The organism is Marinobacter sp. (assembly GCF_034669625.1).
Classification (GTDB): domain Bacteria; phylum Pseudomonadota; class Gammaproteobacteria; order Pseudomonadales; family Oleiphilaceae; genus Marinobacter.
This window is the reverse complement of sequence record NZ_JAXMOY010000011.1, coordinates 57,672-115,342: the sequence shown is the minus strand read 5'-3', so window position 1 is coordinate 115,342 and position 57,671 is coordinate 57,672. Positions and strand designations below refer to the sequence as shown.

Genomic DNA, 57,671 nt, shown 5'->3' with positions numbered 1-57,671 from the left:
AAAGCGAACCCAGTCCGTTGTTTTGGTGAAGGTGTAAACCATGATGTCGAGGGTGGAGGCGTTGAAAGCCAGGAAATTCACGATCAAGGTCTGATTGGCGTCAATCTCATCGTGGTTTTTCAGCATGTCACGAATGTCATCGACAATGGTTTTCATCGACTGCACATCGGCATAACGAATGCCTATGTTTTCCGAAATCCGGCGATTGGTCATGCGTGAAGGGTTTTCCACTGCAATGACGGTAAAGGCGGCATTCGGAACGTAAAGTGGCCGCTTATCAAAAGTGCGAATGGTCGTCAGGCGCCAACCAATGTGTTCCACCGTGCCTTCAATGTTCCGGTCGGGCGAGCGGATCCAGTCCCCCACTTTGAACGGTCGATCCAGATGAATAATAAAACCGCCGAAAAAGTTAGCCAGCAGATCTTTTGCTGCAAAACCAACGGCAATACCACCTACACCACCAAAGGCCAGAACACCTGAAATACTAAAGCCCAGAGTCTGCAAAGCCGTTAGCACTGCCGTAATAACGATGACAGCACGAAGCAATTTACTGATGGCATTCACCGTGGTGAAGTCCATGGGTTTGCGCATTTTGACCGGAGAAACCAGGACTTTCTCGACTTCCTTCACCAGCCCGAACAGAGCCCAAACGACGACCCACATGAAACCAATTTTCAGAACGGTCTCATTGGCCGTAAATACATCGGCATCGGAAAAGTGATGGGCAATTTCGGCGGCCCAATACACCCCTTGCAACCAGATAAACGCCACCAAGGGGCGTCGGCAAGCGTGCAAAACCGCATCATCCCAGAGATTTCTGGTATGGCTGAATTTGTTCTCGAGATATAAAACAACACGACTTACAAGGAAGGCCACAACCGCCGTGCCCAACACCACCATAAAAATCAGGATGCCAGCACGCCAACCTTCGGTAAGCATTCCGAACTGGTCAATCCAATCGTTCATTATGCGCAAGATATTTCCGATCATCCTGTTCCTCTGGGCTCGTCAACTCACTCTATGTTCACGTGCATACCCAACGGCGCACGCTCGAACAATTCTATCAAATCCTTATTACGCATCCGCACACACCCATGTGACATTGGCATACCCATAGGTTCAGTATCAGGTGTTCCATGAATGTATATGAAACGCCGGAAGGTATCGACACCGGGACCGCGGTTATACGCCCACTCCCGACCACACAGCCAAAGGATACGAGTAAGAATCCAATCGCGTTCGGGGTAAGCTTCCGCAAGCTCAGGCGTAAGTATCTCTCCGGTTGGCCGGCGCCCACGAAACACGGCCCTCAGCGGCTGGCCGTCACCAATTCGCGCACGGATATAATGCTTACCTCGGGGCGTACACCCACTGCCATCTTGCTCTCCAGCGCCGTTGAGCGCTGTGGATACAGGATAGTGGGCCAATACTGCCCCCTCATCCGACAGCACTCTGAGAGTCTGGTCAGCGAGAGAAATATGAATATGCGCCCGTTCGGGCCATGGGGCATTCAAAGAGTAAACTCCCTCGGGCGAGAACCAGAGGGAAGCCTACCTGAGGGCGGGGAGTTCAGGCAACCGTAGTGCCCGCAAGAGACGGCGGTCCCTGCAGCTTATCGGGGGCCTTCATACCCTCTGCTAGGAACGGTACCAGGCGAGCGGCAATTTCCTGAACGGACGCTTGAACACCCAGTTTGTTATCCAGGATATCGATCAAAGCATCACTGCTGGACATGGTAAACGCCGTTGCACCCAACATAAACTGGATGCGCCAATAACGATCCACAGCAGACAGTTCTGGCGTTGCTTCTTTCAGGAGATGCATAAAGCGGCCAAACGGCTCACCGTATTCCTGCTCCAGAAACTTACGCAGATGCCCTTGAGATTGGGTATAGGCCAGACCAAGCAAACGCATAAAGATGGAAATGCCCTTTTCATTACGCTGAGGCATGCGAATCGCGCTTTCGGTCAGGGCCCAAAGCGTTTCATTCAATGTCGGGGGATTGCCCTTGCATCGTTGCTCCAGCTCGTCGAAAGCGGTCTCGAGTGTCACAGAAAAAGGCGACAGGAACCGAGCAAACACGGCATGAATCAGCGCTTTCTTCGAGCCGAAATGGTAATTGACTGCAGCCAGATTTACGTTAGCCTTACTAGTAATCATGCGAAGGGAAGTTTCTGAGAAACCCCGCTCCGCAAAGAGCTCTTCAGCTGCATCAAGAATGCGATCTACGGTATCTGACTGTGCCATCTTAATATTAGCGCCTCTAGCAAACGTCTGTTTGAAACATACGTTTGAACGCTAATAATGTCAAGTTCGGGGCTCGGGAGCTGCTGCGACGTCTTGCCAACCCTTATCGATGGCCAACTGGTTCCCCTCAAAAAACACTTGCTGGACCTCGCTGTATGCTCTTTCGGCTTCCAGCATATAGATCAAATAGAGACGCAGGTGCTCGCGCTTCGTCAGGTATCTCGGCAAGACTCCCTGCTCTGACAACCGGATCATGTCGCTGAATCGGCTATGTCGCAAACTTGCGTTGTACCGAGCCATTCGGGCGCACTGCCAAACCAACCCGTCGTCGCCCTCCAGGTGCGCCACATGTTTGCGGGCATCACTCAGCATTCGCTGACGTTGCAGTATCAAATCCAGGTAGGAGGGTTTGTTGGTATAGATCCGTCGAATAAACGGCACGCCTAACAGAAGAATAATCACGCCCCCCCCGAAGCCCCCGCCTGCAACCCATGCCGGCACGAACCCTGTCAGCCCGCATAGAAAAACAGCAGCCGCAACCAAGGCAGATAACAACCACAAGTCGCGACTCCGCCGAGCCTGTGCCAACGAGTAGTTATCAGGCCAATCTGACATCGACAGCAATTCGAAGTCCATTAACAACACTCGGTCGCACTGTCGCAGCAATAATCTGAGATTCCGCTGTTCCGATTGGGCTCGGCTTTGCTCGACATCCAGCTCACCCTCTTCGTCCGCATCCGGCTGAGCGGACGACTGCTCCCCGTCTGTTGCAGGCACCTTCTCCGACAGCGTCGTCTCCGTTCCCTCGCCGCGCTCCCCTTGCTCAGGTACGACAGGATCGGCCGGTCTGCCAGCTCGGAGCTGAGCAGGTGGAGTATCAGCGCCACTGGCTAAGGTTGTTGCGGCATCTTCTGCCATGAGATTCCCACTATTAAATGCTTTGGTTAGTGGGTTTATCGGCCATAGGCGTTACAACTTGAGCAACGGTCGATGTGGTCAGCCGCCGCAGCTTCTTGGCAACCGCCACCGCCACCGGTATCCTTTCGGCATTCATCGCACTTCAGGAGACGGTTTATGTTTACCGGTATCGTTCAGGGCATTGCCAAAGTCGTAGAGATCCACACAGCCCCAGGCCTGAATACCCTTGTCATCAAGCTTCCTGAAGACAAAGTACACGGCGTAACAATCGGAGCGTCTGTCGCCATTAACGGCACCTGTATGACGGTAACAAGGCAGGACGGCCCACAACTCTATTTCGATGCGATGCAGGAAACTCTGCGTTTGACAACGCTGGGAGCCCTTAAGGCTGGAGACGCAGTGAATTTCGAGAGGGCGGCTCGGATTGGCGATGAGATTGGCGGACACTTGCTGAGCGGGCATGTACATACCACCGCACAACTGGCAGAAATAGTTCGAACCGAAAACAACGTCACGCTGTGGTTTGAACTACCGGAAAGCTGGGTAAAATACGTGTTTCCAAAGGGATTCATTGCCATCAATGGTGCCAGCCTGACCATCGGCGAGGTCGAAGCTAACCGTTTCAACGTACATTTGATTCCTGAAACGCTCCGGGCAACGACGTTCGGCACCATTGAACAGGACCAACTGGTGAATATCGAGGTGGACAGCCAGACACAAACGATCGTCGACACTCTGGCGCGCATGGGTTACGACCACCCTGCTCCAGCCATTTGATCTGCGCGATTATAACGACGCTTCGAACACCACAAAGCGCGGGCTTGCAGCCCGCTGCTCCACCGTCCGGAAGTATCGTGTCAGCGTGCGGTGATAGCCCAAGTGCCGATTGCCTACCATCAAGACTCGACCGCCTGAAGCAAGATGCTCAGCTGCGTCACTGAACAGCTTCAATGCGATGTGGTCCCCCACGACACCGCCCTCATGGAAAGGCGGGTTCAGTAAGATCAACTGATACTCGCCACTACCACTTGCCAGACCATCACTGTGGTGCAGTTCCGCGCGTTCGAGAAAACCACTGTGTTTCAGGTTTTTCCGGACACTGGCAATCGCGTGACTGGAGACATCGCTGAACTCGACGGCAATGTCCGCCCTGCATGCCAGCGCGGTGAGGCCCAGAACACCATTCCCACAGGCGAGATCAAGCACCCGGCCCCCTGGCTTCAGGGCGTGCACCGCTGGCCCAACCAGCGGCAACAATTCACGGGTGCCAATGTCCAGCCGCTCTCTCGAAAACACCGCCGGCATGGCTTCTACCCGAGCTGGAAGCCCTTGTTGCTCATAACCCTTCCAAGTAGCCGACCAGTGTTCCAGTGTCTCGCTGCCCCGGCGGCACACAACAACCCGAGCTTTTTTTCTGGCGGGGAGCACAGCCTCCGTGGCTACTGCTGCAGAAAACACATCCACACTACGTTCTGGAAGGTGTTTGATCATGCCCCCCGCCAGCAAACAGCCATTTTCTGCCAGTTGACCATTCACCCAACGAAGCAGCCAAGCCAGATACTCGGCCTGTCGTGGAATTCGCATCACAATAAGGTCAAAGGGCCCCGCTGGCGGATTCAGCCAACTGCCCGGCTCGGATGGCGCCTGCAAGGTCACGTTCTGGAGCGCATTAGCCTTAAGAGAGTGCTTCAGTGTCGCGCTGTCAGCGACTGAAACCGGAGCGTAATCGGCCAAGCCGAGGGTCAAAGCGCCAAAGGCGTCATCAACCACAAGAACACGATCTTCCGGACTCAGGCGTTGCACCGCTTCATCAAGAAGCAATTCATCGGCGGCATCCCATGCCCTCAACTTTGAGGCTTCGCTACCCGGCCTTTTCAGTACCAAACACTGGCCGGCGATTTCGAGTACTTCAGTTGTCATCTCAGGCATCCGATCACTAATTTGTCGTAAATGACGTTTTTAGGCTGTTTACTCTAGAAAAAAAACCTAAATTAGCCCTGTTCACGCCGAAAACCCTTTTCGGTCAGAGATTCGGCACCTTGCCGATTGACCGATCGTTTTCTGCTTATGCTTTTTACCCCTCCCCAGGGGTTTTTTTATGCCTGAAATTCAGCGAGGCAACCGCTGAAACGCTCGATACACCGTAAACCGCTTGTCTTGAGCAAGCGTTTGCACCGGGCCAATAAATCTCTGCAGCAACGCTTCATAGGGTAAGAAGCTGTTCGCCACCAAACGCAACTCCCCACCTGGCACCAAGTGCCGAGCCACCTGCCGAATAAACTGTTCGGTCATTGAGGTGTCGGTTTTCACCCCGGAATGAAATGGTGGATTAGTAACAACCGCCTGCCAGCGACCTTTCAAACCAGCCAATCCGTCTTCCGCGTAGATGTCACCTTGAGCACCCGCTCGCTCATAAGTTGCTCTGGCACAAGCTACAGCCTGCGCCTGAACATCGACACCATCGACTACCCCGGGCTCATTATCCTCTGACCGTCTATGCGCTTGAAGCCAGGTCCCAATGACTCCGGCACCACAGGCAAAATCCAGCACTTTGTCACCGGTCAGCGGCTTTTCCGCCAGGTTCTCCAGCAACAGCCGGGTACCGCCGTCCAACTCACCCTCGCTGAAAACACCGGGCAAACCGGCGACAGAGACCTCAATACCTGCGCAGGTCAAAGATGTCCATTCCAGGTAATCTTCCAGAGCGAACACGTCTTTGGGCTGGCTGTTAGTGCCGTTCCAAACCTGGCAGTGCCGGGCACTATCGACTTTCATACCATCTGGCACAGCCTGCAGAAACTGCTTGGAGCCACCGGCTATGCCTTCTTTCTTCTCGCCGATCATCACAAGGCTTGCGCCCTGACGACCGAGAAATTGAGCCATGGCAAGGCGTAAACTGAGCTCTGCACGGGCCTTCGGTAAAAAGACGATCACGGTGTCGAATGCACCCGTCTGCAAACCTTCAGAGTCGTAGCCGAAGCACAGCTGCCAATCCGTATAGGATGCCATCGATTTGAACACGCCAGCGTGCTCGGTCATGGCCAAACCTGCAGAGGGGCACTGCGACAAAACACTCGGATCAGAAAGACCCAATATGGCAACACGACCATCCAAAAGGTGGTCATTTCGAAGGAGGACTTCGTGAGTATTCGGTAGTGAAGACATGACGAACCGGCCTGCAGGTGATGCTGAAAACACCGTATGCTAACCGGAAAAAAGCCCTGAGTCTGCTTTCACAGCATCATCAGGGCTTATCCAACCGCTTTCGCTTCTTTTCTTACTCCTCCGGCTGCTGGTGCAAGGTACTCTGAGCCAAATCCAGCAAATCCCGAAGCGCCACGGAGAACATGGCATATTCGGGCTCTCTCACGCCCTTCAACTCCGCCAGCATGGTGTTCCAACGCTCGATCATATGCTGATTCTTATCTTCCCAAGCCTCCACACACTCCTGCACTTTTTCCGCCTTGCCGGCGAGTTGCAGGACACCGGTCGTCAGAGCCCGCTGCTGCCAGTCGAGATCTTCACGGAAGCTTTCCCGAGCCAAGGCTTGCCAGTGAGAATTCGGGGTCAGAGCGGCAATGGCGTCTGCAAACCAGTTCAAATCAAGCCGGTCGCCCAAGTTGTAATATAGGTTTGCCACCGCCTTGAGCGGCATTTTTGTCGCCTCTTTGGCTTCGATAACCCCTAGTGACGAGTACAAATACCCGGTTCCGGAAAGCACGGACGCCAAATCCTTTGGAATGCCGGCAGCCTTGAGTTCTTCATTACGTTTATCCCAATCAAGCTTAGCTTGGGCCCCCAGATACTCCGGCAGATTCGAAGTAATCGCCCAAACACTGTCAGCAAACCTCTGCATGTGGCTCTGAATATTGAGCTCCGCACGGCGATTGCGAAGTAGCCAACGCACCGAACGACGCATCAAGCGCATCAAATCCTGCATGAGTTCCAACTGGAGTTCTGCCGATACGTGGTAGTCCAAGGCTTCAATCTTGTCCCACCAGTTATCAATACGGAAAACGTCCCGGGCAATAATCCACGCCAGTGCAATGGTCGCCGCATCCGCGCCGGTTGACTGCTGCAAACGCTCAACGAAGGTAATCCCCATGTGGTTTACCATGTCGTTCGCGATCTGAGTGGCAATGATTTCCCGCCGCAACTGGTGCTCACCCAACTCCTTTTTGAATTTGGTGGTGAGCCCTTTCGGGAAGACTTTGTACATTTCCCCTTCAAGTAACGGATTATCCGGCAAGTTACTGTCTATCAGGGTTTGCTTGAGGTCGCCCTTCACGTAGGAAATCAGCACGGATAGCTCGGGCCGGGTCAGTCCTTTCGAGACCAGCTTGCGTTCTGACAGCGCCTCGTCGTCTGGCAAGAACTCCAAACTCCGGTTGAGCTTGTCCTCGCTTTCGAAGGAGTTCATCAACCGGCGGTATTCCTCCAGTCGAATGAAGGTATCTTCGTTGGCAATGCTGATGGCCTGTGTCTGGCGATAGTTGTTTTTCAGCACCAGTGAAGACACGTCATCGGTCATATCTTCCAGCATTTTGTTGCGCTGCTTTTGGGTCAGATCGCCCATGGCCACGGCTCGATTGAGCAAGATCTTCATGTTTACCTCGTGGTCGGAACAATCCACACCACCCGAGTTGTCGATGAAGTCGGTATTCAAGCGTCCACCCTTAAGGGCGTAGTCGATCCGGCCAAGCTGGGTCAAGCCCAGGTTGCCCCCTTCGCCGACCACTCGACAGCGTAATTCACCGCCGTTAATTCGCACGCCGTCGTTGGCTTTGTCGCCCACGTCGGAATGGCTCTCGGAAGCCGCTTTCACATAGGTGCCGATGCCCCCGACCCAGAGCAGATCCACTTCCGCCTTCAAGATATGGCCGATCAGCATATTCGGCGGAACACTGTCCGCTTTAATTCCTAGCAAATGCTTGATTTCAGGCGTAAGGGAGATGGACTTAGCCGCACGACTGAATACGCCACCGCCTTTGGAGATCAACTTCTGATCAAAATCTGTCCACGCCGAACGCGGCATTTCGAACAGCCGCTTACGCTCTTTGTACGTGCTTTCAGCATCCGGGCTGGGATCTATGAAGATGTGCATGTGATTGAATGCGGCCACCAAACGGGTTTTCTCAGAACACAGCAGGCCGTTACCAAACACGTCGCCCCCCATGTCACCAATACCGATGGCTGTGAATTCATCCTCGGCCGGGTTGATCCCCATTTCGCGGAAGTGACGCTCTACCGAAACCCAGGCACCACGGGCCGTAATGCCCATTTTCTTGTGGTCATAGCCATTACTGCCGCCCGAGGCAAAGGCATCGCCCATCCAGAAACCGTATTCCGCGGCCAAACCATTGGCAATATCTGAGAAAGTAGCCGTGCCCTTATCCGCGGCCACGACCAGATAATGGTCATCTTCGTCGTGTCGAACGACCTGCTCGGGAGGCTGAATACCTGCATCCACCAGATTATCCGTAATATCCAGCAAGCCGCGGATAAAGGTTTTATAAGCCGCTACGCCTTCTGCCTGGAAGGCTTCACGATCAGATGGCGACGGCAGCTGCTTTGCCACGAAGCCACCTTTCGCCCCGACCGGGACAATCACCGCGTTCTTCACCTGCTGAGCTTTCACCAACCCCAACACTTCGGTGCGATAGTCCTCGTAACGGTCAGACCAGCGCAAGCCGCCCCGCGCTACCTTGCCTCCTCGCAAGTGCACACCTTCCACCCGCGGCGAGTACACGAAGATCTCAAACATCGGCATCGGCAGCGGCATGTCCGGAATGCGAGTAGGATCAAACTTCACGCTGATGTACGGCTTTGGTTTCCCTTCCCCGTCCGGCTGGAAATAGTTGGTACGTAAGGTTGCTTGCATCAGCTCAAGATAGAGCCGCAGTACCCGGTCCTCGCTCAGATTGTCGACGCTATCCAAACCGGCATGGAATTCAATTTCCAGCTTTTGCTGTGCCGCCTCACATTTCGCAGCACTCTTGTACCGGTCCGGATTAAATCGGACGTCAAAAAACTCCAGCAAGGAATTGGTCAGATTGACGTGATTCACCAGAGTATTGGAGATGAACGTCTGACTGTTGGAAAAACGAATCTGGCGCATATAGCGCGCGAAGGTGCGTAACAACGCTATTTCACGCCACCCCATGTATGAGGTCAGCATCAAACGGTTGAACGCATCGTTCTCTGCCTCGCCGTGCCATACCCGGCGGAACAGCTCTTCGAAAATTGGGCGGATACGATGGATATCCAACGTCTCTCCGGTGTACGCCTGCAAGGTAAAATCATGAATCCATACCGACTGCCCTGAGCGCTCGGTCACCTCGAACGGATGCTCGCCGATAACACGGAAACCAAGGTTCTCGAAAATCGGCATCACATCAGACAAAGGCAAGGGCTCTGTCGGATAGAAGAGCTTGAAATGCAGCGTGCTCTCGTCTTCTTCCAAGGCACGGTAGAAGCTCATGGCCAGGTCTTTCTCGCGGACGGCCGCGGTGATGTGTTCTAGATCGACGGCAGCCCGCCGGGGCGAAAACTTTTCTACGTAGCTGGCCGGAAAACCGCTCGCCCACAACCGGTATAGCTCGTTGCCCGACTCTTCCCCAAAGGCCTCCGTCAGCGCTACGTCGAGGCCATCACGCCACGACTGCGCGAGGTCAATCACCAGATCGCGAATTTCCGTCAACGGCAGCTCGCGGTTTTCAACCTGCGGAACCCGGATCGTGAATTGCACCCTAGCCAAAGGAGACTCGGAAAAGTGGGTCACAAATTCGATGTCGTGGGCGCCCAATCGATCCATCAACACCTGCTCAACCTTTATACGCAGTTCGGTGTTGTAAATGTCTCTGGGGAAAAAGGCCAAACACGTCACGAACTGCCCGTATACGTCTTCACGCATAAACAGTTCAATACGCCGGCGCTCCTGAATATAAAGGATACTTTTAGCCACGTTCAGCAGCTCATCCGTTTCGATCTGGAACAACTCATCGCGTGGATACAGCGTCAGAATCTGTACCAGTTCTTTGCCGGCATAGTCACTGGGCATAAAGCCCGAACCGTCCATAACCGCATCAAACTTGCGGCGTAACAGCGGTATCTCATCCGGGCGCTCGTTGTACACGCGGGAGGTATACAGTCCCAGAAAACGACGTTCGCCCACCACTTCGCCTTTGCTGTTGAACTTCTTGACGGCGATATAGTCCGGGTAAGCCGGACGGTGCACTCTGGATCGCTGGGCCGACTTGGCGAAAATAAAGAGGTCATCGGCACGGGTCATCGCATGCCGAGTGCGCTGGGGCAGCTCGTTTAGCCGTACCTTTTCCGGGCGCTCATTGTTGACGCGGAAAATCCCCAGTTCCGAGTTGGCAACACGCTGCACCACCATGCCTTTTTTATCTTTAACGAAATCGTATTCGTCGTAACCAAGGAAGGTGAAGTGATCATCGGCCAGCCAGCTCATAAACGCTTTGGCTTCTTTCTTGTCTTCAGCACTAATACCCGCCGTGGTGCCATCCAACTCTTTAAAAATTCCGGCAACCTTGTCTTGTACGATCGGGAAATCTTCTACGGCAATGCGAACTTCGTGCAACACGCTTTGCAGACTTTTCTCCAGACCGCCGAGGTCTTTCGGCGACGTGTGCCGGTCAATTTCAAGAACAATAAAAGCTTCATAGCTGGCCGAAGCGGACTTTTTGGCGCCATGAATTTTTTTGAGTTTGCCGGATTTCTCACGCTCTATCTGAAGCACAGAATGCTGAATGGAATGCGTACCAATTTCCCGTTGATTGACCGCCATACGCAGCGAGTCGATCAGGAACGGGATGTTCGGGTGCAAGATAAAAATAACGGTGTGCGTGGATTGCCAGCCGTCACTTTCGAGGTCCGGATTGAATACCGACACCGGTGTTTCATCAGCCGTACGCTTTTGCAAAAATTGCCAGGCAGCCAAAACGGCACCATAGGTATCGGAGAAACGTCGGCTTACCAGCTCTTCCAGGGGGATGTGGGCATAATGCAACCGGGCGAACTCGGCAATCTTTTTTGCTTCACTCTTCGCAATCTTTTGTGCGAATGCTTCTGACAACTGATCAAAAAATTGCTCTTTGCTGGCGATTGTCAGCGCGTTCATATCCGACCTCGAATTTTTTTGTGTGAAAGAAACGTAATCCGCTTATCGTCACATAAGCATAGTCAAACCCTTGATTTTTGCTGGCTCGCCCTCAAAACTTCGACAACCACTTTAGGCGCAATTTCTGTGCGCCACGGGACCTTCAAAACCAAGAGCAGTAAACCCCATGTCGTTACAGCAAACTTTTGGTGCCCTAAGAGCACAACTGGCAAAACGCATCATCGGCCAGGACAAGCTGGTAGACCGTCTTTTGATTGCCCTCTTGGCCGATGGCCACCTACTGGTGGAGGGTGCGCCCGGACTGGCCAAAACCACAGCGGTCAAAGCGCTCGCCGACCATATCGAAGGCGATTTCCACCGCATTCAGTTCACGCCTGACCTACTGCCTTCCGACGTCACCGGCAGCGAAATCTACCGAGCCGAAACCGGCCTGTTCGAATTCCAACGCGGGCCAATATTTCACAATCTGGTGCTGGCCGACGAAATCAACCGCGCACCCGCCAAAGTTCAGTCTGCCCTCCTGGAAGCCATGGGTGAACGCCAGATCAGTGTAGGGATGCAAACCTTCCCGCTGCCCAAACTGTTCATGGTGATGGCCACCCAGAACCCCATTGAGCAAGAAGGCACCTACCCACTGCCCGAAGCTCAGCTCGACCGTTTTCTTATGCATGTGGTAATTGATTATCCAAGTGCCGATGCTGAAAGAGAGATTCTGCACCTGGCCCGCAGCGACTACCGTCAGGGAATTCCGAACGTAGACATTCGTCTAACGGAAGATCAGGTGATGGAAGCACGGCACGAGATTGCCAACATCTACATGGCGGAACCGGTTGAGCAGTATTTGCTGGCACTCATTCTTGCCACTCGTGATGCAGCCGCTCTCGATCCGGAACTGGCCCGCTGGACAGCCTTTGGCGCCAGCCCTCGAGGCACGATTGCCCTGGACCGCTGCGCTCGGGCACTGGCCTGGCTGGACGGCCGGGATTACGTGACGCCCGATGATATTCGTACCATGGCGTTTGACGTCCTTCGCCACCGGATTCTTCTGACCTTCGAGGCCGAAGCCGAAGGTATGACGGCCGACGCAGTGCTTCAGAGGCTCATCGACCGGGTTCCGGTAACCGCCTGACGTGATCGAAAAATCCGCTGCGGCGATAAGAGAAATACCCATGGGCAACACAGCAGTCACCCACGCCACCTTGCAAGAATTGGTTCGCTTACAGGCCGATGCCAGAGCTTTGAAGCTGCCTTCGGTTCGACAGGTTCGTGGCCGCCAGGCGGGCTTGAGGCAATCTCGGCAACGCGGCCGAGGCATGACCTTCGCAGAAGTCCGGCAGTACCAACCCGGTGACGATATTCGAAGCATTGACTGGCGCGTGACTGCCCGACGCCAATCGCCCCACACCAAACTTTATGAGGAAGAGCGGGAACGCCCCGTCCTGCTGATTGCCGATCTGGGCCCCACACTGTTCTTCGCCAGTACCGGTGCCTATAAACAAGCCCGCTGCGCACAAATTACCGCGCTGCTGGCCTGGCTTGCCCTAATGGCCGGAGATCAGGTTGGTGGTTTGATCTTCAACCATCAGGATCTCGAGGTGTTGCGGCCGGCCCGGCGTAAGAAATCTCTGTTACGGTTATTGGATACGGTTGCCAAACAGCAGCATCTCCCAAGCATTCCTCCAAGCCCCACTGTCCCCGACGGGCCGGACCTAAACAAAGCCCTGGCTGAAGCACGCCGCGTGGCGCACACCGGCAGCCGCATCTTTGTGATCAGCGATTTCATGACCGTATCCCCTGAAACCACCAGTCTTTTAGGAGCGCTGGCAAGACACAACAGCGTCAGTGCCCTGCGAATCATGGACCCGCTTGAAAAAGAGTTACCCCACCGTGGCCAGTTCGCTGTCGCCGGGCCTGAAGGCCCCGTATGGTTTGATGCATCCAATCCGAACTTTCAGCGGGCCTGGCAAGCTAAAATATCCAGCCATGAGCAGCAACTGGCTGAATGTTTTCGCACCTCCGGCGTACACGCCTCAACCATCATGACGCAGGACAACCCGGCGGAAGCTCTGAGACTGCAACTCGGACCGGGAGGACGGATCTGATGAACGACCAAGACCCGCTCGCCCAACTCAAAGACATTCACTTACCTGAAACCGGTGGCTGGTGGCCCCCTGCCCCAGGATGGTGGTTGGTAGCAGCCTTGTGTTTACTCGCGCTAATCGCCTTAATCTGGTTTTGGCAACGTCATCGCAAACGCACGCTGTGGAAGCGTCAGGCGCAAGCCGAACTGGCGACGCTGAGTCAACGAGCGGGTAATGAGCCAAACTGGTACAGCGATCTCAATCAACTGCTCAAGCGGGTTGCGCGCCAAACACACGCCGACCGACACCCGGAATCCATGACCGGTGCCCAGTGGGTCGATTTTCTGCTGAAAACCCTCCCCAAAGACCGCGTTGCTTCTCGCCCCACAGCTGAAGCACTGGTCGCCGCTGCATGGCAGCCCAAGCCCACTCTTGAGCCCCGGAGCGCGTTGGCATTCGCCTCACTCTGGCTGGAGGCTCAGCTATGATCAGTCTGGCTTACCCCTGGGTCTTACTGCTTTCGTTACTGCCGCTGTTGCTCTTCGTGCGCAAGCAAAAGGGCGAGCCTGTCGACGCTCCGGTTATTCCGGTTGGTCATTGGCTCTCCGGTATGCCGGGGGTCAGCACCCGCGGCAAGACCACGCCGTGGTGGCGAAAGCTTCTTGTTCTGGCGGCCTGGCTTTGTTTCGTGGTTGCACTCGCACGCCCACAGCATGTGGGTGAACAGGTACAAATGCCCATCACGGGCCGCGACCTGATGCTGGTGGTCGACATTTCACCAAGCATGGAAGAGAAAGACATGGTGCTGCATGGGCGCAGCATAAACCGCCTTCAAGCTGTAAAGCGCGTACTGAATGACTTCATCGATGAACGTGAAGGTGACCGGCTTGGATTGATTCTATTTGGCACAGAGCCTTACGTTCAGGCTCCGCTCACCTTCGATCGGGAGACCGTCCGGACGTTATTGATTGAATCCGGGCTGGGCATGGCTGGCCGTGCTACAGCCATCGGCGATGCCGTAGGCCTTGCTGTGAAACGATTGCGTGACCGGCCCCAGGAACAGCGTGTGGCCATCATGCTGACCGACGGCGCCAATACCGCCGGCGAAATCAGTCCGGACAAAGCCACAGAGATCGCAGCCGCCGCAGGCGTAAGGCTTTATACCATCGGCATAGGCGCTGATTCTGTCATTCAGCGCGGGTTACTGGGCACCCGCAGGGTAAACCCGTCCCGGGACTTGGACGAGGAGCTACTTACCCGCATGGCAGAGCAGACCGGTGGCCAGTACTTCAGAGCGCGTAGCCTGCCGGAACTCGAGATGATCTACGACAGCATCAACCAACTCGAGCCGATTGAGCAGGAGGGTCAGTTTTTCCGGCCGGTGACCGAGCTCTACGTCTGGCCAGCTGGATTTACCATTGCGATCTGGCTGATGTTGATGGCCGCCCGCTTCGCCAATACCCGCTCTCGCTTTGCGCCTGAAACGGAGGCTAACCGTGGCTGACTTCCATTTTTTACGGCCCCTCTGGCTTGGATTGATCCTCGCCATTCCATTGCTGTACTTCGTCCAGCACCGACTCAAACAAGGTGATGCTGGCTGGGGGCGTTATATCGCCCCCTCGCTTCTCAAGCCTTTGATTCGCCAACGCGGCAGCGCCTCAGACCGCACAGCGTCTTCATCTCTATGGCCCCTCAGTCTTGCTGTTATTGTACTGGCCATCGCGCTGGCCGGCCCCAGCTGGAGACAGGCACCGACACCGCTCAAGCAACCGCAAGACAGCCTGGTCATTGCACTCGACCTGTCCCTCTCCATGCTGGCCACGGATCTGGACCCTAACCGGTTGACGCTGGCGAAGCGCAAAATCCGGGACATTCTTGAGCAACGCCAAGGCGGTCTGACCGCACTACTGGTCTATGCCGGCGACGCCCACGTTGTGACGCCACTGACTGAAGATCACCGAACAATTGAAGCCATGCTCAGCGTGCTTGAGCCCACCATTATGCCGGCGCAAGGCAACCGGACCGATCTGGCCATCCAGGAAGCCATCAATCTGCTGAACAATGGTGCACCGGGGCGTGGTCGCATTCTTCTGATTGCCGATGATGTGTCCGAAACCTATCAAAGCAACATCAGCAACCAACTCAGCACCACCTCTTACACCCTCAGCACCCTGACCGTTGGTACCGAGGAAGGCGGCCCTATTCCCTTGCCCCGCCATGGATTCATTCGAGATGGCAACAAGATCGTCATTACCAAGGCCAACCCCGATGCCCTCGCCAATCTGGCTCAACAATCCGGAGGGGAAAGCCACGAAATGACGCTGGACAACGCGGACATTCGGGTACTGGAAGTTGAACCCGAGGCAACCGACGACTGGCAGGACCGCGATGAGGGGCTCACCATCAACCGCTGGCAAGATGACGGTTATTGGCTGCTATGGCTGGCGCTACCTTTCCTGCTAATGGGCTGGCGCCGAGGTGCTTTTGCCATGCTTGCGCTTTCCATGCTGCCGTTGACCATGGTTCCAAGGCCCGCGATGGCGCTGGACTGGGGCGGACTTTGGCAACGAGAAGATCAACGAGGCCCAGAACTGATCGAGCAGAATCCAAACGAAGCCGCAGCGCTATTGGAGCAGCCCAATTGGCGAGGCTCGGCGCTGTATCGGGCTGGCCAGTATGAAGATGCGATCGACGCTTTTTCCGACTCCTCTGATCTTACCGGTGCCTATAATCGCGGCAACGCTCTGGCCCGGTCTGGCAAACTGAAGGAAGCGCTTGAGGCCTACGAGCAGGTACTGGCGGAAAAACCGGAACATCCGGACGCGCAATTCAACTACGATCTGGTGAAACAATTGTTGGACCAGCAGCAACAAGACTCGGATCAGAACAGCGACGAGAATCAGGACCAAAACCAGAATTCTCAGCAGAATAACTCTGACAACCAAAACAACGACTCTCAAAAGGGCGATAAACAGCAGTCCGGGAACGACAGCGAGAGTCAGGACGGTGAACAACAGGATCAACAAAATCAGCAAGACCAACAATCGCCTGAAAACCAGAATCAGGACGGTCAGCAATCCCAGGATCAGCAACAGCAAGAACCGGAACAAGCGGAAGGCGAGCAAGACACTGAGGCCCAACCATCAGAGCAAAACTCCGAGGCGCCAGCACCCGTGCAGGAACAACCCCTGAGCCAGGGGCAAGAACAGATGCTGCGGCGGGTGCCCGACAACCCCGGCGGACTACTCCAACGAAAGTTCCTGCAACAATATCAACAACGCCAGACCCAACGCGACGAGGGCGATACACCATGGTAAAGAACCTTCTGTCTTCCCTCCTCTGCCTCTTGTTCCTGTTTTCCGGGTCTTTGTCAGCCAATGAGCTGACGGCCGAGCCGGACCGGGATCAGCTCTATGAGGGTGAAGTCCTGACCTTGACTGTAAAAGGGTCGCTGAATATTGAGCTCAACTTGAGCAATCTGTTCAACTTCGATTTGTCGCAGTTACCGGCGCCAAATATTGAACAGGTAGAGCCGGATTTTGAAATCCTTGCACGCAACCAACAGTACAGCGTGCAAACCGTGAATGGCGACATGGTGGGCGAAATTACCTGGACCTACCAATTGGCCCCCACACGAACCGGGACCCTCACCATACCCGAACTGAAATTTCAGGAAGCCACCTCCAACCCTGTCAGTATCGAAGTGGTCTCTGGCACGCCCCCCGATCTACCGGCCTCCAACCGTGACCGCTTTATCGAGCTGTCTGCGGACAAAGCCGACGTCTACGTTCAAGAGCAGTTGGTACTCACGGTGCAGCTGTATTTCTCTGGCAACCTGATTCGGGGTGAACTGTCTGATCCACAACATCCGGATGCGATCATAGAAGGTTTAGGAAAACAGCGGGAGTTCACCACGACTCGGGGCGGCAACCGCTACAGGGTGGTTGAGCGGCGTTACGCGATTTTCCCTCAGACACCCGGGGAGCTGAACCTGCCCGCCATTCGGTTTGAAGGTCAGGTTAGAGACGCTAACGGCGCACTCAGGTTTCTGAGGGATAGCCAGCAACTTTATCCCGTTCAGGTAAAACCTGTGCCAGCCGATTACCCCGACGACCAAGCTTGGCTACCCGCAGAGCATCTAGCCTTGGCGGAAGACGGCTTACCAAGCACCGAGGTATTGACGGCGGGTAGTAACCTCACCCGAAACATTGTTTTGCAGGCTTCCGGCCTTCCTTCTGAGGCACTTCCCCCACTCTCGGTTGAATACCCGAGCACCCTCCGGCACTACCCGGAGCAACCACGAAGAAACACCGAATCCGCGCCTGGCGGCCTTGAGTCGACCTTGCAGTTAGAGGCGGCACTGGTGCCCGTCAGCTCCGGAGACATTATTATTCCCGAAGTTCGAGTGCCTTGGTGGAACACCACAACCGATCAATTGGAAGAAGCTGTATTGCCAGCGCGGAACTACCGAATTGAAGGTGGAACAGCAGCTGCGGCGCCGGCTGTCACTGAGCCTCCACAGTCCGAGCCAACGACCGATCGGACCCCAGACCAAGGCTCAGGCGTCGACAGCGACTCACCTTGGCTGTGGACCACCCTATTGCTCGGCAGCCTCTGGCTGATCACACTTGCGCTTTGGTGGTTCTCCCACAGAAAACAGGCCACACCAAGGGCAATCGACGCAGACTCCAGTAACAGCAACGAAAAAGAGCGTTTTGTGCAGCTCATCACTGCCATTCAACAGAGTGCTCCCCAAACCTCGACGCTCTTGCTCCGCTGGGCCCGGGAGAAATTCCCTGAGAATAACTTTATCGACATGAAGGATTTCGTTCGTTACAGCAACAGCCGTGAACTTGATGAAGCATGGCGAGATTTTCAGGCTAGCCTATACTCTGCCACGCCTACTGACTCCTCAGATTCTGATAAGGCCGTCAGGGAAAAGCTGGCCAAGGCGGTTACCCGGCTAAGACAGGGGGAGATTCGAAAGGAAGAACAAAGCGGGCTAGCTCCGCTTTACCCGGCCGGACTGACTAGCTGACCGGCCGGGTCTCAGAATTGAAAATCAGTTGGTGAGCTGCTGATTAATGACCAGTTCTACCGGCTGGCCAGCGGAATCAGGTGCAACAACGTGCGCGGTCACCTGCCCCTGCCAGTCGCCCGGCTGAGCACTGATGGAACCGCTACGCGACAGACGCGCCACCACCACAACTTCCTCGACCGCCGAGATTGTCGCTTCAGGTGACATCGCATAGCTGTCGTCCAGACGCACATCGACAGGCAAAGCACCCGCCGTCAGACGCGTAACCGCTACCGGCGCTCCGCCAGTCGTCCCCGCCGGGCGGGCAAAAATAAACAGCGTGGTATCGGCAGACACCTGATCCTTGAAAGCCGCATCGATAGACACCCTCAGATCAACGCCGGCCGAAGCCATCGCGGCATCACTCTCAGCCTGAGCTGGAGGTGTTTCGCCCAAACGGCCATAAGCCTCTGCGATGCCACCTCGAATCGACGCTATTTGAGGATGATTTGGCGTAGCTTCAGTAATGGTTTCCCAATACTCGATCGCCTTGCGGTAGTTCTGCTGACTGAAGGCATGAATACCCAACAGGCCAAGCGAATTCACTTCGGTCGCATCCAGCGCCAACGCGCTGTCGATTGCGTCCTGAACCGCCGTGGTCATCTGCCCTTCCGTTTTAAAAAACAGCGCCTGTGCAGACAAGCCGTAAGCCACCGCGCTTGACGCAGGATCATCCGAGACTAACTCTGCCAGCCGCTGATAAACAGCTGCGGCATCCTGATACCGCTCTACCCGCATGTATGTTTGGGCGAGCATGGCCCAGCCATCGACATTATCCGGCTCGGCTTCCAGACGTTCCCGCAACTCATCAGCCAGTTCAGACATGCGAGCCACCTGATCAGCACCGGAAGCGTTCATCTCCTGCATCGTGAGATACTGCTCCACCTGTCCCATCGAGCCCCACTGCTGATACGCGTAGAAAGCGCCTGCTGGCAGTAAAAAAATCGCCAACAAAGCAACGGCCATGGCACTGCGACGCCCGGGGATATGCTTCTCGGGTTGTGCATTCTCAGGCACGTCATCCAGCATAGAACCAGCCAGCTCGTCTTTCAGTTGCTCGTAACTCTTCTGGTCAAGAACACCCGCTTCGTATTCAACCTCTAATTCCCGGAGCCGCGATTTATAGGCCAACAGGTTTTGGTTTCTGAGATCTATTTCAATTCTTGATTTTGGCCGATGAAAAAACACCGGATACAACACGAATGCCATAGCGAACAAAATAAGTACCGCAGCGGCGATCCAAAAGGTTTCTTGAGTCATGGTGAAGTCATCATCACAGTTAGAAATGTGTTGCGCGGATCAGCTTCAGGATTACTGATCCTTGTCTGCCAGCATTTTTTCGACGCGCGCCTGTTCCTCAGGGCTTAGTGCTGGCTCATCCTCTTCGCGTTTGCGCGAACGCATGGCAACGCCCGCCACGATCAAAACACCGCCGATTACAGCGATGGCGGGGAATGCCCACAGCAGGATGGTGCGTTTGTCCACGGGGGGGTTGTACTGCACAAACTCGCCAAAACGGCCCACCAGGTCCCCTACGATTTCATCGTTGGTCGCGCCGTTTTTCATTAGCCGGTAAACCTGATCCCGCATATCTTTCGAAATCGGCGCGTTGGAGTCGGCGATGTTCTGATTCTGGCATTTGGGACAACGTAACTCGACAATCAGGTTCTGATAGCGCTGTTCCTCAGCCCGAGTGTCAAAGTCGTAAACCTCTCTCACCTCAGCCTGCACACCAGAGGCACACAGGATCAATAGCAAAAACGCACTCTGAACGTAACGCATTAGCTATTCCCCTTTGCCTTTTGGATAACGGGCAGCAAAACCTCTTCCCACACCCTCTTGTTCACAACGCCAACGTGGCGATACTGAACAATGCCGTCAGCGTCGATCACAAAGGTTTCCGGTGCGCCGTATACGCCAAGGTCAAACCCCAGCGAACCCTTGGGGTCAAAGATGATTTCATCGTACGGATTGCCCAAGCGTCCAAGAAAGCTGAATGCGGTTTCCCGTTGATCTTTGTAATTCAGCCCGACAATGCGAATGCCTTTTTCCTTCGACAGCCACATCAGGTACTCATGCTCGTCCCAGCAAGAAGGACACCACTCCGCCCATACGTTCAACAGGGCCACTTCGCCCTTGAGGACAGACTCATTCAGCAGTTGAGTTGGTTTGTTCAGACTTTCCAAGCTAAAAGCCGGCACAGGCTTGCCGATTCGCGCAGACTCCAGTTTGGTGGGATCTTTGCCAATACCCGCTGCCAGGAAAATGCCGACACCGACGGCAATAACCAACGGCAAGAACAACAGCAAGCGTTTCATGATGTTGCTCCTGCAGCCTGCGCGTCACCCGTCCTGGTATCCCGGTCAGCGACTTTCACCTGATTCTTCGCCCGGATACGATAGCGTTTATCTGCAATCGCCAGAAAACCACCAATGGCCATCACCAACGCCCCTAACCAAAGCCACCGAATCAAAGGTTTGTATTGCAGACGAATGGCCCAAGCGTCATCGGAAATCCGTTCGCCAATGGCCACAAAAATATCCCGGAACAACCCTCCATCGATATCAGCCTCGGTCATCACGCTCATACCCACCGGATAATTACGTTTTTCCGGGTGCAGTTCAGATATTTTCTTGCCATCCAAAAACACGTCGAAGCTGCCATATTGGGCGGTAAAGTTAGCACCGCGACGGTTCCCAATGTCGGTAAAGACTATTTCGTAATCGCCCACCATCGCCGAATCACCCGGCACCATGCGGACATCACGTTCGATACCATAGTTAGACACTACGGTTGCACCCGCCATCACCATGGCAACGCCAAGGTGGCCCAGCACCATACCCCAGTAGCTCCGTGACTGACGCTTCAAGCCATACCAACGACCCTGACGAGACGCCGACTTGTCCCATAGGTCCCACAATGTCGCCACGGCCACCCAGATCGAGGTAAACACACCGGCAAAGGCCCAGGGTTTAAAGCTGCCGTACATCAGAATCACCGCCACACTGGCAGTGAGGCTCAGGGCCAGCGGCCAAAGCAGCTTACGAGCAAGCCAACCACCGTCGGTTTTTTTCCAACGGGAGAAAATGCCCGTGCCCAACAACAACCCTGCGGCGACAGCCAACGGGCTAAATGTGGTGTTGAAAAACGGCTCACCAATGGACAATTTGCCCATATCCAGATAATCGAGAATCAGCGGATAAAGCGTTCCTATGGCCACTAAAAGCGTTGCCGTCACCAAAAGAACGTTATTCAACAGCAAAAAGATCTCCCGGGACATGGAACCGTAGCGGGAGCGAACGTGCACCACTGGCGCCCGGAATGCGTAGAGTGCCAAGCTGCCAACCACCGTAATGCCCAGTAGCATGAGCAGGAAAGAGCCCCGCTCTGGGTCAGATGCGAAGGCATGAACGGAGGTCAGTACACCGGAACGAACCAGGAAGGTGCCCAGCAGACTCAATGCAAAGGTAACGATGGCCAAAAGCACCGTCCAGCTTTTGAATACACCGCGCTTTTCAGTCACCGCTAAAGAGTGCATCAACGCAGTACCGGACAACCAAGGCAGCAAGGATGCGTTTTCGACCGGATCCCAGAACCACCAACCGCCCCAGCCAAGCTCGTAGTATGCCCACCAACTTCCCAATGCAATGCCGATGGTCAGGAAAGACCAAGCGACGGTTGTCCAGGGCCGGGACCAGCGGGCCCAAGCGGCATCCAAGCGGCCGTTAATCAGTGCCGCCAAGGCAAAAGCAAAGGCAACCGAGAAGCCGACATAGCCCATGTACAACATAGGCGGATGCACAATCAGTCCAATGTCTTGCAACAGAGGGTTGAGGTCCTGTCCGTCAGCCGGAATGTTCGGCAGCAGACGGTCAAAGGGGTTGGAGGTCATAATAATGAACAGGAAGAAGCCCACACACACCATGCCCATCACAGACAGAACCTGTGACACCATAGTGGATGGAAGCTTGCGACTGAACACAGCAACCGCCAGCGTCCAGCCTGTGAGCATGAGAATCCACAGCAACAACGAGCCTTCATGGCCGCCCCAAACTGCACTGAACTTATAAAACCAAGGCAGCATGCTATTACTGTTGTTTGCCACATAGGCGACCGAAAAATCATCAACCACAAAGGCATGAGTCAGAATCGCGAAGGCCAGCCCCGTGAACACAAACATGCCCGACGCCAAGGGTCTGGCAAAGGCCTGCAGGCTATCGCGCCCGGTCAGGGCCCCTGCCAATGGCACAACAGAAAGAAGTAACGCCAGCAACAGCGCCAGTATCAGTGAAATTTGCCCGAGTTCCGGATACATCAGGACTCTCCAACATCAACAATAAATGGAGGCTCAGTAAGCCTGGGATTCTGCAGCTTTGTCCGCGTATGGCGCTTTCTGCTGTGCTTTCGATGACTTTTCGAGCGCATCGGCCACTTCAGGCGGCATATAATTCTCATCATGCTTAGCCAGCACCTGGTCGGCCACAAACAGTCCTTCGTTATTCAGGCGCCCCATCGCAACAACGCCCTGCCCTTCGGCAAAGAGGTCGGGTAGGATGCCGACATACTCAACCGGAACCGAATCCGTGAAATTGGTCACCCGGAAACGAACAGCGAGGCTTTCGGTATCACGCACTACACTGCCCTCCTCGACCATACCGCCCGCTCGAATCCGCACATCAACCGGCGCATTACCGGCCGCGATTTCAGTCGGGTCATAAAACAGATTGATGTTCTGGCGCAGTGCGTAGGTGGTCAGACCAACCGCAATCGCCAAGCCAGCAACAAGGAAAATCAATATGGTCAGTCTTTTCTTACGAATCGGGTGCATGAGTTACCTAATAATCAATCCTGAGAGATTTCGACACGTGTGAACGTCGCCGCAGCTTTTGGTGTGGCCGGCCCCTCCGGGCCCTGCTGCTCATAGCTGCGCTTACACATAAGATACGTAGCCCGATAGCGTTTAGCCGACCAATAAGTCGTGCCCACGACCATAACCACGAATACGGCATAACAGGTCCAAACGTAGGGACCATGACCTTCCATGGCGAGAAACGCTGAAATTGAATCAAATGCCATTGTTTACTTCCTTCCCGCCAGAACGAGTTCTTTCACCCATCGGGTACGACGTTCCCGAACCAGAATCTCGGTTTTCATTCTCAGGCATGCCAGCCAGCCGAACAGTAAATAAAGACCCAGCACCGACAGTAATAGGGGCACCCACATCTCCATCGCCATGGCGGGTTTTTCAGTCAATGTGAAGGTGGCGGGCTGGTGCAGTGTGTTCCACCAATTCACCGAATATTTGATGATGGGAATATTAACTACGCCCACTAACACCAGAACCGCGACCGCACGGGCCGCCGACTTCTCATCATTGATGGAACGATCGAGAGCTATCACGCCGCCATACAGGAATAACAAGATCAGCATGGACGTCAGGCGCGCATCCCAAACCCACCAGGTACCCCACGTCGGCTTACCCCAAACCGCGCCAGTGAAGAGCGATAAGAAGGTAAACATCAGACCAACCGGCGCGATAGATTTCACAAAGACATCAGCCAGTTTCATGCGCCAAACTAACGTCACTACTGCTGCCGAAGCCATCATGATGTATATGGATTGCGCCAAAAACGCAGAAGGCACGTGAATAAAGATGATCCGGTAGCTATTGCCCTGCAGATAATCCTTGGGGGCGAACGCCAGCCCCCAGACTAACCCCACGACCAGAAGGATCAGGCCTCCCGCCAGCAACCAAGGCATAAAGCGGTTCGCAATCCCGAAGAACCACTTGGGAGAGCCCAGCTTGTGAAAAAATTGCCACATCAGTTAGTCACCGTTTCACTGTTCACTGTTCGTTTCTATCCAGCTGACAATCATTCAGCTATTGGACAGACTGATTCGTAATGCTGCAGCCGAAGCAAAGGGCGCTAACGTCAGCGCCAGGACCAAAAAAGCGCCCATCAGCGCCAAATAACCGGAAACTTGTGCTCCCTCTGCAGCTGCGGCCACTGTTCCAGTGCCAAATATGAGCACAGGAATGTACAGCGGAATAATCAGCAGTGACAAGAGCACTCCGGCCGAACGCAGGCCTAAAGTCAACGCTGCGCCGATGGAACCGATCAAACTCAAAACCGGAGTGCCAATCAGCAGCGTTAGACACAAAGTTGCCACGGAGTTCCCCTCCAGATGCAACATTAATCCTAAAACCGGCGTTAACAGCACTAAAGGCAGCCCGGTCAATATCCAGTGGGCCATGGTTTTAGCCAACACCAGCAGAAACAGAGGCTGCGGCTGCAACATCAATTGTTCCAGTGTGCCGTCGTCAAAATCGTGCCGGAACAGGTGATCCAGCGATAACAGCACCGACAACAAAGCCGCCACCCAAAGGATACCGGCTCCGGACTGTTTCAGGAATGCCACTTCCGGGCTGACCCCAAGGGGGAATAAAGTTACAACCATGGTAAAAAACAAAAGCGGATTTAACAGATCTTGTTTCTGCCGAAACGCGACACGGACATCACGCACAAACACCGCAACCATAGCCTGCGTCACGCCCACTGAACCGTTTATCGCTTTCACTTTGATTGGCGCATTAGCATTCATCGAGCTGCCCCGCTCCCAAGGTAATGCGACCCATACCCGGCAAATTAAGATCATGATGGGTCGTAACAATCACGGCGCCACCCTCTTTGGCCCGTTGAAGCAGCAACGATTCAATGGCTTCAACCCCAGAGGCATCAATGGCGGTAAACACCTCATCAAGTAGCCATAAAGGTTCGTCCGCAATCAGCAAACGAGCCAACGCCACCCGGCGCTGCTGGCCTGCCGACAAATTCCGGCAGGGCACATGCTCAAAGCCCGAAAGGCCGGTTCCAGCCAAGGCCTGAAGCAGCGAACCATCATCAAGCGGTCGACGACCCGCCATCAAAGCCCGCAAATTTTCCAGAGGTGTTAACAGCGGTTTGATACCTGGCCGATGGCCTAGGTACAGCATATTACGCAGGTAGGATTCCCGGTGCTGGTCTCGGGGCTTACCGCACCAGTTCAGCTCCCCTGTCCAGGCATCGTTCAAACCCGCTAAGATTCTGAGCAAGGTTGTTTTACCGGAGCCATTGGGGCCCTCGACACGGGTAACCGTACCGGGCAGTATGGAAAATGACAGGTTTTGGAACAGGAGGCGCTCGTCACGCTCACACTCAAGACCAACGGCCTGTAGCAATGGCTCGGGCATCTGGGTTCCGTTTAAAGCGAAGGATGCACAAAAGGCATCGGGTGCATGAATGAAGACCAAACAACTACCAACATAAAAGTCGGGCATTCACAGTCAACGTCGCGCATTATAACGAAAGCGATCACGGATTACTCTTGCCCGATATCAAAACAATGCCAATGAAACTAAACGGTGGACCAACACCCGCGCTCCCGGTCAACAAACTCTCGGGAGGAAGCCAAACCAACACCGGTTTGCCTTCGGTCGGAATCGACCCTGCTCAGTCTGCCCAGCAGCAGTTGGCGCAGCTAAAACTTTCAAACCAGGAGACTACGCTCGCCAAAGTGGCTGAGGTAGTGCAGCGCAAAGACGGGGGCAGCGAGCTGATTCTGGAAATCAAGGGACGCTCCCTTGCGGTAGCCACCGGTGACCAACCTCCAGACGTGAAGGCGGGCGACTTGATCAAGGTTATGCGCGCTGGAAATGAACTCACACTCTTGGGCAAGTTGGCCGCCAGCCAAGAAGCCGGCATAGCGAAAGCTCTGGCACAGCGCCTGCCATGGCAGCAAAACCTGCAAACAGGATTGACTCAACTGCTGAACAGCATGAACGCCGGTCTGAAAGGTGCGCCACAACCCGGCCAATTGCCATCGAACACTCCCACCCAACCGCTACCAGCCGTAGCAAAACAGACTCTGGAAGGACTCTTCACCAACATGGCAAAGGCTAATTCTCTGCAACCCGGCGCGGGAAAAGCCGAGGGTAGCGTGGCACAAGTGAAACAGTGGCTGGCAGAAAGCGGCGGATTTGCAGAATCGCGTCTGCTGCAAACCAGCGCCCAGCAAAATGCGCCCTCGGATTTCAAACTTGCTTTAGCGCGGATCATAACCGCTTTACTCGCCAGCCGGGGGGAAACACCGGACGCTTTTAACCGCCTGACGCCTTTGGCCAGTCAGGACTTAATGAATGCGCCGCTGCAGTTTCCGAGACTGGCTTCAGCAACCCCATCACCCAGCAGCAGCGAACCCGCCAGTGTCGCCCAGACACTGCGCATGCTGGCAGGCATGCTAAACCGCATCACCGTGAACCAACTGCACAGCCAAACCCTGACCGCGAGGGCTGGCGCCGAACCCGGCACTCCCACCAGCACCTTGCTGCTGGAGATTCCATGGTTAACGCCACAACAAGAGCCAAGAATGGCCCAACTACGGATGGAGCAATACAATAAGGAAGACGACCAAAAACAACAGCCAGAGCGTGCGGCTGTGAGCGAATGGCGCTTGAACCTGGCTATGGATTTAGACCACGCTGGCCCACTGCACTTCGAGGTGTCTTATCGCCACCCCAGTGTCAGCGCCCACATTTGGGCGACAAAGCAATCGACACTTCGCCAAGTTAATGCAGAGCTGCCGCTACTCAGGAAAAGCCTGGCAGACCTTGGCCTTGAAGTAGCGGATCTGGAATGCAGAAGAGGCAGCCCAAAACAAGTCGAGACCCGGCTAGAACACCGACTGGTAGATACCCAGGCATGACTCAGGACGACAAATCTCGAAACCGCGAAAACAACACAGCACCAGCTGCGGTTGCGCTGAAATACGATGGCAAGCGCGCACCGATCATTTCAGCCACGGGGACGTGGGAGCTGGCAGAGGAAATTATCCGCATCGCTCAAGAAAACGATGTTCCTCTGTATGAGAATGCCGAACTGGCAGGGATATTGGCGCGCCTGTCACTGAACGAAGAAATCCCCGAGGAGCTCTACCGAGTGATTGCCGAGATTCTCGCATTTGCGTTCCACATTCGAGGCAAAACGCCAGATGACGTCGGCCCCGAGACCGACACTCCCGCCAACAAACCGTAGCTTTAAGCGGCCTGCCGTTTCTTAAGCGCTGACACCAGCTCTGCCTCCGGTCGAGATATACCGCATGTGTTCATCAAATCATCAATATCGGCACCAAGGTCAACCAGCCGCGCGGCTTCGTCGTAGGAAATTCTGAGGGGATCGTTCTGGCGCATTTCATCCATGGCGTTCCGCAACTCGAACAGTTGACGTTCACAAGCTACCAGCCTCTGGCCAACGCCCATACTGCCACTGGTGGTCGCGTGCAGTTCACGCCCGAGGGTATCGCACCGGTTCTTAAGGGCTTCCTGAAGTGCCTGAATCTTGCGGCCATGGATTACGCCCTGCACAAGAACCAGAACAATAGCCACGGCGGTCAAACACCAAGGAAGCCAGGAAGGAATATTAAAGCTCATCGTGGACGTCTCCGTTTAGTGACCACCGTAGACGTCCATCAAAGCACTGTTAGCGTGGCCGCTTACAGTGCTGCGATTTCAGCCCATTCGTGGTCTGTCAGCATTTTTTCAAATTCGACGAGAATAATCAGCTCGCCGTTCTTGTTACACACACCCTGGATGAACTTGGCACTTTCCTCGTTCCCCACGTTGGGTGCTGTTTCAATCTCGCTGGCCTTGAGATAAATGACCTCGGCCACGGAATCCACCAGCACACCCATCACCTGATTTTCAGACTCCATCACCACAATGCGCGTCGCTTCGGTGACATCGGCATCCAGCAACCCGAAACGGCGGCGGGTATCAATCACCGTCACTACGTTACCCCGAAGATTGATGATGCCTAGCACGTAATCCGGAGCACCCGGCACCGGAGCAATTTCGGTGTACCGGAGTACTTCCTGGATCTGCATCACGTTGATGCCGTATGTCTCGTTATCCAGGCGAAAGGTCACGTACTGGAGTACCTGATCTTCCGGGGCCTGATTTTGCTGTCCGCTCGGGGCTGCCATAACTTGCTCTCCTGCTCGGCTGCCCGGAGGGCAACCTGATCGTCAAAAAATCATCATCAGCGCCCAATACTATAGTTATGGGCATAATCCGTGCCAGCATCACACGGTTTCATTCAGTAACTGCACAATTAACTCAGATCTAACCGCTGCTCTCGTTCTGCACGCATGAGCAGCTCAGACATCGCACGCACGTCGATTAACGCACACATATGATCAATCACCGTGCCGGCCAACCAGGGCCGCTGACTTCTGGCTGTGCGCCATCGTACCTGCTCCGGGTCGAGCGTGAACGACTCGCCTACACTGTCACACGCCAACCCCCAACGGCTGTCGTCCAAACGAATAATAAACCGATAGTTATCTCTGGCATTTTCCGGAACCCGACCTGCCATAATCCACTGGGCGCTATCGACCACCCGCAGGTTATAGTCACTGCCGGGGCGAATGCCCATGTACCAGTTCGGACTGCCAGGCAGTGAACGGATTTCGTCTTCAATCTTATGGATTGCACCCAGCAGCACCAAGGGTACAGCCAACTGAAGGCCGGCTACGGTGAAGATCAGACACTCAAACGGTTTTGCTGACCAATCAGGTCTCGCTTGCGGCTCATTTGGAACCGGGTCCGTCTTTTCAACGTCAGGGGCAGGCGTGGGTGCGTGCTCTTCCGGCTCCCGCACCACAGGCTGAAGTGACTCCGCAACAGGGCGTTCCGCCGGGACTGGCTCGGGCTCAACTTTTTCTGGAACTACGACCTCCGGCTCTTCTTGCTCGGCCGTTGTGGTTGCCGTGTGCAGCAACTCATCCAGATAACTGGCAATGGCTGCATCGGACGCAGTCTGCTGTGTCATTTTTTTGTCAGCCATGCAGCTGCCCTTTCACTGCTTCCGTCGGAGCCAGCAAATCGTCCAACAGATGGCTGTAAGCTCTCACGCCGTGAGTATTTGCATCGAGGACTGACGGAAACACACCTTTCTCACTGGCATCACGAAACTTGGTATCCACAGGCACCGCAAAGCGCCAAAGGTTATCCGGGTAGGTCTTTCGTAACAGGTTTAGACTTTTAACGGAGGCTTGTGTCCGCCGGTCATACATAGTCGGCACAATGGTGTACGGCAACTCATATTTCTGTGAACGCATCACCATCTTCAGTGTGTGTAGCATACGTTCAAGACCTTTGATCGCCAAAAACTCTGTTTGCACCGGAATAACCAAGTGCTGCGCTGCGGCCAACGCATTCACCATCAGCACACCCAGTGAAGGCGTATTATCCAGAAGCACGTAATCAAAATCGTCCCAAAGCTGCGCCAGAGCCCGCGACATGATCAAACCCATACCACCGGTGCCCACCATTTTCCGCTCAAGCGTGGCCAGAGCGGTACTCGCAGGCAACAAAAACACACCGGGGTGACTGGTCTCGGTAATCAATTGTGCAGGCAGCCCTTCTGGCACTTTGCCTTGGTGCTGAAACAAATCAAACACACTATGAGCAATGGTGTCCGGGTCGCACCCAAACCATGAGGTCAGCGAACCATGGGGGTCCAGATCTACCACAAGCACACGCTTGCCCCGCTGAGCCAACAATCCACTCAGCGACACAACAGAGGTGGTTTTACCCACACCACCCTTTTGATTGGCTACTGCCCAAATACGCACACTTGTTACTCCGGCCACAAGCCAAAAAGTTAATTAGCAGCTTGATAGTTATATCGGCGACAACACGAACAACTTGAAGAACGAAAGCGCTTCAAGCGGCAACCTTTTGCCGATTCTGATTATAAGAATGAGTTAATACAGAAAGCGTGCCAGATCAGCTATATGCACAAACAACCTATGACACTACCGAACAACGCCGCGGATGCTCGACTCTTTTGAAATCAACAAGATGACTCGACGGTTACGGCGACGACCCTCTTCGGTATCATTTCGCGCCACCGGTTGGTGTTCGCCATAACCAATAGCCGCCAGTCGTTCAGGCTCAATACCTTTCATGACCAACATTCTTGAAACCGCCGCTGCACGGGCTGTTGAAAGTTCCCAATTGGAGGGATAGAGGCCGGTACGTATAGGCTGATTATCGGTAAAGCCCTCTACCTTTATAGCGTTGTCGCGGTCTCGCAGCACCCTTGCAAGCTTATCAATGACGGCAAAAGAATCGTAGTGCGGCTCTGCGTCCCCACTGCTGAACAACATGCTGTTTGGCAAACTCAGCTCTATCCAGCGATCATTGGTTTCGAGGCTAACCACCCCCTGATTGATCAAATCATCGAATTCCATAGCCAGCTGATCAGCCATGGCTCTCAAGACTTCAATCTTGCCCTGCTCGCTGACGTCAGGATTGCCCGGCGCATCGGTAACAACCGGAGCAATTACATTTTCATGTTGCTGTTCGGGGACCGCAGCGACGTATTCGCCCACTTCAATCGGTTTTAGCGATCTCTGCGGAGCGTTGAATACCCCGGTAAAAGTTTCAGACAAAACTTTATATTTGCCTTCATTGACCGAAGAAACCGAGTACATCACCACAAAAAAGGCAAACAACAAAGTGATGAAGTCAGCGTAGGAAATTAACCAACGTTCTTTATTATTTGTCTCTTCTTGCTGGTATCTACGGCGACGCATAGGTAACCCGACTCCTGATCACTGCGGGTTAGAGGAAACCTCGGAGCCGCAGCTCTATGGTTTTGGGATTCTCACCTTCGGCGATAGCAATAATGCCATCTATCATCATGTCTTCGTAGCGTGTGCGTTCTCTCACTATACTGCGGAGTTTATGTGCGATGGGGAAGAACAAAAGGTTAGCCAACGCGACGCCGTATATGGTGGCAACAAAAGCCGTTGCTATGCCACTCCCGAGCGATTGAGGGTCTTCAAGATTGGTCATAACCTGTATCAGGCCCATAACCGCACCTATAATGCCAATAGTCGGCGAGTAGCCCCCCATGGCTTCATACACTTTGGCAGACTCGGTATCCCGCTCTTCTCGGCACTCCAGATCCACTTCCAGGGTATTACGAATGGTTGAGGACTCTGCACCATCAACCAACAATTGGAGCCCTTTCCGGGCAAACTTCTCCGGCTCGCGCTCGGCCAGCCCTTCCAATCCCAACAAGCCTTGTTTACGGGCTTTCACACTCCAGTCGACCACCTTGCCGATGCCATCTTCCAGAGAAATATATGGGGGTATAAACACCCAACGTACCTGAACGAACGCTCTTTTCAGGGTCGGCCAAGAAGTCTGCAGAATCGTTGCCGCCAGAGTTCCGCCAATGACAATCAGTGCCGCCGGTGTATTGAAGAGCGAACTGACAGCGCCTCCTTCCAACAAGTTACCGCCCAAAATGGCAACAAAGGCAAGAATAATCCCCAGCAGGCTCAAAATATCCATTAGCTTACGCCTTCAATCAATCGCAAACCGACGTTATTAAGCGGCAACACCTCATCTGACAAGCCTGCCGTTGCGACGGCCATAGGCATGCCGTAAATCACGGAGGTTTCTTCATTTTGCGACCACACCACCGCTCCACTCTGCTTCATCATCCGACAGCCTTCTCGGCCGTCTGCACCCATGCCCGTTAGAATAACGCCCAAGGTTTTACCGGGAAAACTACGCGCGAGTGAGCCAAAAGTGACATCCACACAGGGTTTGTAGTTCAGCCGCTCATCACCGGGCAAGATTTTAACCCGCCCCCTGCCCCCGCGGCTCTCAATCATCATCTGTTTACCACCCGGTGCAAGTAACGCAAGGCCCGGTTCCAACAGATCCCCGTCTTCCGCCTGACGCACTTCAATTTTGCACAACTTATTCAAACGCTCAGCAAAAGCCGGCGTAAAACTCGCGGGCATGTGCTGGACCAGCACAATCGGTGTAGGGAAACTCGCGGGCAATACGCTGAGGACTTTCTGCAGAGCAACAGGCCCTCCCGTTGAAGTACCAATACCCACGACACTGTATTGACGAGCCGGGGTTTTCTTGAGGGAGCGCCGAGAAGGACTCGCAGGAGCGGTTTCGTGATGCGTTTCTTTGGTCGCCGCCCGTGCAGCACGCGGCGGAATCTCCCGACGCGGTGGCGGTGTAGCCGTTACAGGCTTGGCTGGCGTACCAGCCGTGCGGGCTCGCGGCTGACTTTTGGCGATATCCAGCACTCTGTTGATCAAAACGTTTTGCAGCTGACTGGTATCTCGGGCTATTTCCTCAAAATTCTTTGGCAGGAAATCAACGGCACCGGCTTCCAGTGCATCAAGGGTGACCCTGGCACCCTCATAGGTAAGCGAGGAGAACATCAAAACCGGTGTCGCCTGTTGCGCCATGATTTCACGAACCGCTGAAATGCCATCCAAAACGGGCATTTCATAATCCATGGTAATCACATCCGGCCTTAATTTAGCGGCCAGCTCTACCCCTTCCCGGCCATTGGTTGCGGCTCCGACTACGGTAATCTGGCCCGAAGCCGTCAGGATTTCCGTCAGCCTTTTTCTAAAGAAACCTGAATCATCAACGACCAGGACAGAAACTGTCATCCCTTTCTCCTAAACGCCCGGAATCACCCGTAGTGCTGAAGCAAACTGGGCACATCAATAATCAAGGCAATGCGGCCATCACCTGTGATGGTTGCACCCGCCATACCTGGCGTACCCTGAAGCGCGCGCCCCAATGGTTTGATAACCACTTCTTCTTGCCCTACCAATTGATCAACCACGAAGCCGACCTGTTTGGTACCCATCGCGACGATAACCACATGGGCATTAGCAGTCTCTTTCTCGGCCGCTGCACCAGGTACCAGCCACCGTTTAATATGGAACAAGGGGAACACTTTGTCGCGAACCACAATGCACTCGCGGCCGTCGACCATATTGGTCTTGGTGAGGTCCAGATGGAAAATTTCCACGACGTTTACCAATGGCAGCGCAAACGATTGCTCCCCTAGCATGATCATCAGCGTTGGCATGATCGCCAGCGTCAGCGGCACCTTGATAATGATTTTGGTGCCTTTGCCCATTTCGGACTCAATGGATATCTGTCCATTGAGTTGCGCAATCCGGTTCTTGACCACATCCATACCGACACCACGACCCGAAACGTCCGAGATCTGCTCTTTGGTCGAAAAACCGGCGGCAAAAATGAGGTTAAAGCATTCGTTGTCAGTCAACCTGTCCGCGGCATCCTGATCATACAGCCCCTTCTCGACGGCTTTGCGGCGCAGCACCTCAGGATTCATTCCGCCGCCATCATCCGCAATCGAGAGTAAAATGTGGTCGCCTTCCTGTTGCGCCGACAAGGTGACGGTTCCCGCTCGGGATTTGCCAGCATCTTCTCGGGCATCCGGCCCTTCAATACCGTGGTCGACCGAGTTACGGACCAAGTGCACCAGCGGATCGGCGAGCGCTTCCACCAGATTTTTATCCAGATCGGTGTCCTCGCCATGCATGACAAGGTTCACCTCTTTCTTCAGGTTGCGAGCAAGATCACGCACCACCCGAGGGAAACGGCCGAACACTTTTTTGATGGGCTGCATGCGGGTTTGCATGACTGCGGCTTGAAGATCAGTGGTCACCACATCCAAATTAGCAACCGCCTTATGCATGTGCTCGTCTTCGCTTTGGGAGCCCAAACGCTGGAGCCGGTTTCTGACCAGCACCAACTCACCCACCATATTCATGATGTCGTCCAGGCGCTTGGTATCGACCCGAACCGTCGTTTCACCCACCGGCGCAGTTTCTCTCGCGGGTGCTGCTTTTTTGGTAACGGGGACCGGGTCAGGTTTGGCTGCAGGTTCCGGGATTCGCGCTGGCCGGGCACTGGCTTCCGGTTGATGACTCGCACTCCCCTCGGGCTGCCCTCCGGGGACTCCGCCTTTCCCGTGAAGCTCATCAAGCAGACGTTCGAATTCATCATCGGTGATCAAATCCGAACCTTCATCAACCGCAGGCTGAGCTCCTGAGTCTTTCTCCGTACTTTCCGCTTCGGTCGGTTCAGGGGCGGCAAACTTACCTTTGCCATGGAGCTGATCCAGCAGCGCCTCGAACTCATCGTCGGTGATATCGTCGCCGCTGGCACCGGCTTCCAAGGCTGTTTCGCCAACATTCATGGGAGCAGGAGGTGCCTTTGGCGCTTCGGTTTTGTCATCCGCGAGCGCATCGAGCAATTTCTCGAACTCTTCGTCGGTAATATCGCCCTGATCTTCTGGCTCGGAGTTCCCGATCTGGTTTGGCGTCCCTTCAGCGGCTGTCACCGGTGTATCGGTCTCAGGAATCGCCATGGCATCCAGTGCGGCAATCAAATTGGCGGGAGCAGGCGTTAGTTCTTCGCGATTGCGGACTTCGTCAAACATGGCATTGACGCTGTCTAGCGCCTGAAGCACCACGTCCATTAACTCGGGGGTTACTTGCCGCTTGTGGTTGCGCAAGATATCGAACACATTCTCTGCGGAATGGCAGCAGTTAACCAAAGCATCCAGTTGAAGGAACCCTGCGCCACCTTTTACCGTATGAAAGCCGCGGAATATGGCGTTAAGCAGATCGCTGTCGTCTGGATGCTGTTCCAGATCAACCAACTGCTCCGACAGCTTTTCGAGAATCTCACCGGCTTCTATCAAGAAATCCTGAAGAATCTCTTCATCGGCATCAAACGCCATGGGTCACCCTCTTTATAATTCAAAAACCGAGACTGGATAGTAAGTCGTCAACGCCGTCTTGCCCCGAAACAACATCGTCTCGCTCGGCGGCTTTGATTTGCGGACCTACCCCTTTGTCGGCCGATTCTTCTTTTTCTTCAATTTGATGAACGGTGCCCGTCAACTGATCGACGTGGCTGGCCATAACAACCAACCCCAACAGATTCTCTTCCACCTCCTTAACGAGAGCGGTGACTTTTTGAATCACCTGACCGGTTAGGTCCTGAAAATCCTGGGCCAGGAGAATCTCTGAGAGATTTTTGTACAGATCGTCCGAGTCTTTGCCCAAAGAACCAAAGAAGGTATCGATTCGCGCGTAAAGTTCCCGGAACTCTGCCGGCTCGATCTCCCGACGACGCAAGCGCTGCCACTCGTCACGAAGGCTCAAGGCTTCATCGCGGATTGCGTGCGCCACCGGCATGCTTTCCTCAACCAGATCCATCGTGCGATTAGCGGCCTGGCCGGTCATCTGAACCACGTACGCCAAACGATCCGAAGCATCAGACATTTTTGAAAGTGCTTCTTTCTGCTCCGCATTTCGGGGGTCTATCTGGAAGTTCCGGATTGCCTCATGAAGACTCCGGGTCAATCGCCCCACTTCTTGATACAGGCTTTGATCACGAACTTCGCTAAGCTCATTAATGACCGTCATCGCCCGTGCGAAATCGCCGCTGTTGACGCTCTCAACCAATTGCGAGGTCTGCTGCTGCAGTTTTTCCGTGACCTCTGGGTCGAGACCCCGTTGGGTGTGTTTGCTGTCACTCATGCGAGCTACCCGACCTTTGGTTACTGAATACGTTCAAAAATCTTCTCGATTTTTTCTTTAAGAACAGCGGCGGTAAACGGCTTAACGACGTAACCATTCACCCCGGCTTGCGCAGCAGCCACAATCTGGTCGCGCTTGGCTTCAGCGGTGACCATCAGTACTGGCAGGTTCTTAAGATTTTCATCAGCACGGACCGCCTTCAAAAGATCAAAGCCTGACATTCCGGGCATGTTCCAATCCGTCACCAAAAAGTCATACTGGCCACTCTTGAGCATCGGCAACGCCGTGTTGCCATCATCGGCTTCCTCAGTATTGCTAAAGCCCAAGTCACGCAGCAGGTTTTTGATAATTCTGCGCATTGTGGAGAAGTCATCCACAATGAGTATCTTCATATTCTTGTCCAAAGGGACCTCCAGTAAATAACACCCGGATATAGGTCAGCCCGCTGATATCTGGCAGGCTCCGTAAGATTCTGTTCAGGATGCGGGTCTGTCACCCGTCATTGTGCTCTCGCCAATCTGACAACCGGCCCCGGAGGCGCAGTGCTGCCTGGCTATGAATCTGGCTGACTCGGCTTTCACTGACCCCAAGCACTGCCCCAATTTCCTTAAGGTTCAATTCTTCCTGATAATACAAACTCAACACTAACTTTTCTTTCTCTGGAAGTGCTTCAATCGCTTCTGCCAAGCTACGTTGAAAAGCACCTGCCGAGATGCCATCCAGCGGATTATCGCTGGCCTCTTGTTCTTCTATCGGCAGTTCGCCGGATTCATTGAGTTCATCGAGACTAAATAACCGACCACTATTGGCGTCGGCAAGAGATGAATGGTATTCCGCCAGCTCAATGCCCAACTCATCCGCTACTTCACTATCCAAGGCTTCCCGACCAGTTCGGTCTTCAACCGTTTTGATTGCGGCAGAAATCCGGCGGGCATTGCGGTGTACAGAACGAGGCACCCAGTCACCCTTTCGGATTTCGTCAACCATCGCGCCACGAATGCGGATACCCGCATAGGTTTCAAAGGTAGCTCCCTTGCCCGACGAATAGCGCTGGGCTGCCTCAAGCAAACCAATCATTCCGGCCTGCATAAGGTCTTCAAGCTGAACAGACGCCGGTAACCGGGCCATCAAATGAAGGGCAATTTTTTTGACTAGCGGCGCCTGATCCTCGATCAAACTCGAAGCGTTGGGGGCACCTGCCTGATGATATATTCCCAGATTCTTCGTCAATGTCATGTATCCGGCTTTTATTGGACTGGACTCAGATCAGACTTCGACGAGCCGCTCCACGAAAAACTCAAGATGACCTCGGGGAGAGGATGGCAGCGGCCAACTATCCACTTTGTCTGCCAATGCTCGTAAAGCAATAGAAGCTTTCGCACGGGGGTAAGCGTCCAGGACGGCACGCTGGCGCTGAACGGCTTTCTTGACCGCTTCGTCGTAAGGCACGATGCCAACATATTGTAACGCGACATCCAGAAAACGTTCAGTAACTCGCGTCAATTTTTCGAACAAATGTTTGCCTTCTTCTTCACTCCGTACCTGATTGGCAAGAACCCGAAAGCGATCTGTTCCGTAGTCCCGGTTCATCAATTTAATGAGTGCGTACACATCGGTTATGGATGTGGGCTCATCACACACTACCAGCAAGAGCTCTTGCGCGGCCCGAAGGAAACAGACGACGGATTCGGAAATACCAGCGGCGGTGTCCACAATCAAAACATCGATCTGGTCACCCAACTCACTGAACGCGTTAATCAGGCCGGCATGCTCCATAGGACTGAGCTGAGTCATCCTTTGGGTGCCCGAAGAGGCGGGTACGATTTTGATGCCACCAGGGCCATCCACCAGCACATCTTTCAGATCACACTCACCACTAAGGACATCGTGCAGATTCTTTTGGGCAGTCACCCCAAGAAGCACGTCCAGGTTACCCAGCCCCAAATCGGCATCAAGCACAACAACACGACGACCCTTTGCTGCCAGCGCGATCGCAAGATTAACCGACACATTACTCTTCCCGACACCGCCCTTGCCGCCGGAAACCGCAATAACCTGAACCGGATGTGGTTTGCTCATACTGTATATTGTCTCTTACTGCGTCGTTAACCGGCTCTATGCCAGTGACTGTTGCTGTAATGCTTACGCCGATGCGCCTTCAACCGCGGTCTGTGAATGCTGCATGGCTCTAAGGCGTTCAACTCCCATGCGAACCAAAGGAGCCGCCTCGGCCTTGTGCAGGTCTTCCGGTATTTTTTGACCGTCGGTATACCAAGCCACCGGTAGACCCGTTTCCATCACAAACCCCAGAGATTCTCCCAAGGTAAGCGCTTCGTCAATCTTGGTCACGATGCAGCCGGCAAGGCTTGCCATCTTATAGCAATGCCAAACGGATTTCATGATACGCGGCTGGCTGGTAGCAGACACTACCAGATGCGCATGAACATTGTGATCACTACGAACCAGTTCCGCCAACTGCTCTTGGTAGCCGCGATCAGCACTGGTCAGTCCCGCCGTATCAATAAGTACGAGATGACGATCTGAAAGCTCATCCAGAATATCATCCAACGAGTGACTTTCATCGACCACTCGCACCGGCACATTCAGAATTCGCCCGAACACGAACAACTGCTCATGAGCGGCAACCCGATAGCGGTCGGTGGTGACCAAAGCCAGGCTGTCGGCACCGTGCTCCAACACATAGCGGGCTGCCAGCTTACCAATCGTCGTGGTTTTGCCCGCTCCGGTCGGGCCAACCAAGGCATATACACCGCCCGCTTCCAGCCAATCTTCTCGACCGGTTCGTATGCCTGTCGCGACGATTTTCAAAGCAGCCTTCCAGCCATCTTCCAGTCGACCATTGCGATGTTGCCGAGAAACCGATCCCGCCAATTCAGCACCCAAACCAAACTCTTGCAACCGCTCAGTTAACAGTTGCTGCACCGCATTCTTCGCGCCGCTGTCCGAGGGCGCACGCCCATCATTGGCGCCAGCGCCTTGAGCCCCCATTAACTCACGCAGAGAGCTGATCTCCGCTTTCATCGCCGCCAGCTCGTCAGAGTAACCTTGAGTATGCGGGGGGACTCGCGCGTCAGAATCTTGACCACCCACAAAACTCGCCGAAACATCCGATGCGTATTCAGCGTCATCTTGCAGTGACACCTGAGGATACCGGGTACCAGACGCAGCACGCTTTTCCCGGACGTCTTGAATCCGACTGCGGGAGCGGCTCAATTCATCCTCAAGCCGCCGATGCTGGTCGGCCTGCATTTCGGCCAGACGGGAACCATTAGTGGCTTCGGCCGCTTTCTCTCCCAAGCTTTGGCGAGCCATGTTTTCGTCATAATCCAGAGCCGTCACGATTTCGACGCCTCCATCCACTCGGCGATTGGACAAAATAACGGCATCGGGTCCCATTTCATGGCTGACCTGCTTCAGGGCCTCGGCCATGGACTGCGCAAAAAACCGTTTAACTTTCATAACTTCCATCCTCTACCGTCGAGCTGGTCTCAGCTGACCGCGTTGCTTTATCCGCCGTTACTGGCCGACAGACGCAACGATCGTGATCTGTTTGTTATCCGGAATCTCTTGGTACGAGAGCACGTGCAGGCGCTCTACCCCGTAGCTGGCAAACTTCGCCAAACCAGGCCGCAACGGCCCGGAGACTAACAAGATGGCTGGTTTGCCCAACATTTCCTGACGTTGCACACTGTCTTTCAGTGAACGTTGCAGCTTTTCCACCATATTAGGCTCCAGCACCATGCCAATATCATCCTGTCCGCCGGATTGTTGACTCTGCTGAACAGACTTAAGCAACATCTGTTCCAAGTCAGGATCCAAAGTGATCACAGGAATTTCAGCATCGTTGCCACAAATGCTTTGCACAATCATTCGACGCAGCGACTGGCGCGCCAACGTGGTCAGCAGTTTCGGGTCCTGACTCTTAGGATGTACGTTGACGATGGCCTCGGCGATCGAGCGCATGTCACGGACGGGCACTTCTTCTTTAAGCAGATTCTGCAGCACTTTGAGTAAGATGCTGATAGAAATTGTGGTCGGCACCAACTCTTCCGCTAGCTTCGGAGAGATTTTCTCGAGCTGATCCAGCCACTTCTGAGCCTCATCGTGACCGATTAATTCGTGCGCATGCTTCTGGAGAATCTGGTTCAGATGCGTCGCCACCACTGTGCTGGCATCAACGACCGTGTATCCGAGCGTTTGCGCCTGATCTTTCTGTTCTGACTCAATCCAGATGGCCTCCAAGCCAAACGCCGGGTCTTTCCCAGCGATGCCCTCGACTTTTCCAAACACCTGCCCCGGGTCAATGGCCAGCTCACGCTCAGGATGAATCTCCGCTTCGGCGATGGTGACACCCATCAGCGTAATTCGATACACGTTCGGCATCAGATCCAGATTATCTCGGATGTGCACAGAGGGCATCAGAAACCCCATATCCTGAGACAGTTTTTTCCGCACACCTTTAATGCGGCTCAGCAACTGCCCCCCCTGAGACTTGTCCACCAAGGGAATCAGCCGATAACCCACTTCCAGCCCGACAATGTCAACGGTCGCGACATCATCCCAGCCCAGCTCACGAGCCTCCCCCGGAGAAGGCAATGCCTGCCCGTCGCCACCGCGATCAGGAACAACCTCTCCACCTTGGCGAGCCGCACTCGCAGGCATACTGCCACGACCGGCAAACACGCCTTCTTCCTCGACCGTCTGTCTCTGCTTTTTCCAGATAAACCAAGCGGCTGCCGCAGCCAGCGAGCCCAACCCAAGGAACGCCACATGGGGCATACCCGGAATCAAGCCCAACAAAATCAAAATACCCGCTGCGATACCCAGAACCTTCGGCGCACTGAACATCTGCTGGAGAATCTGCCCGCCCATGTCCTGACTGGACGTAACTCGCGTCACCATAATGGCCGCTGCGGTCGATAACAGCAGCGAAGGAATCTGGGCCACCAGGCCATCACCGATGGTGAGCAGCGCATAGCGCTCCATAGCGAGCGAAAAGTCCAGACCGTGCTGAACCATACCAATCGCAACACCGCCGATGATGTTAATAGCCAGGATCAGCAAGCCGGCCACCGCATCGCCTTTAACGAATTTCGAGGCACCGTCCATGGAACCGTAAAAGTCCGCTTCCTGCGCAATTTCCGAACGCCGGGCTTTGGCTTCATCCTGATTCACCAAACCCGCATTGAGGTCCGCATCGATCGCCATCTGCTTACCGGGCATGGCATCCAAAGTGAAGCGGGCACTGACTTCGGACACTCGACCGGCACCTTTGGTCACTACCAGAAAGTTGATGATCATCAGTATCGCGAACACCACCAAGCCCACGGCGTAGTTACCGCCAATCAACACCGCCCCGAAGGACTCGATCACTTTACCTGCCGCATCTCCCCCTTCGTGACCATTGAGCAAAACAATCCGGGTAGACGCCACGTTCAAACCAAGACGAAGCAGCGTGGCCACCAACAGCACCGTCGGGAAAGCGGCAAATTCCATAGGCCGGAGCGCATAGACGCACACCAGCAGAATCACGATCGACAGCGTGATGTTGAAGGTAAAGAACACATCGAGCAAAAAAGCGGGCACGGGCAATATCATCATGCCCAGCAAACCCATCAGCATCAGCGGAACACCGAGATTACCTCGCGTCAGAGTTTTGACGTTATTCAGAACGAACGCTCTGTTCATACTGCCTGCTTCTCCGGATCACTGTGCTTTCGGGCTATTCGGGGCTACGACCGGGTCGAAAACCTGACACGAACCCCCTGCATGAATACGGTGTCGCAAGATCTGTACCATTCCCTATAAATTTTATGATTTCTCACGAACAGATCGCCTGACGTGAGCGCTCGGATACGGTATCCTTTTGCCGTTTAACTGATCAAAAACCAAGCCAGAAAATCCGAACCCACAGGTGACCCCGATGCCTATCCACGAAGTGAAGCACCCACTGATCCAACACAAGCTCGGCCTTATGCGCCGCTCAGACATCAGCACCAAAAATTTTCGTGAACTGGCTCAAGAAGTTGGCGCACTGCTGACCTACGAAGCGACTAAAGATTTCACCCTAAAAGAAAAAACCATTGACGGCTGGGCAGGGCCGGTAGCGGTAGAACAAATACACGGCAAAAAGATCACCATTGTCCCCATCCTGAGAGCAGGCTTAGGCATGCTGGATGGCGTACTCAGTCTGATCCCCGTAGCACGAGTCAGCGTTGTCGGTCAGATCCGTAACGAAGACACACTTGAAGCGGAAACGTACCTGGAAAAACTGGTGGGTGAGCTGGACCAGCGTACCGCGCTGATCATCGACCCAATGCTGGCCACTGGCGGTTCCATGATTTCCACCATCGACCTGCTCAAGCAAGCCGGTAGCACCGAAATCCGGGCTCTGGTACTGGTTGCTGCGCCAGAGGGCGTTGAAAAAGTATTGGAAAAACACCCAGACGTTTCCATCTACACCGCCTCGGTCGATGACCGCCTGAACGAAAAAGGCTACATCCTGCCTGGTCTCGGCGATGCCGGAGACAAGATCTTCGGCACCAAGCAGAAGGATGTTTAAGAATGCAGGACATCACGACTGACTCGACCTGGAAACAGGCCATAGCCGGCTCGCAAATGCTACTGGTCGCCTTCGGCGCACTGGTACTGATGCCACTGATCACAGGACTTGATCCTAACGTCGCGCTATTTACCGCGGGTCTCGGCACACTGATCTTCCATGTCGTCACCGGCGGCCAGATCCCCATTTTCCTTGCCTCATCCTTCGCCTTCATTGCCCCGATCATGGCAGCCAAAAGCCAGTTCGGCCTGCAAGAAACCCTTGGCGGCCTGATGGCAGCAGGCATCCTCTACATCGCCCTCTCCGGCGTCATCCGCCTGCGCGGAACCGGCTTCGTCACCCGCTTACTGCCTCCGGTGGTGATTGCGCCCGTAATCATGACCATCGGTTTGGGCCTCGCCCCAGTCGCCGTGCACATGGCCTCCGGCCGCACGGGTGATGGCAGCGCTCAGCTGGTCCCCGAAAACACCGCACTGATGATCGCGATGACCTCTTTGTTGGTGACCATCATCATGACCGTCTGGGCAAAAGGCATCTTCCGCCTGATCCCGATCATGATCGGGATCATCGTGGGTTACATCCTCTCGGCCTTCGCCGGCATCGTAGACACCACCCCCGTCCAGGAAGCGGCCTGGTTCGCCGTTCCGAACTTCGTCGCCCCCGCCTTCAGTTGGGGCGCCATCCTGTTCATGATCCCCGTCGCAATCGCCCCCGCGATTGAACACATCGGCGACGTACTGGCCATCGGCAACGTCACCCGCAAAAACTACCTGGAGAAGCCGGGCCTGCACCGCACCCTGCTCGGCGACGGCCTGGCCACCAGCGCTGCCTCCATGCTTGGCGGACCACCCAATACCACTTACTCCGAAGTCACCGGTGCCGTTATGCTGACCCGTAACTTCAACCCGAAAGTGATGTGGTGGGCAGCTGGTACGGCCATCGTACTGGCCTTCGTTGGCAAATTCGGCGCGACCCTGCAAACCATCCCGGTCCCTGTTATGGGCGGCATCCTGTGTCTGCTGTTCGGCTCCATCGCTGTAGTAGGGCTCAATACCCTGATCCGTCATCAGGTGGATCTGTCCCAGGCCCGCAATCTGGTGATTGTCGGCGTGACCTTGGTATTCGGCATCGGTGGCATGGTCATCGGCCACATGGAAGGCATCGCCCTGTGCTCGGTGGTCGCCATTGTCCTCAACCTGCTGCTTCCGGGCGGCCGGGAGGCGTGGGGCAAGACCATTTACCAGCAAAATCAGGAATAGCCCCTCGGGCAGAACCAAAAACCGGTCTGGCACAGAGGTGACAGACCGGTTTTTTATGTCGGGTACCGACAGGCGTTTTATCGAATCAGGGTATTCCTGCCGAAGTAATCATCGCCTTCGTACTTTTCGATGACCGACATCAGGGACGCCCCGTTCTCTTTCGACAGCAGCTTGTGACTCATGGCCGCCAGCTTGATCAGTATATCTTTGCACTCGATCCTGGCCTGCTGAACCTGACGGGAAATACCCACCAGTATCTGGGCAATGAACGCATTGGGCCGGTTAATCAGGCCAATGGAGAAATTCAGCAGCAAATCCCGGAACAGGTCAAAATCCTTTTCCATGAGCTCGCCAGACTCCACCAGCTTCTGGAAACTGTCTTCCTTTTCATCCGGGCACAGTGAGCGAGTCCAGTCCAGGTAATCACTGTCAGAAATCACGGAATAGGCCATGGCCTGGAACTCCTTGCTGTCCAGCAACACGTCCAGGCGGTCGCTGGTTTCCTCCGAGGTCACGTCCTGCAAAAGCTGATCTGCGAACTGCTGAGTCCTGATCACTTCCCGGAGCAACGAAAAGTGGCCACCGGCCATGCTGTTATACATGCGGCTGATGTCTGCCATATCCTCCAGGAACACCTTCAGAAACTGCTGCTGACCAGGAATCGAATCCAGAACCGGAATCAGAGTGTAACGGCGCTTCTCGATGGATTCATAATAATTACCTACGGCCTCCTTGAACTCATCAGTCTTGGCAACCAGCCGCTCAAGGAATGCCGGATCACGGCCCACCTTGTCCGCCAACGCAGTGAAACCTTCAGATCGGCTGGCCCAGCGATCAATGGGATTCTCCAGTTTTGTGGACACATCTACCATGGCGCTGAAGGCATCTTCAAACTCAGCCTTTATACTGATGACCTTTTCCAGCGATGTGGCCTTCACCCGCTCATTGATGCCTTGACGCTTCGATGCGACGACACGATAGATGGATGAAAAAGTAACCGCCAGTCCGGCAAAAATAATCGATATGCTAGTGGCAATATCAAAACCGAACTGTATATCTTCAACAAACGCGAAATCCATGGACAGGTTCTCTCCGAGGTGTATAGCGACGACGACGCCATTAAGAAGCAAGCTATAGTACTCAGCGGAACTCTGGCAAGGCAAACGATTCGTGAGGGTATGAAGATGTTATCCGAGAAACCGGAGCATCGGCCCGGAACTAAAATCAGTGGCGCAAATCCCGGGGAATGGGGAAATCGGGCATTCCAGGCTTGGGACCGCGCCCCTTCCGGAACTGCCGCAGCTGAAAAACGTAAGCCAATACCTGAGCAATCGCCATATACAGCCCGTCAGGAATTTCCTCACCAACATCCGAATTATGATAAACCGCCCGAGTCAAAGGCGGCGTACGCAACACCTCCACCTTATGCTCCCGAGCTATCTCCATAATCTTGAACGCCACCTCATCAGCGCCCTTCGCCACCACCACCGGCGCGCCCATCGAATCCTGGTCATACTTCAGCGCCACCGCATAATGCGTCGGGTTCGTAATCACCACATCCGCCGTTGGTACATCCTGCATCATCCTGCGCTGCGCCATCTCCCGCTGCAACTGACGAATCTTACCCTTAACTTCCGGCTTACCCTCAGAATCCTTGTACTCGTCTTTCACCTCTTGCTTCGTCATCCGAAGCTTCTTTTGATGATCGTAAATCTGAAACGGCACATCAATCATCGCAATAATGATCGTAGCGCAAGACAACACCAAAAAACTCCAGCCCAGCGTCCACAACACATGCTCCATGGCCGGTATCACTGGCTCCTCGGCGATGCTCAACAAATCATCCGTGCGTAGATTCAGGATCATGATAGCAATCGCCAAGACCAACCCGACCTTGGCAATCGCCTTTACCAACTCGATGAGCGAGCGCATCGAAAACATCCGCCCCAAACCCTTGATCGGATTCATCCGATTGGCTTTCGGCGCAATGGCTTTAGCACTGAACAACAAACCACCAATACCTATCGAACCGGCAATAGCGGCAATTAACAGCAAAATCAGAATGGGAGACAGAGCCAAGGCGGCCTCTTTGGCCGAGACAATCAACTGAACACTCATGTGGCGAGTATCAAAAATCGCAGTACGCTCAATCACGAAAGCATCCCGCATGATGCCTTCGAAGGTCATCGCCAATGACGTACCAAACATCAGCAAACCACCCGCCCCAGCAAGCAGCACCGCCATGGTTGCCAATTCCTTCGACCGGGCAGCCTGGCCGTCTTCCTTAGCTTTCTCAAGCCTTCGGGGGGTGGGCTCTTCGGTTTTCTCCTGACTGTTGTCGTTCTCTTCAGCCATGGTTAACGCCCCTGCAACTGACGCATAAAGTCGAACGTCTCACGGGTGTACTGATCAAAGTGTGGCAGAAAATTCCCATGCAACACCCAGATGGCAAACAAACCGAAAATCAAACCAATAGGGAAACCCAACGCAAAAATATTCATCTGCGGCGCAGCCCGCGTCATCACCCCGAACGAAATGTTGACGATCAGAACCGCCGTCACAGCCGGTAGCGCCAGCAACATGGCCGAAGCGAACATCCAGCTGATCCTGTGGGCCAACTCCCATACGCCACTTTGCCCCAACCCTTCCAGGCCGATTGGCATGGTATGAAAACTCTCAATGAAGATCTCAAACGCCACCAGATGACCATTCATCAGCAAAAACAGCAAAGTGATGGTAATCGTATAAATCTGAGCCAGCACTGGCACGTTTACACCGTTAGCCGGGTCTACCATAGACGCAAAGCCTAACCCCATCTGCATCGCAATCATCTGGCCCGCGATAACAAACAACTGCCACAAAGCCGTCAGCGCGAAACCCAGCCCCACGCCAATCAGTATCTGCTGCAGCGTGATCACGACAGCATCAGCACTCAGCGCTTCAACCTTGGGGACTTCCGGGATCATCGGCACGATCAGAATGGTCATGAGCAAAGCCAGTCCCAAGCGCACTCGGGCAGGAACCAACTGGGTTCCAAAGATTGGAATGACCATCAGAAAACTGGCTAGGCGGAACAGCGGCCAAAGATGCTGCCCCACCCACTGCCCCAGCAGGTCTGCGCTAAACTCTGCCGGAAACATCCGCTATCCGATCAGGTAAGGGATGCTGGAAATGAGCCCGCGGGCATGATCCAGCAACTTGGTGAGCATCCAGGGGCCAGCGGCAATGATGACGATCAGGGTGACCAGCAACCGAGGCAGGAAACTCAAGGTTTGCTCGTTTATCTGGGTTGCGGCCTGAAACGTACTGACCACCAAACCGATCACCAACCCGGGACCAATGATGACGCCTGCGAACAGAACAATCATCCAGAGCGCTTCGCGGACAATATCGATGGCTGTTTCAGGCGTCATGTCTAGCCTCCTATATGCCGTAACTGGCGGCAAGGGTACCCATAATCAGGGCCCAGCCATCCACCAGCACGAAAAGCATGATCTTGAACGGCAAGGATATGATGATCGGTGAAAGCATCATCATACCCATGGCCATCAAAACACTGGCGACCACCATGTCGAGAATCAAAAACGGAATAAACAGAATAAACCCGATCTGGAATGCGGTTTTCAGTTCACTGGTCACGAAAGCTGGCATCAGAACCCAGAATGACACATCTTCCGGCGTTTCGTACTCTACCTCCGCCAGCCTCATGAACAGCGCCAAATCTGATTCCCGGGTTTGCTCAAGCATGAAATTCCGGAACGGCTCACTGGCCAGTTCCACGGCTTCCAACGAAGTGACTTCTTCCTGCAGATAGGGCTGTAAGCCGACACGATTGGCCTCTTCCAGCACCGGTTTCATGATAAATATACTGAGAAAGAGCGCCAGCCCCAGCAGAATCTGATTCGATGGCGTAGCCTGAAGACCAAGCGCCTGTCGCAAGATAGCAAACACAACGATGATACGAGTGAACGACGTCATCATCATCAGCATCGCCGGCAGGAAAGTCAGCGCCGTCATCAGCGCCAGTATCTGCAGGGTTACTGAATACTCTTGGGTGCCATCTTCGCCAGGCTGTACAGAAAAGGCAGGAATACCCGGCAAATCGGCCGAGGCGACAGCCGGCAGAAACAAGCCGGCAATCAAGGCTAAATAAGGAAGGCAAGATCTAATAGCGGTATTCACCATAGCATTACTCTTTATGCTCGGGAGCTGTCCAGGACTTCCCTATCAAACCCTGCAGCTTACGGGCAAAGTCGCTGGTTCCGGTGTTACTGGAGTCCACCACCGGCTCATCAAACACCTGCAATGTCCGGATACTGCCCGGAGTAATACCCAGTAAGAGCTGTTGCCCTCCCACTTCCACTAAGGCTATGCGTTCCCGCGTACCTATAGCGAGTACGGATACCACGCGAATCGCGTTGTTGTTCATACCAGCCATTCCGGTCATACGTCGAATCAGCCAGGCGCAGCCGTAAATCACCGCAATGACCGCCACCAGACCGAGCCCAAGGCTGACGATCATACCCACCGTGTCGGGCGTATTACGTGCGAACTCCTGAACAGGCTCAGCAGTCTGCTCTGCAACGGCAGGCAAACTTAGCAGGGCTGGTAACAGCCAACGCAACCAATACAGCACGTTATTTCTGCAACCGCTTGATACGCTCGCCCGGGCTGATGACGTCTGTCAGCCGGATGCCGAACTTTTCGTTCACCATGACCACCTCGCCGTGGGCAATTAGGGTGCCGTTGACCAGAACATCCAGAGGTTCACCCGCTAAACGATCCAGCTCGATCACGGAGCCCTGGTTCAACTGCAGCAGATTGCGAATAGGGATTTGGGTGTTACCCACCTCCATCGAGATGGTCACAGGAATATCCAGAATAACGTCCATATCCGGCGAACCAGCACCTCCTGAAGAACCGCCGTCTTCCGAAAACTCTTCCATAGGGGCCGCACGCACCTGCTGCTGTGTTTTTTCTTCCGCCTTGCCACCCTCAGCTTCAGCCATAGCCTCTGCCCACGCATCTTCGGTCGATTCTTCGGTGTTCGCATCGCCGGATTCACCCATAGCCGCTTCCCACTCAGCTGCCAGCTTCTCATCTTCCGTGAGTGCCTTATCGTCTTTTTTGTCGTCGTCAGCCATTACGTCCCACCTTCAGTTGTTTCTTCACCGTGGGCAACGTTGCCCTTTCATGAATTCGTAGCGCCAGCTTTCCGTCACGGGTTCCCATGGTTGCTTTGTAAACGGGAACACCATTGGCCGTTACTGTCAGATGATCAGCAAGCTCAACCGGAATCACGTCACCCGCTTTCAGTTTGGCAATATCCCGAAGCGATATTCTGCGCTGACAAACCGTGGTATTAATCGGCACGCTGACGTCTTTGACATCTTCCTGCAGGGCGTTGACCCAGCGTTCATCAACATCATCAATATCGCTCTGCACACCAGCGTCCAGCACCTCTCGGATCGGCTCAATCATGGCGTAAGGCATAGCGAGATGAAGCTCCCCACCACCGCCATCCAGTTCGATGTGGAAGGTACTGACGACCACTACCTCACTCGGGCTGACGATATTGGCCATGGACGGATTGACTTCGGAACTCATGTAATCAAAATCAATGTTCAAAACCGCTTGCCAGGCTTCTTTCATGTCCGAGAAAACCTGATTCAATACCATCTGCACAATCCGGTTTTCAGTCGGAGTAAATTCCCGGCCTTCAATTTTGGCGTGCCGCCCCTCACCGCCAAAGAAGTTATCAACCAGCTTGAACACCAGTCTGGCATCCAACACAAACAACGAGGTACCACGGAGAGGGCGCACTTTGCAGAGGTTTAGACTGGTTGGCACGTACAGCGTGTGAACGTACTCACCAAACTTCATAATCTGGACACCGCCGGTCGTAACATCCGCATTGCGGCGCAACAAATTGAACAGACTGATTCGGGTGTATCGGGCAAAGCGCTCGTTGATCATTTCGAGCGTTGGCATTCGGCCACGGACGATACGATCCTGGCTGGCGAGATCGTAATCCTTTACGCCAGCGTCATCGTTTTCATCATAGGTATCGATGTCGCCATCATCCACACCGTGGAGGAGCGCATCGATTTCTTCCTGTGATAGTAAATCCTGCATATCTGGTCCTGCCCTGACAGTGGCCTACTGCACAACAAAGTTCCGGAACAACACCCGAGCAATAGCAGGTTCTCTCTCTTGCTCCAGCATCTTGTTTACCGCGTCCAGCATTTTCTGAGACAGTGCCAGCCGGCCTTCCGGTGTCTGCAAATCAGTAAACTCAGTGTTGCCTAACAACATATTCAACTGATTCAGAATCAAAGGCATGTGCTTTTCAGCTCCCGCTAATGCTGCTGGATCTTTTGCCTCGAATGACAAAAAGATCTGGGCATAACGCTGCCGTCCTTGCGCCTGCACCGTTGTTCTCAGCGGCTTCTGGATGTCAGTGTAGATACTGGGGTGAAACTCTGGAGCAGCTGGCTCGGATGATTCCTCTTCAGCCGCGCTCGTCACACCGTCTTTCAGAAACCAGAGTGTGCCAGCAACAGACAGCCCAATGGCCAGCAAAGTAATCACCACTACAGTGATAACAAGCTTCAACTTGCCCTTTTTCTGAGACGTTTGTGCGGTATTATTTTCTGCCATGATGTCCGCTTTGTCAGATTATCGTCACTCCGAGGTGTTCAGAGTGCGTTTATCAAGATTAATGCAAGGGGCGGGCCAAATGCACCATCGCCCCTATTTAAACCAGTAGTTTAGCGCTGCTGAGGGGGGATGGGCAAAAACGTTTTGAAGGGATGAGCACTCAGCCTCCGATCAGAGGCCTTCAAGCAAAGACATCGACCTCACCTTTCCAGGCCAGATCGAGACGGCCAGCTGTGATTTCCTGCTCTTCGAAGTCGCCTGACGTCAGCCCGCCAGCCGCATGACCAGAACCATCGCTGTGCTCGGAACCTTCTCCTTGAGCATTGGTTTGATTACCCGCTTGGTCAGACACATCAAACTCACTCAAAGAAACACCCTGTTCCGCCAGCATATCGCGCAAACGGTTCGAGTGAAGCTCCAATTGTTCACGCACCACAGGGTTCGCAGCATGCACAGTGACGGCTGCTTGATCATTATGAACCCGGACCTTCACTTCCATGGGCCCCATATCGGGCGGAGTAAGATGGATTTCGGCCACTTGTAAATTTTTAGCGGTGAGCCAGCTCAGCTTACCCATCACTTTGTCACCCCACTCGGCTTGCCCTACCGGCACATCGACCGTAGTGGAATAACCGCGCAGTGGCACGTTTGCCTCACCGGCCAGTTTTCCCTGCATAGCCTGTTGTGCCGCGCTATCCAACGAGCTTTGGAACCGGGGCGACGAAAGCAGGCCCGCTGAATCAACCGGCCTTGCTGTCTCAGTCGTCACATTGGCCGCCAGCAACTCTGCAAACTGACTGTTTGAGGCCAAGCCAGCAGTGCTCGTGCCCTGGCCATTCAACCCGTTCGCCATGAGCGGTTTTCCGGGCAAGCCACCGTTCACAAGACCCATATTGACGGCACCCTCGGGCGTCGTTGCAGGGCCGTTAGCTGGCATCAAAGATTGAAGATTGGCGAAGGTTAGAGGCGCGGGCGCTTCCGCTAGATCTTGAGGTTCACCCAATAGCGGCGCGCTTTCCGTTTCGTCTGCGGATTGCGAACTTTGCTGTTTCGTGCCGGCGGCGGGGCTCTTGTCCGCATCAGACGAAGCTGTGTTGCTGGCGGCCTGATCGTTGGGAGACGCATCTTGGGCCCGCGAAACCTGATCGTAAAGACTGTCACCTTTTTCGGAACGGCGACTGCTTGCGGCAGTTTTCGGCCCAGCGGTGTCTTGCTGCACTCCGGACGATGGCACTTGGGAAAGAATTGTCTGCTGCATGGCAACCTCTTGCCGCTTTATGTCTCAGGGTATCCCCCAATTGGGGGCCACTCTGTAACAAAGCAAAAGCGATGCCAAGCAGGTATAAAGCTATTTTTCCTGGCTGAAGTTTTCCAATTGCCGTGAAACTTCCTGAAACTCCTGTGCAATCGCTGCCAATACCGGTTCAGCGTCTTCCAGCTGGCCGATATCGCCCAATGTCTCGAGCTCAAAGCATAAGCTACCGAGTCTCGGTACGCCGATATTGATACAGCTGCCCTTCAGGCTATGAGCCGCTTTTCTAAGGCGATCTGCATCACCGGCCTCAAACGCTTCATTCAGCCCAACAATTCGTGTGCGCGAATCAGCCAGATACGTTTCGATCAGCACTCCGAACTCATCTTCCATGACATCCTGCAGCTCCGCTAAGGCTTCTTCATCCAAACGGGGTATATCGCTCATCACGTGTCCTCGCGGTTGCGTTCAGCATCTTTCATTACTGACTCGTAGCGCCTTGCGCCGGGCGTTCCCAATCATAGACTATTTCAATACAGTTCCCCGGACCACAAACACTGAACTCTCGAGCCAAGCGCTTCAAGATTTCCATCCCGCGCCCTGAATACGCCTTGCTAGCATTCGTACGGGCGTTCGCGTTGCCTTTGCTCACCTCAAATCCTTTGCCACTGTCTTCACATCGAATCTTCAACCTGCCCGCGCCTGGCCGGGACTCATGATCCAGTGTAAAACGTATAAAATGCCCCTTCGTGTCAGAGAGCCGGCGCGCTCGCTCTTGATAGTAAAGGCTAAAACCTTCTGCATTTTTTTTCCATTCGGAGGACAGCTCTAAAACGCCATGCTCCAGTGCGTTATTGTATAACTCCGATAAAAGCGTGAACACCTCACCACTTTTAAGCCGCAATCCCGGTACTTCCGTGCAGATGTGCAAAAGCAATGGCAATGGGTTAAAAGTCGCTAGCGCCCGATCGCGAATTTCATAAACACAATGCCAGCTGCCCGGACCGGACAGCGACGACTCAGGGGCAGACTCGGCCACATCCGCGAGGGCGCCTCGAGCGACCACTTCCAGGCAGCATAGCGTTATGTCATCTGCCGGATCGGGGCGCCCCGTAAATGCTTGCAGCCGGGCCATCAAGGCGTCAAAGGGGTGGTCTTGCGAACCAAGTTCCGTTAGCGCCCGTCGGACAGCGTCTTCTCCAAGGCATTCACCCCGGACGTCACAAGATTCCGGGAAGCCATCAGTCATCAGGACAATGTAGTCCCCTGGCTCCGCATTCAGCGGCTCTACCGAAGCATTGAAGCGATCCGCCGACAGCACACCTAACGGAAGGTGGCGTGAAGGAATGGCGACACACTCCCCACTCTTCCGCACCAACCATCCATCCGGCAAGCCACCGTTCCAAACGCGTATCGCTGCCTGCTTGCCGTCCACTTCAAACAGCACCCCACAGCAGAACATTCCTACTGGCAATATACTGCACAGCTTTCGGTTTATTTCTGTGAGAATATCCACCACGCCAAATCCCTTAGCCGCCATGCCATAAAACACTTCAGCAATTGGCATGGCGCCGATCGCCGCAGGCAAGCCATGGCCGGTAAAATCTCCTAGAAAGATAAGCGTGCCGCCCCCTGGACGAGCGGCGGCAAACAAAACGTCGCCGTTAAAAATGGATAGAGGGGAAGCGTGATACCGGATATTAGGAGCGTCCAGGCAACCATTATGTGCGACATTGTCGAAAACCCGGCGCGCCATTCGCTGATCGGACAGCATCTGCTCGTTCTGCCTTCGAATCTGATCACGCTGTTGCATCACCGAACGATGAAGCGCGAGCATCCGGCTGTAGGCATTTATTTTGGCCTCGAGGATGACTCGGCTGAATGGCTTCAGTAAAAAATCATCGCCGCCGGCTTCCAGAAATTTCGCGTGTTCGCTTTCTCCGGCCAGTGCGGTAATGAAAATTACGGGAACAAAATGTGTACCCGCCAATGCTTTGATTTTTCGCGCGGCCTCCATGCCGTTCATCCTCGGCATCAAGGCATCCATAAGCACGATATCAGGCTCCAGCTTCACGAAAATAGCCACGGCTTCAAGCCCGTCGGAGGCTTCATACACCTGATGCCCCAAACGACGAAGCAGCGTGGCGAGAATCATCCGGTCACCGTCGCTGTCTTCCGCGATCAGTAGGTTCAAGGTTAATGCCTCAGCGAATGCTAAAAAGCTGCTCGAAGTTGGAAATGGAGAGTATACGCCGCACATCGGCATTGCAGTTTTCGATGACCACACTGGCGACGTCACCGCCTGCATGATCTCTTAACAGCAGCAACATTCCCAGCGCAGAACTATCAAGATAGGTAGTGTGAGTCAGATCAACCACATATTCTTTCATCGGCTTGTCACAGTGCTCATAGGCATCACGGAACGCTTGATGGGTGCTAAAATCAAACCGCCCCTGTACCTGAATCACCAGCACGTGACCGTCATCGCTTCGCCGCGTACTTACCGACATACGCTTTCCTCTGTGACCTTTCGCTTAACGATCATCGCTGCTCCTTACTCTGCCACGGTGGTATCAGACTAAGGATAGACAAGATTAGAGGAAATGCACTGGCTGCTGCTGATGTAGAGGAGACATTCAGGTAGGTTCAACGTTGGCGTCGGGCAAAAGCTCTGCCAGCCGCTTCATCAGCCAGTTTTTGTTCTTTTGCATCCTGGGCCTGATGCTCTTGCTGACGACAGGTCTCGATATACCGCTCCATTCCGCGCTTTCGCTCCCACGCCTGCAACCATTCCAGCCGTCGGGCCTCAAATAGCTGTTCGGCTTGCTGTAGCTGGCGCTGCTGCTGAGCAATAACCTGATCAAGCTGACCAATGAAGGCCTGCCATGCCTGTAATCGTGCAACCGAAACCACACCTTGCTGACTCGCCCGAATCTGCTCCCGATACTCTTGCTGGTAGCGTTCCAGATTCTCGACTTGCTCTTTATGTGCTTCGAGCTGTTTTCGAACCTCGCCTAAACGATCAAGAGCTTCACTCTCTTTGCGCTGTTCCAGCGTCAGCACAACCTCCAGCCGCTTTGAACGCAGCATCAGCCGTTACTCCGGTCAGCCGACGCGGGTGCGGGTGCGGGGCTCTTTACACGTTCAGGGGAACGGCGCTCCGGCACAACAGCAAGTAGCTGTTCAATGCTTTCGTTCAAAGGTGCGCTTTCATTCAGCTCCTGCTGAAGAAATTGCCGCATAGTGGCAATGTGTTGGATGGCAAAATCGGTTTCAGGGTCAGAGCCCTTAACGTAGGCCCCGACACTGATGAGATCACGAGCTTGCTGGTAACGGGAGTAAACCTGCTTGAAGCGTTGAGCTCTTGAGAAATGATCGGCCTGTGTCACTTGCGGCATAACCCGGCTAATGGAGGCTTCAACATCAATCGCCGGATAGTGACCCTCTTCCGCCAGCCGACGGGACAGCACGATATGGCCATCCAGTATGGCTCTGGCGGCATCGGCAATCGGGTCTTGCTGGTCATCACCCTCGGTCAGCACGGTATAAAACGCCGTGATAGAACCACCGCCCGGGCGGCCATTACCAGTACGTTCCACCAACTGAGGTAATTTGGCGAACACGGATGGCGGATACCCTTTGGTTGCCGGCGGCTCTCCCACCGCCAAGGCTATTTCTCGCTGAGCCTGGGCGTAACGGGTCAGCGAATCCATCAATAACAATACCCGCTTGCCCTGATCTCGATAGTATTCGGCTATTCGCGTGGTCAACATGGCGGCGCGTAAGCGCATCAACGGCGAATCATCTGCCGGAGAGGCAACGACAACGGAGCGCGCCAAACCTTCGTCACCGAGAATATCCTCAATAAATTCTTTAACTTCGCGGCCCCGCTCACCGATCAAGCCGACGATCGTAATATCCGCATCCGTAAACCGGGTCATCATGCCCAGCAACATACTTTTACCCACACCACTACCGGCAAACAGACCCAACCGCTGGCCTTGGCCGACTGTGAGAAGCGAGTTGATCGCACGAATGCCCACGTCCATCGATTCGCGCACTGGCGCTCGATGAAGGGGGTTTATAATGTCACCACTTAGTGGCACACGAGCTTCGGCCTGAAGCGGCCCCTTTCCATCCAGTGCTTCGCCGGCACCATTGAGTACCCGCCCTAACATCTGAGGACCAACCGGCACTCGACTCGCGGAAGAGAGAGGAATCACTCTGGCGCCAGGTTTGAGACCTTCGATGGCGGCAAGAGGCATGAGGTAGACTTTATCTTCTTCGAACCCAACGACTTCGGCTTCGACACGCCCTGTGCCCTGGCCTTCAATCACGCAGCGATCACCGACCACCATCGGGCAACCTACGCACTCAAGCGTCAGGCCCACCATCCGGGTCAAGCGACCTGAAAGTTCAGGCTCCGGCTCGCGTCCGATGGCAGCCTGTAGTTGATCAAGTCGGTCAGCCAGTCGGGAGGTCATCACCATCATCCTGTTTGCCGAGATCCGGCGCTGCAGCGGCAGTGTTCTCGGCGTCGCTGAGCAGCTCTCGATGAAAATCGGTCAACTCGCCCATCGCAACGTCGGCTTGCTCGTTTTCGGTGGTCTCGGCGCCGGCCACCTGTTCTTCCAGCATCCCCTGAACTGCGCGCTGAAATCGTTTCTCGACCGTGTAATCCACCAGACTGTTTCGAGTTTCCACTCTGCAACCGCCGGGCATCAAACTGTCATCTTGAACGATCGAAGGCTGGGCTTCCAAACGCTCAGCCACTTCGCTAACAGCCTGAACATCGTCTGGGTGAATGTATACCCGTACATTGTCTGCGGTTGACGGAAGAGCTTTGAGAGCTTTGCGGACAACTTCGCGAATCTGGGAGGTGTCGATACTCAGCTCCCGATATACCACCGCTCTGGCCAGCACAGTCGTCAGATTCACGAGCGCCGATTCCAGCTCTGCTTCATGGCGCTCGATCGGGAGCAACAACTCCCCGAGCACTTGATCCAGGCGCGCCATGCGGGCTGCATTTTCTTGCTGAATAGCCTCCGCCGCTTGTTGACGTCCAAGCTCTCGGCCTTCGGCGTCACCCGCTGCAAGACCCTCTGCGTGGCCCTCTGCACGCCCCTGAGCAAAACCTTCCTGATAACCCGCTTCTCGACCTTCTCGATAGCCGTCTTCCCGCGCGGCCTCCCGAATTTCCTGCAGGTTAGCCGCCGTCAGCGGCTTGACCTCTTCCTCTCGGGCAACCTGATTACCTTGCTCATCCAGCAAAGGCAATTCCCACCGCTCCCAAGCAGTCAGGTTCTCTTTCGGGATAAGCTTGTCGTCCTGATCGGATTTTTTCATCACATCATTTCTTCACCGGCACCACCCAGCGATATTTCGCCGGCTTCGGCCATTCTGCGGGCCACAGTAATGATGTCTTTTTGAGCGCTTTCAACTTCACTCACCTTAACCGGCCCTTTGGCTTCCAGATCATCCTGAAGCAATTCCGCCGCTCGCTTGGACATATTTGCGAAGATCTTGTCTTTCACGGCTTCATCTGCGCCCTTAAGTGCAACCACCAGCACCTCGGACGAGACTTCTCTAAGCAGAGCCTGAATACCTCGATCGTCCACATCCTTGAGATTATCAAAGACAAACATAAGGTCTTCGATCGTCGTCGCCAAATCTGGGTCCATGTCCTTGATGGAATCCAGCAGACTTCCCTCAACCGACCGATCCATAAAGTTCATGATATCTGCGGCGCGTTTGACACCACCAATGCGACTGGCCTGACCGGCGGCTCCGCCCGAGAACTGCTTTTCAAGAATGCTGTTGAGCTCTTGCAGAGCCTGCGGCTGAATCGTTTCCAGAGAAGCCACACGCATCACCACATCAAGCCGGACTTTAGGGTCAAGCGTTGCCAGAATTTCAGCAGACTGGTCTGGATCAAGATAAGAAATGACGATGGCCTGAATCTGCGGGTGCTCATAACGGATAATGTCACCAACCGCC

59 protein-coding genes (2 of these 59 cut by a window edge) are annotated in these 57,671 nt (G+C 54.4%); 12 read left to right on the top strand and 47 right to left on the bottom strand.

Translation table 11 applies throughout. From position 1 onward, the window contains the following. From VOI14_RS11180 to VOI14_RS11165, 4 genes are all read right to left on the bottom strand, one after another. Positions 1–990 carry the 5' portion of a mechanosensitive ion channel family protein gene (locus tag VOI14_RS11180; RefSeq protein ID WP_323752135.1) on the bottom strand. Its footprint begins 258 nt before the window's first position, so only the first 990 of its 1,248 coding nucleotides appear in the window; it begins with the start codon at positions 988–990; its stop codon lies beyond the left edge, outside the window. 23 nt (positions 991–1,013) lie between these two features. Then, positions 1,014–1,478 carry a L,D-transpeptidase family protein gene (locus tag VOI14_RS11175; protein ID WP_416361415.1) on the bottom strand — a complete coding sequence of 155 codons (465 nt, stop codon included), beginning with the start codon at positions 1,476–1,478 and terminating at the stop codon, positions 1,014–1,016. A 91-nt stretch (positions 1,479–1,569) separates the two neighbouring features. Then, entirely contained in the window at positions 1,570–2,247 is a 678-nt protein-coding gene (locus VOI14_RS11170) for a TetR/AcrR family transcriptional regulator (RefSeq protein WP_323752133.1), read from the bottom strand. Positions 2,248–2,307: 60 nt separating this feature from the next. Then, a complete protein-coding gene (locus VOI14_RS11165) occupies positions 2,308–3,165 on the bottom strand; it encodes a hypothetical protein (protein WP_323752132.1) in 858 nt (285 codons plus the stop codon). 74 nt (positions 3,166–3,239) lie between these two features. Here VOI14_RS11165 and VOI14_RS15635 point away from each other — a divergent pair, with 74 nt between their 5' ends. Beyond that, positions 3,240–3,410, top strand: coding sequence for a twin-arginine translocation signal domain-containing protein (locus VOI14_RS15635; protein ID WP_416361412.1), 171 nt, complete (start codon positions 3,240–3,242; stop codon positions 3,408–3,410). Next, positions 3,334–3,942 carry a riboflavin synthase subunit alpha gene (locus VOI14_RS11160; RefSeq protein WP_416361414.1) on the top strand — a complete coding sequence of 203 codons (609 nt, stop codon included), beginning with the start codon at positions 3,334–3,336 and terminating at the stop codon, positions 3,940–3,942. Before VOI14_RS15635 ends, VOI14_RS11160 begins: the two co-directional genes overlap by 77 nt. A gap of 9 nt (positions 3,943–3,951) precedes the next feature. On the opposite strand, the gene VOI14_RS11155 is transcribed toward VOI14_RS11160, so the two are convergent. From VOI14_RS11155 to VOI14_RS11145, 3 genes are all read right to left on the bottom strand, one after another. Next, a complete protein-coding gene (locus VOI14_RS11155; RefSeq protein ID WP_323752130.1) occupies positions 3,952–5,085 on the bottom strand; it encodes a class I SAM-dependent methyltransferase in 1,134 nt (377 codons plus the stop codon). 189 nt (positions 5,086–5,274) lie between these two features. Beyond that, positions 5,275–6,330, bottom strand: coding sequence for a class I SAM-dependent methyltransferase (locus VOI14_RS11150; protein ID WP_323752129.1), 1,056 nt, complete (start codon positions 6,328–6,330; stop codon positions 5,275–5,277). A 112-nt stretch (positions 6,331–6,442) separates the two neighbouring features. After that, a complete protein-coding gene (locus VOI14_RS11145) occupies positions 6,443–11,308 on the bottom strand; it encodes an NAD-glutamate dehydrogenase (protein ID WP_323752128.1) in 4,866 nt (1,621 codons plus the stop codon). 166 nt (positions 11,309–11,474) lie between these two features. Between VOI14_RS11145 and VOI14_RS11140 the strand changes: the two genes are divergently transcribed. From VOI14_RS11140 to VOI14_RS11115, 6 genes are read left to right on the top strand one after another with little or no spacing between them, the layout of a single operon-like run. Next, positions 11,475–12,437: a MoxR family ATPase gene (locus VOI14_RS11140; RefSeq protein WP_323752127.1), complete on the top strand. Its 963-nt coding sequence runs from the start codon at positions 11,475–11,477 to the stop codon at positions 12,435–12,437. Positions 12,438–12,477: 40 nt separating this feature from the next. Further along, complete coding sequence (locus VOI14_RS11135; RefSeq protein WP_323752126.1) at positions 12,478–13,410, top strand: DUF58 domain-containing protein; 933 nt, start codon at positions 12,478–12,480, stop codon at positions 13,408–13,410. Next, a complete protein-coding gene (locus VOI14_RS11130; RefSeq protein ID WP_323752125.1) occupies positions 13,410–13,877 on the top strand; it encodes a DUF4381 domain-containing protein in 468 nt (155 codons plus the stop codon). Before VOI14_RS11135 ends, VOI14_RS11130 begins: the two co-directional genes overlap by 1 nt. After that, positions 13,874–14,893, top strand: coding sequence for a VWA domain-containing protein (locus tag VOI14_RS11125; protein WP_323752124.1), 1,020 nt, complete (start codon positions 13,874–13,876; stop codon positions 14,891–14,893). The genes VOI14_RS11130 and VOI14_RS11125 overlap by 4 nt, the downstream gene beginning before the upstream one ends. After that, positions 14,886–16,706 carry a VWA domain-containing protein gene (locus VOI14_RS11120; protein WP_323752123.1) on the top strand — a complete coding sequence of 607 codons (1,821 nt, stop codon included), beginning with the start codon at positions 14,886–14,888 and terminating at the stop codon, positions 16,704–16,706. Before VOI14_RS11125 ends, VOI14_RS11120 begins: the two co-directional genes overlap by 8 nt. Further along, positions 16,700–18,427 (top strand): BatD family protein, encoded by a 1,728-nt coding sequence (locus tag VOI14_RS11115; protein ID WP_323752122.1) that lies wholly within the window; start codon positions 16,700–16,702, stop codon positions 18,425–18,427. Before VOI14_RS11120 ends, VOI14_RS11115 begins: the two co-directional genes overlap by 7 nt. Before the next feature lie 24 nt (positions 18,428–18,451). Here VOI14_RS11115 and ccmI read toward each other — a convergent pair whose 3' ends face one another. The 9 genes from ccmI to ccmA are packed head-to-tail and all read right to left on the bottom strand — an operon-like array spanning position 18,452 to position 25,697. Then, positions 18,452–19,726 carry a c-type cytochrome biogenesis protein CcmI gene (gene ccmI, locus VOI14_RS11110; protein WP_323752121.1) on the bottom strand — a complete coding sequence of 425 codons (1,275 nt, stop codon included), beginning with the start codon at positions 19,724–19,726 and terminating at the stop codon, positions 18,452–18,454. A gap of 51 nt (positions 19,727–19,777) precedes the next feature. Continuing rightward, on the bottom strand, positions 19,778–20,248 hold the full coding sequence (locus VOI14_RS11105; RefSeq protein ID WP_323752120.1) for a cytochrome c-type biogenesis protein: 471 nt from the start codon (positions 20,246–20,248) through the stop codon (positions 19,778–19,780). Then, the gene (locus VOI14_RS11100) at positions 20,248–20,784 is read right to left on the bottom strand and encodes a DsbE family thiol:disulfide interchange protein (RefSeq protein ID WP_323752119.1); all 537 of its coding nucleotides are present in this window, start codon (positions 20,782–20,784) and stop codon (positions 20,248–20,250) included. The genes VOI14_RS11105 and VOI14_RS11100 overlap by 1 nt, the downstream gene beginning before the upstream one ends. Then, positions 20,781–22,781 (bottom strand): heme lyase CcmF/NrfE family subunit, encoded by a 2,001-nt coding sequence (locus tag VOI14_RS11095; protein WP_323752118.1) that lies wholly within the window; start codon positions 22,779–22,781, stop codon positions 20,781–20,783. Before VOI14_RS11095 ends, VOI14_RS11100 begins: the two co-directional genes overlap by 4 nt. 33 nt (positions 22,782–22,814) lie before the next feature. Beyond that, complete coding sequence (gene ccmE / locus VOI14_RS11090; RefSeq protein ID WP_323752117.1) at positions 22,815–23,294, bottom strand: cytochrome c maturation protein CcmE; 480 nt, start codon at positions 23,292–23,294, stop codon at positions 22,815–22,817. A gap of 14 nt (positions 23,295–23,308) precedes the next feature. Continuing rightward, entirely contained in the window at positions 23,309–23,542 is a 234-nt protein-coding gene (gene ccmD / locus VOI14_RS11085; protein ID WP_323752116.1) for a heme exporter protein CcmD, read from the bottom strand. Between the two features lie 3 nt (positions 23,543–23,545). Further along, a complete protein-coding gene (gene ccmC, locus VOI14_RS11080; protein WP_323752115.1) occupies positions 23,546–24,289 on the bottom strand; it encodes a heme ABC transporter permease CcmC in 744 nt (247 codons plus the stop codon). Positions 24,290–24,343: 54 nt separating this feature from the next. Next, positions 24,344–25,069 carry a heme exporter protein CcmB gene (gene ccmB, locus VOI14_RS11075; RefSeq protein WP_323752114.1) on the bottom strand — a complete coding sequence of 242 codons (726 nt, stop codon included), beginning with the start codon at positions 25,067–25,069 and terminating at the stop codon, positions 24,344–24,346. Next, a complete protein-coding gene (gene ccmA / locus VOI14_RS11070; protein WP_323752113.1) occupies positions 25,059–25,697 on the bottom strand; it encodes a cytochrome c biogenesis heme-transporting ATPase CcmA in 639 nt (212 codons plus the stop codon). The genes ccmB and ccmA overlap by 11 nt, the downstream gene beginning before the upstream one ends. Before the next feature lie 152 nt (positions 25,698–25,849). On the opposite strand from ccmA, the gene VOI14_RS11065 reads away from it, so the two are divergent. Beyond that, complete coding sequence (locus tag VOI14_RS11065; protein ID WP_323752112.1) at positions 25,850–27,208, top strand: flagellar hook-length control protein FliK; 1,359 nt, start codon at positions 25,850–25,852, stop codon at positions 27,206–27,208. Next, the gene (locus VOI14_RS11060; RefSeq protein ID WP_323752111.1) at positions 27,205–27,537 is read left to right on the top strand and encodes an EscU/YscU/HrcU family type III secretion system export apparatus switch protein; all 333 of its coding nucleotides are present in this window, start codon (positions 27,205–27,207) and stop codon (positions 27,535–27,537) included. Before VOI14_RS11065 ends, VOI14_RS11060 begins: the two co-directional genes overlap by 4 nt. Positions 27,538–27,539: 2 nt before the next feature. Here the strand turns inward: VOI14_RS11060 and VOI14_RS11055 are convergent, their stop codons facing one another. The 14 genes from VOI14_RS11055 to flhA form a co-directional block, all read right to left on the bottom strand. Further along, a complete protein-coding gene (locus tag VOI14_RS11055) occupies positions 27,540–27,932 on the bottom strand; it encodes a DUF2802 domain-containing protein (protein WP_323752110.1) in 393 nt (130 codons plus the stop codon). A 62-nt stretch (positions 27,933–27,994) separates the two neighbouring features. Further along, positions 27,995–28,483, bottom strand: coding sequence for a chemotaxis protein CheW (locus VOI14_RS11050; RefSeq protein WP_323752109.1), 489 nt, complete (start codon positions 28,481–28,483; stop codon positions 27,995–27,997). Between the two features lie 128 nt (positions 28,484–28,611). Next, the gene (locus VOI14_RS11045; protein WP_323752108.1) at positions 28,612–29,346 is read right to left on the bottom strand and encodes a chemotaxis protein CheW; all 735 of its coding nucleotides are present in this window, start codon (positions 29,344–29,346) and stop codon (positions 28,612–28,614) included. Then, positions 29,339–30,136 (bottom strand): ParA family protein, encoded by a 798-nt coding sequence (locus VOI14_RS11040; RefSeq protein WP_323752107.1) that lies wholly within the window; start codon positions 30,134–30,136, stop codon positions 29,339–29,341. The genes VOI14_RS11045 and VOI14_RS11040 overlap by 8 nt, the downstream gene beginning before the upstream one ends. Positions 30,137–30,319: 183 nt before the next feature. Continuing rightward, positions 30,320–31,102, bottom strand: a complete 783-nt coding sequence (motD, locus tag VOI14_RS11035; RefSeq protein WP_323752106.1) for a flagellar motor protein MotD — start codon at positions 31,100–31,102, stop codon at positions 30,320–30,322. 28 nt (positions 31,103–31,130) lie between these two features. Next, entirely contained in the window at positions 31,131–31,868 is a 738-nt protein-coding gene (locus tag VOI14_RS11030; RefSeq protein WP_323752105.1) for a flagellar motor protein, read from the bottom strand. Then, positions 31,868–33,001, bottom strand: a complete 1,134-nt coding sequence (locus VOI14_RS11025; protein WP_323752104.1) for a chemotaxis response regulator protein-glutamate methylesterase — start codon at positions 32,999–33,001, stop codon at positions 31,868–31,870. Before VOI14_RS11025 ends, VOI14_RS11030 begins: the two co-directional genes overlap by 1 nt. A gap of 23 nt (positions 33,002–33,024) precedes the next feature. Further along, positions 33,025–35,115: a chemotaxis protein CheA gene (locus tag VOI14_RS11020; protein ID WP_323752103.1), complete on the bottom strand. Its 2,091-nt coding sequence runs from the start codon at positions 35,113–35,115 to the stop codon at positions 33,025–33,027. Between the two features lie 19 nt (positions 35,116–35,134). Then, positions 35,135–35,920 (bottom strand): protein phosphatase CheZ, encoded by a 786-nt coding sequence (locus tag VOI14_RS11015; protein ID WP_323752102.1) that lies wholly within the window; start codon positions 35,918–35,920, stop codon positions 35,135–35,137. 20 nt (positions 35,921–35,940) lie between these two features. After that, a complete protein-coding gene (cheY, locus tag VOI14_RS11010; RefSeq protein WP_323752101.1) occupies positions 35,941–36,324 on the bottom strand; it encodes a chemotaxis response regulator CheY in 384 nt (127 codons plus the stop codon). Positions 36,325–36,412: 88 nt separating this feature from the next. Next, the gene (locus VOI14_RS11005) at positions 36,413–37,156 is read right to left on the bottom strand and encodes an RNA polymerase sigma factor FliA (protein ID WP_323752100.1); all 744 of its coding nucleotides are present in this window, start codon (positions 37,154–37,156) and stop codon (positions 36,413–36,415) included. A gap of 30 nt (positions 37,157–37,186) precedes the next feature. Next, positions 37,187–37,999, bottom strand: a complete 813-nt coding sequence (locus VOI14_RS11000) for a MinD/ParA family protein (RefSeq protein WP_323752099.1) — start codon at positions 37,997–37,999, stop codon at positions 37,187–37,189. A 63-nt stretch (positions 38,000–38,062) separates the two neighbouring features. After that, entirely contained in the window at positions 38,063–39,400 is a 1,338-nt protein-coding gene (gene flhF, locus VOI14_RS10995; protein ID WP_323752098.1) for a flagellar biosynthesis protein FlhF, read from the bottom strand. 57 nt (positions 39,401–39,457) lie between these two features. Continuing rightward, positions 39,458–41,629, bottom strand: coding sequence for a flagellar biosynthesis protein FlhA (flhA, locus tag VOI14_RS10990; RefSeq protein ID WP_323752097.1), 2,172 nt, complete (start codon positions 41,627–41,629; stop codon positions 39,458–39,460). 235 nt (positions 41,630–41,864) lie between these two features. On the opposite strand from flhA, the gene upp reads away from it, so the two are divergent. Together upp and VOI14_RS10980 are read left to right on the top strand one after the other, a co-directional pair. Further along, positions 41,865–42,503, top strand: coding sequence for a uracil phosphoribosyltransferase (gene upp / locus VOI14_RS10985; protein ID WP_323752096.1), 639 nt, complete (start codon positions 41,865–41,867; stop codon positions 42,501–42,503). A gap of 2 nt (positions 42,504–42,505) precedes the next feature. After that, the gene (locus tag VOI14_RS10980) at positions 42,506–43,762 is read left to right on the top strand and encodes a uracil-xanthine permease family protein (RefSeq protein WP_323752095.1); all 1,257 of its coding nucleotides are present in this window, start codon (positions 42,506–42,508) and stop codon (positions 43,760–43,762) included. Between the two features lie 77 nt (positions 43,763–43,839). Here the strand turns inward: VOI14_RS10980 and VOI14_RS10975 are convergent, their stop codons facing one another. The 17 genes from VOI14_RS10975 to fliG all read right to left on the bottom strand — a co-directional run. Beyond that, the gene (locus tag VOI14_RS10975; protein WP_323752094.1) at positions 43,840–44,841 is read right to left on the bottom strand and encodes a hypothetical protein; all 1,002 of its coding nucleotides are present in this window, start codon (positions 44,839–44,841) and stop codon (positions 43,840–43,842) included. Positions 44,842–44,986: 145 nt separating this feature from the next. After that, positions 44,987–46,117, bottom strand: coding sequence for a flagellar biosynthesis protein FlhB (gene flhB, locus VOI14_RS10970; RefSeq protein ID WP_323752093.1), 1,131 nt, complete (start codon positions 46,115–46,117; stop codon positions 44,987–44,989). A 2-nt stretch (positions 46,118–46,119) separates the two neighbouring features. Continuing rightward, positions 46,120–46,902 (bottom strand): flagellar biosynthetic protein FliR, encoded by a 783-nt coding sequence (gene fliR / locus VOI14_RS10965; protein WP_114333344.1) that lies wholly within the window; start codon positions 46,900–46,902, stop codon positions 46,120–46,122. A gap of 3 nt (positions 46,903–46,905) precedes the next feature. Further along, entirely contained in the window at positions 46,906–47,175 is a 270-nt protein-coding gene (gene fliQ / locus VOI14_RS10960; protein WP_323752092.1) for a flagellar biosynthesis protein FliQ, read from the bottom strand. A 10-nt stretch (positions 47,176–47,185) separates the two neighbouring features. Next, the gene (gene fliP / locus VOI14_RS10955; protein WP_416361413.1) at positions 47,186–47,944 is read right to left on the bottom strand and encodes a flagellar type III secretion system pore protein FliP; all 759 of its coding nucleotides are present in this window, start codon (positions 47,942–47,944) and stop codon (positions 47,186–47,188) included. A gap of 7 nt (positions 47,945–47,951) precedes the next feature. Next, positions 47,952–48,398 carry a flagellar biosynthetic protein FliO gene (fliO, locus tag VOI14_RS10950; protein ID WP_416361411.1) on the bottom strand — a complete coding sequence of 149 codons (447 nt, stop codon included), beginning with the start codon at positions 48,396–48,398 and terminating at the stop codon, positions 47,952–47,954. 1 nt (position 48,399) lies between these two features. Then, entirely contained in the window at positions 48,400–48,906 is a 507-nt protein-coding gene (gene fliN / locus VOI14_RS10945) for a flagellar motor switch protein FliN (RefSeq protein ID WP_323752090.1), read from the bottom strand. Continuing rightward, entirely contained in the window at positions 48,899–49,897 is a 999-nt protein-coding gene (fliM, locus tag VOI14_RS10940; RefSeq protein WP_323752089.1) for a flagellar motor switch protein FliM, read from the bottom strand. Before fliM ends, fliN begins: the two co-directional genes overlap by 8 nt. A gap of 24 nt (positions 49,898–49,921) precedes the next feature. Beyond that, on the bottom strand, positions 49,922–50,422 hold the full coding sequence (locus VOI14_RS10935; RefSeq protein WP_323752088.1) for a flagellar basal body-associated FliL family protein: 501 nt from the start codon (positions 50,420–50,422) through the stop codon (positions 49,922–49,924). A gap of 181 nt (positions 50,423–50,603) precedes the next feature. After that, positions 50,604–51,680 (bottom strand): flagellar hook-length control protein FliK, encoded by a 1,077-nt coding sequence (locus tag VOI14_RS10930; RefSeq protein ID WP_323752087.1) that lies wholly within the window; start codon positions 51,678–51,680, stop codon positions 50,604–50,606. A gap of 90 nt (positions 51,681–51,770) precedes the next feature. Next, positions 51,771–52,121, bottom strand: a complete 351-nt coding sequence (locus VOI14_RS10925) for an Hpt domain-containing protein (RefSeq protein WP_323752086.1) — start codon at positions 52,119–52,121, stop codon at positions 51,771–51,773. A gap of 34 nt (positions 52,122–52,155) precedes the next feature. After that, complete coding sequence (locus tag VOI14_RS10920) at positions 52,156–53,868, bottom strand: fused response regulator/phosphatase (RefSeq protein WP_323752085.1); 1,713 nt, start codon at positions 53,866–53,868, stop codon at positions 52,156–52,158. Between the two features lie 10 nt (positions 53,869–53,878). After that, positions 53,879–54,184 (bottom strand): STAS domain-containing protein, encoded by a 306-nt coding sequence (locus VOI14_RS10915; RefSeq protein WP_323752084.1) that lies wholly within the window; start codon positions 54,182–54,184, stop codon positions 53,879–53,881. A gap of 136 nt (positions 54,185–54,320) precedes the next feature. After that, on the bottom strand, positions 54,321–54,764 hold the full coding sequence (gene fliJ / locus VOI14_RS10910) for a flagellar export protein FliJ (RefSeq protein WP_323752083.1): 444 nt from the start codon (positions 54,762–54,764) through the stop codon (positions 54,321–54,323). Continuing rightward, positions 54,764–56,167 (bottom strand): flagellar protein export ATPase FliI, encoded by a 1,404-nt coding sequence (fliI, locus tag VOI14_RS10905; protein ID WP_416361410.1) that lies wholly within the window; start codon positions 56,165–56,167, stop codon positions 54,764–54,766. The genes fliJ and fliI overlap by 1 nt, the downstream gene beginning before the upstream one ends. After that, a complete protein-coding gene (locus VOI14_RS10900) occupies positions 56,139–57,020 on the bottom strand; it encodes a flagellar assembly protein FliH (protein ID WP_323752081.1) in 882 nt (293 codons plus the stop codon). The genes fliI and VOI14_RS10900 overlap by 29 nt, the downstream gene beginning before the upstream one ends. Then, positions 57,020–57,671: the 3' portion of a flagellar motor switch protein FliG gene (gene fliG, locus VOI14_RS10895; protein ID WP_323752080.1), read on the bottom strand. The gene runs 392 nt beyond the window's last position; 652 of the gene's 1,044 nt are visible here — the last part of the coding sequence; its start codon lies off the right edge, out of view — the gene reads right to left on this strand; the stop codon is at positions 57,020–57,022. The genes VOI14_RS10900 and fliG overlap by 1 nt, the downstream gene beginning before the upstream one ends.

Bases quoted from the DNA above. Each gene is read 5' to 3' on its own strand.
- VOI14_RS11030 (WP_323752105.1), bottom strand. From the start codon at position 31,868: ATGGATATTTTGAGCCTGCTGGGGATTATTCTTGCCTTTGTTGCCATT.
- VOI14_RS11055 (WP_323752110.1), bottom strand. From the start codon at position 27,932: ATGAGCTTTAATATTCCTTCCTGGCTTCCTTGGTGTTTGACCGCCGTG.
- VOI14_RS11105 (WP_323752120.1), bottom strand. From the start codon at position 20,248: ATGCGTTACGTTCAGAGTGCGTTTTTGCTATTGATCCTGTGTGCCTCT.
- VOI14_RS10935 (WP_323752088.1), bottom strand. From the start codon at position 50,422: ATGGCAGAAAATAATACCGCACAAACGTCTCAGAAAAAGGGCAAGTTG.
- upp (WP_323752096.1), top strand. From the start codon at position 41,865: ATGCCTATCCACGAAGTGAAGCACCCACTGATCCAACACAAGCTCGGC.
- VOI14_RS11140 (WP_323752127.1), top strand. From the start codon at position 11,475: ATGTCGTTACAGCAAACTTTTGGTGCCCTAAGAGCACAACTGGCAAAA.
- VOI14_RS11155 (WP_323752130.1), bottom strand. From the start codon at position 5,085: ATGACAACTGAAGTACTCGAAATCGCCGGCCAGTGTTTGGTACTGAAA.
- VOI14_RS11045 (WP_323752108.1), bottom strand. From the start codon at position 29,346: ATGGCTGACAAAAAAATGACACAGCAGACTGCGTCCGATGCAGCCATT.
- VOI14_RS11100 (WP_323752119.1), bottom strand. From the start codon at position 20,784: ATGAAACGCTTGCTGTTGTTCTTGCCGTTGGTTATTGCCGTCGGTGTC.
- VOI14_RS10925 (WP_323752086.1), bottom strand. From the start codon at position 52,121: ATGAGCGATATACCCCGTTTGGATGAAGAAGCCTTAGCGGAGCTGCAG.
- ccmC (WP_323752115.1), bottom strand. From the start codon at position 24,289: ATGTGGCAATTTTTTCACAAGCTGGGCTCTCCCAAGTGGTTCTTCGGG.
- ccmD (WP_323752116.1), bottom strand. From the start codon at position 23,542: ATGGCATTTGATTCAATTTCAGCGTTTCTCGCCATGGAAGGTCATGGT.
- fliR (WP_114333344.1), bottom strand. From the start codon at position 46,902: ATGTTTCCGGCAGAGTTTAGCGCAGACCTGCTGGGGCAGTGGGTGGGG.
- VOI14_RS11150 (WP_323752129.1), bottom strand. From the start codon at position 6,330: ATGTCTTCACTACCGAATACTCACGAAGTCCTCCTTCGAAATGACCAC.
- VOI14_RS11145 (WP_323752128.1), bottom strand. From the start codon at position 11,308: ATGAACGCGCTGACAATCGCCAGCAAAGAGCAATTTTTTGATCAGTTG.
- VOI14_RS11125 (WP_323752124.1), top strand. From the start codon at position 13,874: ATGATCAGTCTGGCTTACCCCTGGGTCTTACTGCTTTCGTTACTGCCG.
- VOI14_RS10900 (WP_323752081.1), bottom strand. From the start codon at position 57,020: ATGAAAAAATCCGATCAGGACGACAAGCTTATCCCGAAAGAGAACCTG.
- VOI14_RS11165 (WP_323752132.1), bottom strand. From the start codon at position 3,165: ATGGCAGAAGATGCCGCAACAACCTTAGCCAGTGGCGCTGATACTCCA.
- flhF (WP_323752098.1), bottom strand. From the start codon at position 39,400: ATGAAAGTTAAACGGTTTTTTGCGCAGTCCATGGCCGAGGCCCTGAAG.
- motD (WP_323752106.1), bottom strand. From the start codon at position 31,102: ATGCGTCGCCGTAGATACCAGCAAGAAGAGACAAATAATAAAGAACGT.
- VOI14_RS11095 (WP_323752118.1), bottom strand. From the start codon at position 22,781: ATGTATCCGGAACTCGGGCAAATTTCACTGATACTGGCGCTGTTGCTG.
- VOI14_RS10915 (WP_323752084.1), bottom strand. From the start codon at position 54,184: ATGTCGGTAAGTACGCGGCGAAGCGATGACGGTCACGTGCTGGTGATT.
- VOI14_RS11005 (WP_323752100.1), bottom strand. From the start codon at position 37,156: ATGACATTGACGAAGAATCTGGGAATATATCATCAGGCAGGTGCCCCC.
- VOI14_RS11060 (WP_323752111.1), top strand. From the start codon at position 27,205: ATGACTCAGGACGACAAATCTCGAAACCGCGAAAACAACACAGCACCA.
- VOI14_RS11170 (WP_323752133.1), bottom strand. From the start codon at position 2,247: ATGGCACAGTCAGATACCGTAGATCGCATTCTTGATGCAGCTGAAGAG.
- ccmB (WP_323752114.1), bottom strand. From the start codon at position 25,069: ATGAATGCTAATGCGCCAATCAAAGTGAAAGCGATAAACGGTTCAGTG.
- fliN (WP_323752090.1), bottom strand. From the start codon at position 48,906: ATGGCTGACGACGACAAAAAAGACGATAAGGCACTCACGGAAGATGAG.
- ccmE (WP_323752117.1), bottom strand. From the start codon at position 23,294: ATGCACCCGATTCGTAAGAAAAGACTGACCATATTGATTTTCCTTGTT.
- VOI14_RS11115 (WP_323752122.1), top strand. From the start codon at position 16,700: ATGGTAAAGAACCTTCTGTCTTCCCTCCTCTGCCTCTTGTTCCTGTTT.
- VOI14_RS10930 (WP_323752087.1), bottom strand. From the start codon at position 51,680: ATGCAGCAGACAATTCTTTCCCAAGTGCCATCGTCCGGAGTGCAGCAA.
- fliQ (WP_323752092.1), bottom strand. From the start codon at position 47,175: ATGACGCCTGAAACAGCCATCGATATTGTCCGCGAAGCGCTCTGGATG.
- flhA (WP_323752097.1), bottom strand. From the start codon at position 41,629: ATGAACAGAGCGTTCGTTCTGAATAACGTCAAAACTCTGACGCGAGGT.
- VOI14_RS11130 (WP_323752125.1), top strand. From the start codon at position 13,410: ATGAACGACCAAGACCCGCTCGCCCAACTCAAAGACATTCACTTACCT.
- fliI (WP_416361410.1), bottom strand. From the start codon at position 56,167: ATGATGGTGATGACCTCCCGACTGGCTGACCGACTTGATCAACTACAG.
- flhB (WP_323752093.1), bottom strand. From the start codon at position 46,117: ATGGCTGAAGAGAACGACAACAGTCAGGAGAAAACCGAAGAGCCCACC.
- VOI14_RS11135 (WP_323752126.1), top strand. From the start codon at position 12,478: ATGGGCAACACAGCAGTCACCCACGCCACCTTGCAAGAATTGGTTCGC.
- VOI14_RS11000 (WP_323752099.1), bottom strand. From the start codon at position 37,999: ATGAGCAAACCACATCCGGTTCAGGTTATTGCGGTTTCCGGCGGCAAG.
- VOI14_RS11020 (WP_323752103.1), bottom strand. From the start codon at position 35,115: ATGGCGTTTGATGCCGATGAAGAGATTCTTCAGGATTTCTTGATAGAA.
- fliM (WP_323752089.1), bottom strand. From the start codon at position 49,897: ATGCAGGATTTACTATCACAGGAAGAAATCGATGCGCTCCTCCACGGT.
- ccmI (WP_323752121.1), bottom strand. From the start codon at position 19,726: ATGACTCAAGAAACCTTTTGGATCGCCGCTGCGGTACTTATTTTGTTC.
- ccmA (WP_323752113.1), bottom strand. From the start codon at position 25,697: ATGCCCGAGCCATTGCTACAGGCCGTTGGTCTTGAGTGTGAGCGTGAC.
- VOI14_RS11065 (WP_323752112.1), top strand. From the start codon at position 25,850: ATGCCAATGAAACTAAACGGTGGACCAACACCCGCGCTCCCGGTCAAC.
- VOI14_RS10980 (WP_323752095.1), top strand. From the start codon at position 42,506: ATGCAGGACATCACGACTGACTCGACCTGGAAACAGGCCATAGCCGGC.
- VOI14_RS11050 (WP_323752109.1), bottom strand. From the start codon at position 28,483: ATGGCAGCCCCGAGCGGACAGCAAAATCAGGCCCCGGAAGATCAGGTA.
- VOI14_RS11025 (WP_323752104.1), bottom strand. From the start codon at position 33,001: ATGACAGTTTCTGTCCTGGTCGTTGATGATTCAGGTTTCTTTAGAAAA.
- VOI14_RS11015 (WP_323752102.1), bottom strand. From the start codon at position 35,920: ATGAGTGACAGCAAACACACCCAACGGGGTCTCGACCCAGAGGTCACG.
- fliJ (WP_323752083.1), bottom strand. From the start codon at position 54,764: ATGCTGCGTTCAAAGCGGCTGGAGGTTGTGCTGACGCTGGAACAGCGC.
- VOI14_RS10975 (WP_323752094.1), bottom strand. From the start codon at position 44,841: ATGGATTTCGCGTTTGTTGAAGATATACAGTTCGGTTTTGATATTGCC.